This is a genomic window from Ancylobacter sp. 3268 (assembly GCF_031456575.1).
In the GTDB taxonomy this organism is placed as follows: Bacteria; Pseudomonadota; Alphaproteobacteria; order Rhizobiales; family Xanthobacteraceae; genus Ancylobacter.
Genome location: NZ_JAVDUX010000024.1, coordinates 1 through 56327 on the forward strand (window position 1 = coordinate 1; position 56327 = coordinate 56327).

Below are 56327 nucleotides of genomic sequence, written 5' to 3' on the forward strand. Positions count from 1 at the left end.
TCTCCGCCCACAAATCATCCGGAAGCAGCTTCTTCACCATGAAGCCAAACTCAAGCCGACATGGTTAACAAACGGTTTTGTTAGGCGCTCTAAGCGCGTCGTCCGGCGGGAGCCGGCTTCCGCCGGACCGGCCGGCAGCGGCGCAGCCGATCTGATCGTCGCCCATCGCCAACCCGGCTCATCTCCCATCGTCCCGAATCCGGCACGGAAACCCCTGAGTGCGGCATGAGTTAATCGTACGGAAATGATTTTAATTTAAAATCATTTCCAACGCATTTTGTCCGCGTTTCTTCGCAATCTGGACGGCGACCGTCTCCCCTGGCTTCTAAGACCGGGGTGGGTGACGAACTCTAGAAACGCTGGTGAGGAAAATGGCTGACCTTAATGTAGCTAGTGGCGCGACGACAACCGTCAACACCAACGCCTCGTACGGAGGCATATTCCTGGGAAACGGCTCGAGCCTGATCGTTGACGGCGCTTCGATATCGACCGCTTATCTTGATCCCGGCAGCAATTCACTGATCAAGGTGACGGGCGGGGCGACCTTTACCAACACGGGTTGGACCGGCGGTTCGAACGTTACGTTCCAGATTGACGGCGCTTCGACGGTGGATTTCTCCATCGCCGCGGGCGGTGGTGGCGGCATTGACGGCCAGAAGGTCATTTTCACCGGCGCCGCTGCCGGCACGCTGCGGCTGCCGGGCGATGTCGTCAACCTCGACATCCAGGGCTTCGCCGCCGGCGACGTGCTGCATTTCAGCGACGACGGCATCACCGAATTCCGCACCATCGACAATGGCGACGGCTCCTTCACCCTTCAGGCGGTGCAGGTACAGAGCGAGTGGTACACGGCGATCCTGTCCTCGGTGAAGCTGTCCGGCAGCTTCAATCCCGACGACTTCATCTTCGATCCCGAGACCGGCACCGTCGGCTATGCCTGCTTCCTGCGCGGCACCAGGATCGCCACGCCGGAAGGCGAGACCGCGGTCGAGGACCTGAAGGCCGGCGACCTCGTGCTCAGCCATGACGGCCGCGCCGTCGCGGTCAAGTGGATCGGTCATCGCACGCTGCGCGTCCGCGCCATTCCCGAAGCCAAGCGCATCGAGGCGATGCCGATCCGCATCCGCAAGGGCGCGCTCGGCAAGGGCCTGCCGCGTCGCGAACTGGTGGTCTCGCCGCAGCACCACATGTATCTCGACGGCGCCCTGGTGCCGGCGGTGCTGCTGGTGAACGGCAAGACCATCGTGCAGGACTTCTCGATGGACAAGATCGAGTATTTCCACATCGAGCTGGATCGCTTCGACGTCATCCTTGCCGAAGGCACGCCGACCGAATCCTATCTGGACACCGGCAACCGCGCCATGTTCGACGGCGAGAGCCGGGTCGTCACCCAGCTGCGCCCCGGCTTCCAGGAGGAGCGCCGGGAACTCACCCGGCAGGCGCGCGCCGATTGCGGCTTCGAGGTGCTGCGCAACGGTCCGCGGCTGAACAAGCTGCGCCGCCGCCTGTTCGCCCGCGCGGAAAGCCTGACCGGCCTGCCGCGCAAGGCCGACAGCGGCCTGCGCCTGCTGTGCGACGGTGCCGAGATCCGGCCGGACGTCTCGTCCGAAGGGCGCTACAGCTTCACGCTGGAGACGCCGCCGGCCGATGGACTGCTGCTGGTCTCGCGCACCAGCGTGCTGCGTGACGGCGTCGACAACGCGACGCGCAGCCTGGACGTGGTCGGGGTCGGCGTCACCGGCATCGAGCTGCGCGACGGCGCCTCGGTGCGCGATATCCCGCTCGACCATGCCGCGCTCACCGGCTTCCACCCCGCGCATCGGCACCAGGGCGGTCAGCGCCGCTGGACCTCGCCGGCGGCCGAGCTGCCGGCCTCGCTGTTCGCCGGTTTGAACGGGCCGGTGACGGTGACCCTCACCATCGACAGCGGTTCGCTGCGCTACTGGTCCAAGGCTGCGGCCAAGCGGGTGGCTCGCGCCGCCTGAGGACGCCTGTCCATGCGAGCCGGCGGGATCGCGACCGATCCCGCCGGCTGTCATGTTTGGACACACCGCCTGGGCACGGCGCCGCAGCCAACGTGCCTCGCGGACGGCCTGCGGCGCGCCGGCACGCCTTGTGCGCCGCCGCAAAAGGCCGGAGGCTGGGCGCGTCGATCGACGCTGACCGCTGGAGGCTGGACATGACGTGCATGAAGACCGCGGCATTGGCCGCGCTGGCCGTGCTGACCGCAAGCATCGCCGCCCGCGCCGAGGAGCCGCCGCTGTGGAAGCTCTACGAGCAGTCGCTCAAGGGCGCGAAATATATCGACCTCACCCATGCCTTCGAGCCGGTGCAGCCGGTGTGGCCGGGCTTCGGCAATGCGGTGTTCAAGCCGGCGGTCGCCGGGCAGGACATCGAAGGCTATGTGAAGAAGGGGGAGGAATTCACCTATGACAAGCATGGCTTCGTCGCCTCGGCCTATGAGCTGACCACCGACCAGTACGGCACCCAGCTCGACCCGCCCTCGCACTGGAACCCGAAGGGCGCCACCATCTCCGACCTGCCGGCGAGCTTCGCCATCCGGCCGCTGGCGGTGATCGACATCTCCGGCAAGGTGGCGAAGGACGAGGGCTACCATCTGCAGGTGGCCGACATCGAGCAGTGGGAGAAGACCCACGGCCGCATCCCGGAAGGCGCGGTCGTGTTCGTGCGTTCGGACTGGTACAAGAAATGGGCGGACCGCGAGCGCTTCAACAAGAAGCCGTTTCCGGGCGTCGGCCTGGCGGCGCTGAAATTCCTGCATCTCGAGCGCAAGATCCTGTTCCACGGCCACGAGCCGCTCGACACCGACACCACGCCGACGCTGGAAGGCGAGCACTGGCTGATGCACAATAATTTCGCCCAGGCCGAGGGCGTCGCCAATCTCGACAAGGTGCCGGAAAGCGGGGCGCTGGTGACCATCGGCTTCGCCAAGCCGCTCGGCGGTTCGGGCGGCTATGCCCGCTACATCGCCATCGCGCCGGCGGACTGGAAGGAGGGAGTCTCGGTGCTGGACGCGCCCGGCGCGCCGCTGCCGACGCAGGCCGCGCCGCTGAAGCGCGATGCCAACGGGGTGTTCCGGCCGACGCCGTGAACCGGCCACGAAGGGCGGCGTGCCGGTGGGCGCGCCGCTTGCCGGCCGCCCGAGCCGGCGGGGTCACGGTCCGGTGAAAGGCTGCCCTTGCCGTTGGCTCATTTAAATCAGCGTATTAGACAGCTGCATTCAATTTTTACGTGAGCCGAAAGCCATGACGATCAGTTCCGCCACCGTGCCAACCGCCCATGCCAGCCGCTATCTGCAGCAGCTCTGCAAGCATTGGGCGCACAAATTCGAGGTCAGCTTCACCCCGGAGGACGGACGGATCGTGCTGCCGGAAAACACCGTCGCCACCCTGCATGCCGATGCGGCGGGGCTCGGCGTGCGGCTGGAGGCGGTCGACGCGGAGACGCTGGACCGGATGAAGGGCGTCGTCGCCCGCCATCTCGACCGCTTCGCCTTCCGCGAGGCGCCGCTGCCCTTCGACTGGCGCGATGCGGGCTGAAATCTCGGGCCTTTGAATCTCGAGCCTTTGAATCTCAGCCCTTGCGGATGCGGAAGACCAGCTCGACGGCGCGGCGTTCGCTCGATTCCACGATATCGCCGAGCTGGCCGACCAGATGCGGGATGTCGATCACCGCCATCGGATCGGTGCACACCACCTCGAAACGCTGACCCCGCGTGGCGCGCTCCAGCGCCCGGCGGGTGTGCAGCGCCGGCAGCGGGCATTTCAACCCCTTCAGGTCGAGGAGCCGGGGCGGGTCGGAATCAGCTGCGTCGGAACCGGGCTTGCCGGGATCGGCATCGACAGGCATCAAGGTCACTCCTGCGGCTTCGCTTACGGCGGGGGCGCGAACCCGGCAAGACCGAAGGGCCGGGAAACGGAGGAAATCATGCGCGTGATGGGTTTCGCCGGCTGGAGCGGCGCGGGCAAGACGACATTGCTCGCCCGACTGATACCGGTGCTGGTCGGACGGGGGCTGAAGGTCTCGACCATCAAGCACGCGCATCACGAATTCGACGTCGACACGCCGGGAAAGGATTCGCACACGCATCGCGTGGTGGGCGCCAGCGAGGTGCTGGTCGCCTCCTCGGTGCGCTGGGCGCTGATGCACGAGTTGCGCGGCGCGCCGGAGCCGGAGCTGCCGGAACTGATCGCCCATCTCGCCCCGGTCGACCTCGTGCTGGTGGAAGGCTTCAAGCGCGACCGGCACCCGAAGATCGAGATCCACCGCGCGGAAGTGGACCGGCCGTTCCTGCATCCCGAGGACCCGTTCATCGCCGCCATCGCCTCGGACGAGCCGCTGCCCGGCGTGAATCTGCCGGTGATCGATCTCGACGCCACCGACGCCATCGCCGATTTCGTCGAGGCGCATGCGGCGGCGGTGACGCTGGTGGACTGGCGTACCCGCTGAGCGGGGTTCAGCCGGCGGCGGCGATCAGCCGCTCGGCGGCGGCAAGGTCGTCCGGAGTATTGATGTTGAGGAACGGGTCGTAGGGCTCGACCGGCCAGTCGACGCTGACGGCGCCGGCGCGGGCGGTGAAGGCGCGCATGCGGCGCTCGCCCTCATCCAGCAGCAGCGTGCGCAGCAGCGGCGCCAGCGCGACGTCCCACAGCCCGATCACCGGATGGTCGCGCCCGCCCGAGGCGGCGATGGCGGCGGCGGCTTCGCCTTTCTCCGCCAGCAGCCGGGCGGCGAGGTCGGGCGGCAGCAGCGGGCAATCGGCGGAGACGGTGAGGATGTGTCGCGCCCACGGCGCATGGGTACGCGCATGCTCGAAGCCGGCAAGCAGGCCGGCGAGCGGGCCGGGGAAATCCGGCAGCGGATCCGCCGCAACCGGCAAAGCGAGGCCGAAACGCTGCGGGTCGCCATTGGCGTTGAGGAGGAGGGCATCGACCTGTGGCGCGAGGCGCCCGACCACCCGGTCGAGCAGGCGGTGGCCGGCGAGCGGGAGCAGCGCCTTGTCGCCGCCGCCCATGCGACGCGACAACCCGCCGGCGAGGATAACGCCGAGTATGCGGTTGCCGATCACGCCGCCGGCCTCGTCAGCAGATAGGCGGCGACGGCGAGCATCGTCGCGCCGATGCCGGCGAGCACCAGTGTCGGAATCGCGGTGAAGGAGAGGAGGGCGAAGCTCGCCGCCATCGATCCGGTGGCGACGAACTGCGCCCAGCGCGGCACCACGCCGCGCGCGCGCCAGGCGACCACTGCCGGGCCGAGCTTCGGGTGCGCCAGCAGCCAGCGCTCGAAACGCGGCGAGGAGCGGGTAAACAGCCAGGCGGCGAGGATGAGGAAGGGCGTGCCGGGCAGGACCGGGAGCACGATGCCGGCAATGCCGAGGCCGACGCAGACCCAGGCGAGGACGAACAGCAGCCAGCGCAAGGGCGCGGCGGCCGCGGTGAGGGCGCGGTTCTTCTCGCTCATGCGGCGGCTACATTCATGGACGCACTCATGGACGCATTCATGGGCGTATCCACGTCCTGCCTTGGCCCGCCGCTCCGTGCTTCCCGTCGGTCGGCGCGCTGTGTCGAGGGCGAGCGGGCGGCCGGCTCTCCCGAGCTGACCGGCCCGCGCGGTGTGTTCGCAAGGGCAGCATAGCGGCTTATCCGGCGTCGAGCAGCCTTACCGCGACATCGCGCTCGAAAATGTGCAGCAGCAGGCGCAGGGCACGGCCACGCTCGCCGTCGAGATTGGGATCGGCGGCGACGAGGGTGCGCGCCTCCGAGCGGGCGCGCTCGAGCAGGTCGCCATGCACCTCCAGCCGGGCGACGCGAAAGCCGGGCAGGCCGCTCTGGCGGGTGCCCAGCAGATCGCCTTCGCCGCGCAGCTCGAGATCCTTCTCGGCGAGATAGAAGCCGTCATCGGATTCGCGCAGCGCTTCCAGCCGGGCGCGGGCGATCTCGCCGAGCGGACGGCGGTAGACCAGCAGGCAGATCGAGGCGACGTCGCCGCGCCCGACCCGCCCGCGCAGCTGGTGCAGCTGGGCGAGGCCGAAGCGCTCGGCGTGCTCGATGACGATGATGCTCGCCTCCGGCACGTCGACGCCGACCTCAACCACGGTGGTGGCGACGAGGATGCGGGTGTCGCCGCGCGCGAAGGCGCCCATGGCGGCGTCCTTCTCCGCGCCCTTCATCTTGCCGTGCACGAGGCCGACCGCGGCGCCGAAATGCTGCCTGAGGTCGGCGAAGCGTTCCTCGGCGGCGGCGAGGTCGGAAGTTTCCGATTCCTCCACCAGCGGGCAGATCCAGTAGACGCGGCGGTCTTCCTCCAGCGCATGGCCGAGGCGGGCGATCACCTCGTCGAGCCGGTCCATCGCCACCATGCGGGTATCGATCGGCTTGCGGCCCTTCGGCTTCTCGCGCAGCTCCGACGAATCCATGTCGCCGAAATAGGTGAGCACCAGCGTGCGCGGGATCGGGGTGGCGGTCATCACCAGCACGTCGACCGCCTCGCCCTTGGACGCGAGGGCGAGGCGCTGGTGGACGCCGAAGCGGTGCTGCTCGTCGACCACCGCGAGGGCGAGGTCGGCGAAGCCGACACCCTCCTGGAACAGCGCGTGGGTGCCGATGACCAGGTCGATCTCGCCGGCGGCGAGGGTGCTGCGGATCGTCTCCCGCGCCTTGCCCTTCTCGCGGCCGGTGAGCAGGGCGACGCGGATGCCGGCGGCCTCGGCAAGCGGGGCGACGGTCTTCAGGTGCTGGCGGGCGAGGATTTCGGTCGGCGCCATGATCGCCGCCTGATGACCGGCCTCGATGACGGTGGCGGCGGCGAGCAGGGCGACGACGGTCTTGCCGGAGCCGACATCGCCTTGCAGCAGCCGCAGCATGCGGTTGCCCGAGCCGAGATCGGCGCGGATCGCGGCGAGCGCCGTCTCCTGCGAGCCGGTGAGGGTGAAGGGCAGGGCAGCGAGGATCTTGGCGGCGAGGGTGCCGGTGCCGACTACCGGCCGGCCGGTCTTGCGCACCGTGCGGGCCCGCACCAGGGCGAGCGCGAGCTGGCCGGCGAGCAGCTCGTCATAGGCAAGGCGGCGCCAGCCCGCGCCGGCGGGCGTGGCGTCGGCAGTGTCCTGCGGCTGGTGTACCTTCGCGAGCGCGGCGTGGAACGCCGGCCCGCCGGGCAGGGAGCCCCAGTCGGGCAGCAGGGGCGCATGTTCGGGGCCGGTGCGCTGGATGGCGGCGGCAATGGCACGGCGGAGGTGCCCCTGCCCGAGGCCCTCCACCAGCGGATAGACCGGCTCGACAGGTGGCAGGCGGGCGATCCCGGCATCGTCGAGTACACGATCGGGATGCACGATCTGCGGGATGCCGTCATAGAGCTGCACGGTGCCGGAAACCCAGCGGTCCTCGCCGACCGGCAGCATGTGCTCCATGCGGCCGCGATCGGCGGCGAAGAACACCAGCACCATGTCGCCGGTGTCGTCATGGGCGTAGACCCGGTAGGGCGCGCGCGAGCCGGGCGGTGTCGGCTGGTGGCGGTCGACATGGACGCGGACGGTGCCGATCTCGCCGGGCACCAGCTGGGCCACGGTCGGACGAGCCCGGCGGTCGAGGGTGGAGGAGGGCAGGTGCAGCAGCAGGTCGAGCACCCGCGCGCCTTCCGGCCTGCCGAGCAGCCGGCCGAACGGGCGGGCGAGCTTCGGCCCAATGCCCGGAAGGTCGGTGAGGGCGGCGAAATAGGCGTTCAGGACGTCGGGGCGCATGGCGCGGCGAATGTGGACGAAGCCCGTGCCGCGTGCAATCCGCGAGGCCGGGCTCTCCCCATCCGGGCGCGGCCGGCGAGAACCTTCCGGTGCGCCGGCGATCGCCCGGGCCGTGCCGCGGGCGGTTTCCGTGACCCGCCTCGCCCCATCCGGGAAATTTCGTGCGCCGGCAGGCGCGACGCAGGGAGCGCCTCTTCCCGAAACCCCTCCCATTGCCTACCTGACAGCGGGACGGCGGCGCGCTAAGAGGTGCGCTTTCCTTTCGGGTCGCGCAGGGCGACCCCAACGAGGCGCATTCGATGACCGGAACCACGCGGTCGAGCGCGGGGCTCGACCCTCGCCGACGGCGGCTTCTCTTTCGCGCCTGGCATCGCGGCACGCGCGAGATGGACCTGCTGATGGGCCGCTTCGCCGACGCCCTGCTGCCCGAAATGAGCGAAGAAGAGGTCGATGCTTTCGAAATCCTGATCGAGATCGAGGATCCCGACCTGCTGGCCTGGGTCAATGCCCGCGCCGCGCCGCCGCCGTTCGACACGCCGATGTTCCAGCGCTTCTGCCGCTTCCACCTCTCCGGGGAAGGCCTTCCCGAAATATGACCAAAGCCCATTCCGCCCCGATCGCCCGTGGCCTCATCGAACATCTCGCTCCCGGCCGGACGGTGACCCTTGCCAATGTGCCCGCCGGCATGGAGGGCCTCGTCATCGGCGACCTCGCCCGCGCGCTCGCCGCCAAGGACGACGCCGCCTGGCCGACGCTCACCGTGATCTGCCGCGATGCCGAGCGCATGGCCGAGCTGGAGCGGACGCTGGCCTTCTTCGCCCCCGAGGTCGAGCGGCTGCCGCTCCCCGGCTGGGACTGCCTGCCCTATGACCGCGCCTCGCCGCATACCGACATCGTCGCCCGGCGGATGACCACGCTCGCCCGCCTCGCGCGGGTGAAGGGACGCGAGGGCGGCTCGGTGGTGCTGACCACGGTGGACGCTGCGCTGCAGCGGGTGCCGAAGCGGGCGCTGATCGGCACGCATTCCTTCTCGGCGGCGCCGGGCAATGCGCTCTCCCTCGACGAGGTGACGGGCTGGGCGGAGGTGAACGGCTTCATCCGCACGCCCACGGTGCGCGATACCGGCGAATATGCGGTGCGCGGCGGCATCGTCGACCTGTTCCCGCCCGGCCTGCCGCTGCCGGTGCGGCTCGATTTCTTCGGCGACACGCTGGAATCCATCCGCTCCTTCGATCCCGAGACCCAGCGCACCGCGGCGCAGATGCGTGCGCTCGACCTGGTGCCGATGAGCGAATTGCAGCTCACCACCGAAACGATGCGGCGCTTCCGCATGGCCTATGTCGCGCAGTTCGGCGCCGCCCAGCGCGGCGACCTGCTCTATGAGGCGGTGAGCGAGGGCCGGCGCTATCCGGGCATGGAGCACTGGCTGCCGCTGTTCCATGACGGGCTCGACACGCTGTTCGACTACACGGGCGACAGCCCGATCGTGATGGAGGCGCAGGGCAGCGAGGCGGCCGGCGAGCGCTTCCGCCAGATCCGCGACTATTACGACGCGCGGCGGGAGTCCCAGGATCTTCAGGGTTCGCATCCGGGGCAGGGCATGCTGGGCGGCGGGGCGCCCTACAAGCCGCTGCCGCCGGAGGCGCTCTATCTCACCGAAGCCGAATGGGCGAAGCGGCGCGAGGCGGCGCCGGCGGTGGCGCTGACGGCGTTCGCCGTGCCGCCCTCGAAGCAGGTGATCGACCTCGACGGGCGCCCGGCACGCTCCTTCGCCCCCGAGCGCGCCGACCCGGAAGCCAACCTCTTCGAGGCGGCGGTCGGCTATCTGCGCGAGCTTTCGGGCAGGAAGCGCACCGTGGTCACCGCCTGGTCGGAAGGCTCGCTCGACCGCCTTACCACCGTGCTCGGCGACCATGGGCTCAAGGGCGGCCAACGTATTGGCAGCCGCGATGCCGCCGAGAAGCTGCCCAAGGGTGCCATCGGCTTCTCGGTGCTCGGCATCGAGAGCGGCTTCGAGACCGACGCGCTGGCGGTGATCGGCGAGCAGGACATTCTCGGCGACCGCCTGGTGCGCCCCAAGCGCCGGGCGCGCCGGCCGCAGGACGTGATTTCCGAATTGTCGGCGCTGACCGCGGGCGACCTCGTGGTGCATGTCGATCACGGCATCGGGCGCTTCGTCGGGCTGCAGACCATCGAGGTGGCCGGGGCGCCGCACGACTGTCTCGAGATCCATTATGCGGAAGGCTCCAAGCTGTTCCTGCCGGTGGAGAATCTCGACCTGCTGTCGCGCTACGGCTCGGAGGACACCGAGGCGCAGCTCGACCGGCTGGGCGGCGGCGGCTGGCAGGCGCGCAAGGCGAAGATGCGCTCGCGCATCCGCGAGATGGCGGCCGAATTGATCAAGGTGGCGGCCGAGCGCCAGCTCAAGGAGGCGCCGCGCCTCGTGCCGGCGGAGGGGCTCTATGACGAGTTCCGCGCCCGCTTCCCCTATGAGGAGACCGAGGACCAGGAAGCCTCCATCGAAGCGGTGTTCGACGATCTCGGCTCCGGTCACCCGATGGACCGGCTGGTCTGCGGCGATGTCGGCTTCGGCAAGACCGAGGTGGCGTTGCGCGCCGCCTTCGCGGTGGCGCTGAACGGCAAGCAGGTGGCGGTGGTGGTGCCGACCACGCTGCTGGCCCGCCAGCACTTCAAGACCTTTTCCGACCGCTTCAAGGGGCTGCCGGTGGTGGTGCGGCAGGCCTCGCGCCTCGTGCCGGGCAAGGAACTCAGCGAGACCAAGAAGGGCCTCGCCGACGGCACGGTCGACATCGTGGTCGGCACCCATGCGCTGCTCGGCAAGACCATCCATTTCAAGGATCTCGGCCTCGTCATCGTCGACGAGGAGCAGCATTTCGGCGTCGGCCACAAGGAGAAGCTGAAGCAGCTACGCGCCGAGGTGCATGTGCTGACGCTGACCGCGACGCCGATCCCGCGCACGCTGCAACTCGCCATGACCGGGGTGCGCGAGCTCTCCATCATCGCCTCGCCGCCGGTCGACCGGCTGGCGGTGCGCAGCTTCGTCACGCCATTCGACCCGCTGATCGTGCGCGAGGCCTTGCTGCGCGAGCGCTATCGCGGCGGCCAGAGCTTCTATGTGTGCCCGCGCATCGAGGATCTCGGCGAGGTGAAGGCGTTCCTCGACCAGAACGTGCCGGAGGTGAAGGTCACCGTCGCGCACGGCCAGATGGCGGCGACGCAGCTGGAGGAGATCATGTCCGCCTTCTATGACGGGCAGTTCGACGTGCTGCTCTCCACCACCATCGTGGAATCCGGGCTCGACGTGCCCAACGCCAACACGCTGGTGATCCACCGCTCCGACATGTTCGGCCTCGCCCAGCTCTACCAGCTGCGCGGGCGGGTGGGGCGTTCGAAGACCCGCGCCTATGCCATCTTCACCCTGCCGGCGGAAAAGCAGATCACCCAGCAGGCGGAGAAGCGGCTCAAGGTGCTGCAATCGCTGGACACGCTGGGCGCCGGCTTCCAGCTCGCCAGCCACGACCTCGACATACGCGGCGCCGGCAACCTCCTTGGCGACGAGCAGTCCGGCCATATCAAGGAGGTCGGCTACGAGCTCTACCAGGAGATGCTGGAGGAGGCGATCGCACATCTGAAGGCCGGCATCACCGCGCCGGTGGCGGAGAAGTGGTCGCCGCAGATTTCCATCGGCGCGCCGGTGCTGATCCCGGAGGACTATGTCGCCGACCTGCATGTGCGGCTGAACCTCTATCGCCGGCTCGCCGACCTCGAGACCGAGGAGGAGATCGAGGGCGTCGGCGCCGAGCTGGTCGACCGCTTCGGCCCGGCGCCGGAGGAGGTGAAGCAGTTCCTCAAGCTGGTGGCGATCAAGGCCATGTGCCGGCGCGCCAATGTCGAGAAGGTCGATGCCGGCCCGCGCGGGGCGGTGCTGACCTTCCGCGACAACCAGTTCCCCAACCCGGCGGGGCTGGTGGCCTATCTTGGCAAGCCGCACGTGATCGCCAAGGTGCGGCCGGACCTGAAAGTGGTGTTCTCCGACGACTGGCCGGAAGCCAATGCGCGGCTGAAGGGCGTCGGGGCCATCCTGAAGGAGCTGGCGAAGATCGCCGGTAACACCGCCAAGGCGGCGTGAGCGCCGGGGCTCGGGGGGGTGTCTGCCGATTGGGCGGATGCTCGCGATCCGCGCCATCCCGAATGTCCTTCTGCCGTCCAGGGCGGCGCAGCAAAGGTGGAGCGGAAGTCTCCCGTCTGCTACGGATCGGAATCGTAGGCGCCGTCGCCATCGGGCAGATCGTCGGCGTCCACGTCGTTGCCGATGCCGACGCCCACGCCGCCCAGCTCATTGCCGCCGGCCTGGTTCATGTAGTCCATCGACTTGTCCGAACCGGGCCGATCCGGCATCGGGCCGGGATCGAGATAATTCGGATTGTTCAGCGGCGGGATGACGATTTCCTCGCCCATGCCGCCCGGCTGCGCCTGGGGATGGACGGTGATGGACTGCTGGGCCGTTGCCGGACCCGCAGCAAAGACCGCAACGGCAAGACCGGCGGCGATAAACGCGGCGTAACGCATATGGTCGAACTCCGAAAGACAGCCAATCTTCGCGCCGCCCGGCCCCTAAGGAGCCGTTTCCGCCGGCTATGTCCAGTGTCCGGGCGTCGCTAGGTTAAGGAAATCTCCGGGTGTGGCCTCCGCACCCCTCGCGCACGCGGCACGCGGCTCGTCAGCGCTTGCGTTCGCCCTGCCACCAGGTTTCGGCCAGCGTGCCGCGCAGCGACAGCGTCGCCGGCCGCTCGATATCGCGCCAGCGTGCCAGCCATTCGCCCGGCGTGTGGAACAGGGGCAGCGAGAAGCGGGCCGAGATCAGCACCCGGTCGAGCGCCCGCACGGCGGTGACGAACTCTTCACGCGAGCGGGCGGCGAGCAGCGCCTCGATCATCGCATCCGCCGCCGCGCTCCTCAGCCCCATGAAATTGCGGGTGCCCGGCGTGTCGGCGGCGGCCGAGCCGAAATAGAAGCTCTGCTCGTTGCCCGGCGACAACGACTGATCCCAGATATAAGGCACGATGTCGTAATCGTAGTTCATCTTGCGCGCCTCGAACTGGGCGCCGTCGACGAGGCGGATCGACAGCTCGATGCCGGCCCGCTTCAGCATGCGCTGCCAAGCAAGAGACAGCCGCTCCTGATCATAGGTACCGACCAGCACCTCGGGGGCGAGCGGGCGGCCATCGGCGCGGGAGACCAGCCGGCCGGCCCTGAGCCCGTAGCCGGCGGCCTCGAAATGCTCCAGCGCCCTTCTGAGGCCGGCGCGGTCGCGGCCGGTGCCGTCGGAGGCGGGCGGCTGCCAGGAGCCGTCCATCACCTCGGGCAACACCGCGTCGGGATAAGGGGCCAGCAGCGCCCGCTCGGCGGCTTCGGCCGGGCGGCCGCGGGCGGAAAGCTCGGAGCCGTCGAAGAAGCTGCCGCAGCGCCGGTACAGCCCGAAATAGAGATTGGCGTTCGCCCATTCGGCATCGAACAGCTCGGCCATGCCGGCGCGGATGCGGACATCGTCGAAGGGCTTGCGGCGCATATTGAAGATCAGCGCCGAATAGGGCTTGGGGACGCGGGTGGCGATGTCCTCGCGCAGGATGCGCCCGTCGCGCACCGCCGGGATGTCGTAGCCCGTACTCCATCGGCCGGGATCGGTCTCGAAGCGGATATCGGTGAGGCCGCGTTTGAAGGCTTCGAACAGGCCGTTGACCTCGCGGTAATAATCGTAGCGGAGTTCGTCGAAATTATAGAGCCCGCGATTGACCGGCAGCGCGTCGCCCCAATAGTCGGCGCGCCGGCGCAAGGTGACGCTCTCGCCCGGGCGCACGGCGGCGACCTCGTAGGGGCCGGAGCCCAACGGCGCCTTGAAGCTGGTCTGCTCGAAGGTGGCGGGATCGGTGGCGTGGCGGGCGAGGATCGGCATCAGCCCGAGGATCAGCGGCAATTCGCGGTCGGCGCCGGCGAAGTCGAAGCGGACCGAGCGCTCGCCGGTGGCCTCGGCTTTGGCGACCTTGCCGTAAAAGCTGCGCATGTTCGGCCGGCCGCGGGTCCTCAGCAGCTCGAAGGAGAACAGCACGTCGGCGGCGGTGACGGGCACGCCATCGGCGAATCGGGCGCGCTCGTCGATCTCGAAGGCGACGAAGGCGCGGGAGTCGTCGGTCTCGATCGCGCGGGCGAGCAGGCCGTAGACGGTGAAGGCCTCGTCGGGGGAGCGCGCCATCAGGCTCTCGACGAGGTTCCAGCGCACGAACGGCGCCGGCGAGCCGCGCACGATGAAAGGATTGAGGCTGTCGAAGGCGCCGACCGCACCCTGCACCAGCCGTCCGCCACGCGGCGCGGCCGGGTTCACGCTGGAATAGTGAGCAAAATCAGCGGGATAGAGCGGGCCGCCATGCATGGCGAGGCCATGGCGCGCGGCGGTTTTCGCCGAAGCGGCGGCGGCTGCCACGGTTTCGGCATGCCCGCGGGTCACAATGAGCGGCAGGCAGGCGGCTGTCCAGACGGCGCCTTTTGCGGCCACGAGGCCGTTGCGCAGGACGGCGCGACGGGTGATATCGGTCACGCTTGCTGTTTCCTTGCGACGGATTCGCTCCGGATTGGTCGCGCCACTGATAACAGAATGGACGCCGGCCGCGCCATGAGCCACTGTCTTGCCGCATTTGAACGGGAGACAGCCTCGTCTTCCCAGAGGCGCCAAGGCGTCCGTCGCCGTAGCCCAGCTGCCGTAGCTTCGCCGCGGTTCGCACGACAGGAACTTGATATGATCAGACGCTCGTTTCCCGCGCCGCAGTCGCGCCTCGCGCGCAAGGTCGCCGGAGCTGCCCTGCTGCTCGCTCTTGCCGGCGCCGGCCCGGCCTTGGCCCAGACGCAGCAGAAGCCGGCGGCCAAGCCTGCCGCTCCGGCCAACAACGCCCAGGCGGCGGCGCCGCAGCAGCAGGCTGCCCCGCAGATCCCCGCCATCCCGATCCCGTGGGTGAAGCGCTGCGAGGACAATCCGCAGATCAACAAGAAGGTCTGCAACTACGAGCAGAGCATCATCACCGACACCGGGCAGTTCCTGGTCCGCTTCGGCATCTTCGAAGTGAAGGACGACCCGAAGAAGTTCTTCACCGTCTCGTTCCCGACCGGCGTGCTGCTGCGCCAGGGCTTCCGCGTGGCGCTGGCCAATGAGCAGCCGATCCTCGGCACCTACATCATGTGCGACGAGCGCACCTGCCGCGGCGACCTGCAGGTCGACGACGAGTTCATCGCCCGCATGAAGAAGGCCCCGGGCCTGACCATCCAGGCCGCCAATGCGGTCGGCCGGCTGATCAACTACCCGATCGGCCTCGGCGACTTCGCCAAGGTCTATGACGGCGCCGACACCGATCCGAAGGCCTTCGAAGAGCAGGTCAAGAAGATCCAGGATCAGGTGAAGGCCCGGCAGGAGCAGCTGAAGGCCCAGGCCGATGCGCGCGAGCAGGCCACCAAGCAGGGCCTGGAAAAGCTCGGCGCCGAGAAGCTGAAGGGCGCCCAGCCGGCGCAGTGACGCCGGCGCTTCCGCCCGCCGGAAGACGCGACGCCAACGAAAATGCCCGGCCTCTCGCGAGGACCGGGCATTTTTCATGGCGAGCGCATCCTCGGGCGAGGCGACGCCTGGGAGAGATGGCGGCTATTGCAGCCGGTCGCTCTTCACCCGCCAGCCGCCATCGCCGTCGGCGGCTAGCATTTCCTCGACCTGGGGATGGCGCACCGGCTCGCCGGAGGTGTCGGGCTCGAGATTCTGCTCGGAGACATAGGCGACATATTCGGTGTCGGCGTTCTCGGCCAGCAGATGGTAGAACGGCTGGTCCTTGGACGGGCGCATGTGCTCGGGGATCGATTCCCACCACTCGTCGGTGTTGGCGAATTCCGGGTCCACATCGAACACCACGCCGCGAAACGGGAAGTGGCGGTGGCGTACCACCTGGCCGATGCGGTATTTGGCGCTGCGTTCCTTCATATCCATATCGTTCGCCTTTCCGCGCGGGTGAGCCCTAAGCGCCGGGTGCGATGATGTCAACTTTAGCAGTACTCGTGCCGCGGCCGAGGATGCTAACTTAGGCGCGGTAGTGCTACGAAAGAGCAAGCAACCCGCGTGCCGGACTTTGTGGCGATTGACCGCGCCGCAGCGAGCCGATAGCCAACGCGCATGGCCGACGTCCTCGCGCTTGCGCTTCCCTTCTTCGGAGTGATCTTCCTCGGCCTTGGATGCGGCAAGATCGCGCGCATCCCGGAGAGCGGGCTCGCCTGGCTGAGCTTCTTCATCATCTATGTGGCGCTGCCGGCGCTGTTCTACTCGCTGGTGGCGCGCACGCCGTTCCACGAACTGGCCAATGGCCGCTTCATTCTGGTGACGACGCTGTCGACCGCGACCTGCTTCGCGCTGTCGCTCGCCGTCGGGCTCTGGCTGCGCCGCAACCTGCCGGAAGCGACGATCTCCGCCATCGTCGGCTCCTATTCCAATGTCGGCTATATGGGACCGGGGCTGACGCTCGGCGCCCTGGGGGCGGCCGCCTCGGTGCCGACCGCGCTGATCTTCGTGTTCGACAGCCTGTTCTTCTTCACCGTGGTGCCGCTGCTGATGGCGCTGGGCGGGCGCGACAAGCGCTCGCTGGGCGCGACGCTCTGGTATGTGGTGCGACGGGTGGTGACGCATCCCTTCAACGTCGCGACCTTTCTCGGCGTGCTTTCCGCCGCCATCGAGTTCCACCCGCCGGCGGCGATCGACCGCATGCTGGAATTCCTGAAGAACGCGGCGGCGCCTTGCGCGCTGTTCACCCTCGGCGTCTCGGTGGCCCTGCGCCCGATGGGCAAGGTCTCCGGCGAGGTGCCGTTCCTCATCGCCATCAAACTGTTGGTCCATCCGCTGCTGGTGTTCACCGTGCTGATGCTGGTGGGCGGCTTCTCCCCGGTATGGGTGGCCACCGCGGTGCTGATGGCCGGGCTGCCGCCGGCGCTCAACGCCTTCATCATGGCCAAGCAGTACGAGACCTATGTCGAAGGCGCTTCCGGCGGCGTGCTCATCGGCACCGTGGTCTCGGTGGCGACCGTCACTGCCCTGCTCTATGCGGTGCAGCACGACATGCTGCCGCACGCGTTCAACTGATAAATCCGCGCGTTAGGCGACGATGTTCGTGTGCGGTGTCAGGCTAGAGGCCGGCGCACGCATCAGCGGCGGCACGTCGCGGCTGGGCCCGACGCCCTCGCGCATGACGAGGCGCCGCAGCGTCGCCGACCGGCCGAGCGCCCACAGTCCCAGCCCGCGCACGCCCTGGACCGGCAGGAAATCGGTGAGCAGCGAGCGGTTGAACAGGTCGACGGCGAGGCTGCGGCTTTCCACATCCGCCGCGCGGCGACGCCCATAGGCGGCGGCAACCTCGGCGCCGGCGATATCGTGACCGGTGCGGCGGGCGCCGCCGGCGAGCTCGGCGAGGGTGGCGGCGTCGCGGATGCCGAGGTTCAGCCCCTGCGCGCCGATGGGCGGGATGATGTGCGCGGCTTCGCCGAGAAGGAAGATGCGGCCGCGGGCAAAATGCTCCGCGGTGCGGGCGCCGAGCGGGAAGGCGCCGCGCGGACCGTCGAGCCGCATCTTGCCGAGCAGGGAATGCGCGCGGCGCTCCATTTCGCGCGAGAAGCCGGCCTCGTCGAGCGCCATCAGCGCCTCGGCATCCTTCGGCGCGACGACGCAGACGATGCTGGTGCGGTTGCCGGGCAGCGGCACCAGCGTGAACGGGCCGGTCGGGGTATGGAACTCGGTGGAGATGTCGCGATGCGGGCGGTCATGCGACAGCGTCGCCGTCACCGCGACCTGCGGATAATCCCGCGCGCGCAGGCCGATGCCGGCGGCGGCGCGGCAGGGCGAGTCGCGCCCGTCGGCGGCGACCACCAGGGAGGCGACCAGCGTGCGGCCGTCATCGAGGGCGAGCGTCGCCGCGGCGGCGGCGTCCGCTACCGCGGTGACGCTGGCCTCGACGCGGGTGATTCGCGGCGCGGCGGCGACGCCCGCCTCCAGCGCCGCCAGCAACGGCTCGTTCTCGACGTTCCAGGCGAAGGCGGGCAGGCCGAGTTCCCCCGCCTCGAAACTCACCTCCGGGGCGCGCCACAGGCGGCGGGTATCGTCGACGAGGCGCATGACCCGCAGCGGCGAGACCTTCTGCGCGGGGCCGACAAGGCGCGGCCAGACGCCGAGCGCATCCAGCGCGCGCACCGAGCCGTCCATCAGCGCCGTGGTGCGGGCGTCGCGCCGGCGCGGCGGGCCGATCAGCGTCACGTCGAGCCCCTCGCCGGCAAGGGCGAGGGCGGCGATCATCCCCGCGGCGCCGGCGCCGACCACCGCCACGGGCGAACCTTCGGCCGGGACGGGCGTTGGGTTTCGTGGCGCGGATGCGAGGTGCGGCTCCATCGAGGCCTCCATCTTGTGTTGTGCGGGGCTATAAGGCCGGGCATGAGTGTGGGATAAGCGAGGGCAACTCGGTCTGTCCATGCGGATCGGTACGGGCGTGATATATGCGCGACGTCGACGAAGAACATGCCGGCCGGTCTCGCGTCGCGGCCTTGGGAGAATCACCAGTGGCGGTGTCCGCTAAACCTTTTGCCGAAAGGCCGACCCGTCAGCAGACGCTGGCCTTCGCGGTTCATGTCTTCACCGCCACCGGCGCGGTGCTCGGCCTGCTGGCCCTGATCGCCGCCGTCGAGGGCAACTGGGCGCTGATGTTCGCCTGGCTGGGCGCCGCCCTGTTCGTCGACGGCATCGACGGCTCGATCGCCCGCAAGGTGCGGGTGGTGGAGGTGCTGCCGCGCTGGTCGGGCGAGACGCTCGACCTCGTGGTCGACTACCTCACCTATGTGCTGGTGCCGGCCTTCGCGGTGGCGACCGGCGGGCTGATGCCGACCTGGCTCGCCGTGCCGGCCAGCGCGGCGATCCTGCTCACCAGCGCGCTCTATTTCGCCGATACCAACATGAAGACCGAGGACAAGTATTTCCAGGGCTTCCCGGCGGTGTGGAACCTGGTGGTGTTCTATTTCTTCCTGCTGCCGATGAACGCCTACGTCATCGCCGCCCTCATCGCCTTCCTGTCGGCGGCGACTTTCCTGCCGATCAAGTTCGTGCACCCGTTCCGGGTGGTGCGGGGACGGCTGCTGACCATCGCGCTGCTGGTGCTGTGGGCTGTGCTGGCGGTGACGGCGGTGATCGAGCGGCTGGCGCCGCCGGCCTTCGTCAGCGTCGGTCTCTGCCTCGTCGGGCTGTATTTCCTGCTGTTCGGGCTGGTGCCGTCGCGGCGCCGGGCTTCGTGACCTCTGTTCTTCCGGAGTGAGTTCCATGGTGTTGGCGGTGCGCGTGCACGAGGTCGGCGGACCCGAGGTGCTCAAGGTCGAGGACGTGGAGGTCGGCGCGCCGGGGCCGGGCGAAGTGAGGGTACGCCACACCGCCATCGGGCTGAATTTCATCGACACCTATTTCCGCACCGGCCTCTACCCGGCGCCCGGAGGACTGCCCTTCACGCCCGGCAACGAGGCGGCCGGGGTGATCGAGGCGGTGGGCGAGGGCGTCACCCGCTTCAAGCGCGGCGACCGCATCGCCTACGGCACCGCGTTCGGCGCCTATTGCGCCGAGCGGGTGATGCCGGCGGCCAATCTGGTGAAGCTCCCCGACGGCATCGACGACGCCACCGCCGCGGCGATGATGCTGAAGGGCATGACCGCGCGCTACCTGCTGCGCCAGACCTACCCGGTGAAGGCCGGCGACGTGGTGCTGGTGCAGGCGGCCGCCGGCGGCGTCGGGCAGATCCTCTGCCAGTGGGCGAGCTATCTCGGCGCAACGGTGATCGGCACTGCCGGCTCGCCGGAGAAATGCGCGATCGCGAAGGAGGCGGGCGCCGCCTACACCATCGACTATTCGAAGGAGGATTTCGCGGCGCGGGTGAAGGAGATCACCGAGGGCGGGCTGTGCGACGTGGTCTATGACGGCGTCGGGCAGGCGACCTATCCGGCGTCGCTGGATTGCCTGCGCCCGCGCGGCATGTTCGTGAGTTTCGGCAACGCCTCGGGGTCCATCCAGAACTTCTCGCTGCTCGCTCTGTCGCAGAAGGGCTCGCTCTTCGCCACCCGCCCGACGCTGTTCACCCATGTAGCGACCCGCGAGGCGCTGGAGGCCAACGCCGCCGACCTCTTCGACGTCGTGCTCAAGGGTGTGGTGAAGATCCCGGTCAACCAGCGCTACAAGCTCGCCGATGCCGCCGAGGCGCATCGCGAGCTGGAAGGGCGCAAGACCACGGGATCGAGCGTACTGATTCCCTGAGGCGGCGTTCGCCTCCATCTGCCTCAGCTTCCCCTGAACGACCTCATCCCGAGATGTCCGGCGCCAGGCGGGCCTCTCTCGAGGCTCGCTGCGCTCGCACTTCAGGATCAGGGCGGTTTACGGGAATGGGCGGGCGCCGCGCCCGCGGGAAAATACGAAATTGCCGTGAATTGCATCAACTCGGTGGACCGTACGATCAGAGTTTGGACTTGCTCCGCCTAACCGGCATGCGATGCTTGTTTAAAGTGCATCTGTCGTGGAACCCGGATGAGATATCGCCGCCCGCTCCGACCGGTTCCGATAGGAATGGCCGCCGCGCATTCGTCGAGGCGGCGTGACAGACGCCGGGATACGCCCCATGTCCGGTAAGGCCGCCACCTCCGATTCCGCCGCCTCGGGAGCCCTGCCGCCGCCCCTGCTGGAGGCGATCGGGCTGACCAAGCGTTTCGGCGCTTTGGTGGCGAACGACCATGTGAGCCTTGCCATCCGTGCCGGCGAGACGCACGCGCTGCTGGGCGAGAACGGCGCGGGGAAGTCGACGCTGGTGAAGATGATGTGCGGCCTGTTGCAGGCCGATTCCGGCGAATTGCGCTTTGCGGGCGAGCCGGTGGTGTTCCCCGATCCTGCCGCTTCGCGCGCGCGCGGCATCGGCGTGGTGTTCCAGCATTTCGCGCTGTTCGACGCGCTCACCGTGGTGGAGAACGTCGCGCTCGGCCTCGCGGCCCCCGGCAAGCTGCCGGCGCTCGCCGCACGCATCGAGGACTGCGTGCATCGCTACGGGCTGGAGGTCGAGCCCTATCGTCGGGTCGGCGAGCTGTCCGTCGGCGAGCGTCAGCGGGTGGAGATCGTGCGCTGCCTGCTCGGCGATCCGCGCGTGCTGATCCTCGACGAGCCGACCTCGGTGCTCACCCCGGACGAATCGGAGAGCCTGTTCCGCACCGTCGACCTGCTCACCGCCGAGGGGCGGGCGGTGCTGTTCATCTCGCACAAGCTCGACGAGGTGCGCCGCCTGTGCCAGCGCGCCACCGTGCTGCGGGGCGGCAAGTTCATCGCCGAGGTCGACCCGCGCCGCGAAAGCTCGGCCAGCCTTGCGCGGCTGATGGTGGGCGCCGAGGTGCCGCGCACGCCGCGGGTGACGACCCATGAACTCGGCGAGCCGCGCCTGCTGATCAAGAACCTCACCCTCAAGGGCGATGGTTCGCGCGGCTCGGCACTGCACGCCATCAACCTCGAGATCCGCGCCGGCGAGATCGTCGGCATTGCCGGCGTCGCGGGCAACGGCCAGACCGCGCTGTTCGAGGCGCTGTCCGGCGAGCGGCTCGGCGAGGATGCGGAGGCGATCGTCATCGACCGCACGCCGGCCGGCGCGCTGGGGCCGACCGCGCGGCGGGCGCTCAAGGCCGGCTTCGTGCCGGAGGAGCGGCTCGGCCATGCGGCGGCGCCGGACATGCGGCTGTCCGACAATGTGCTGCTCACCACCCATGGCGACGGGCGGATCGTGCGCCAGGGCATCGTCCGCCACTCGGTGCTCAACGCCATGTTCGCCGAGATCGTCAGGCGCTTCGATGTGCGCTTCGGCGGCAAGGACCCGAAGGCGCGGCGGCTCTCCGGCGGCAACCTGCAGAAATTCGTCATCGGCCGCGAGGTGCTGCGCGAGCCGGTGCTGCTGGTGGTCGACCAGCCGACCTGGGGCGTGGACGCGGCGGCGGCCGGCTTCATCCGCACCACGCTGCGGCAGAAGGCGGCGGAAGGCTGCGCCGTGCTGGTGATCAGCCAGGACCTCGACGAACTGCTGGAATTCACCGACCGCATCGCGGTGATGAGCGAGGGACGCCTCACCCAGCCGGTGCCGGTGGAGGAGACCTCGCGCGAGGCGATCGGCCTTGCCATGGGCGGCGCGCATGGGGCTCCGGCGCAGGAGGATGCCGATGCCGCTTAAGCTCGAACGGCAGGAAAACGTCCCGCTCGCCGGCCTGGTGGCGGCGCCGTTCGTGGCGCTCGCCTTCACGCTGGTGGTCGGCGCGGCGATGTTCCTCGCCATGGGCCATGACCCGGTCGAGGCGTTCCGCATCTATTTCATCGATCCGCTCGGCGATGCCTACACCTTGCAGGAACTGGTGGTGAAGGCCTGCCCGCTGCTGCTGATCGGCGTCGGGCTTGCCTTCTGCTACCGCGCCAATCGCTGGAACATCGGCGCTGAGGGCCAGTATTGCGCCGGCGCGCTGCTCGGCTCCTGGCTGGCGCTGGCGACGCACGGCACCGGCGCCGGGCCGTGGGTGATGCCGGCGATGCTGGTGCTCGGCGCGCTGGGCGGTGCCGCCTACGGGTTGATTCCGGCCTTCCTGCGGGTGCGCTTCGGCGCCAGCGAAATCCTCACCTCGCTGATGCTGGTCTATGTCGCCGAGCTGTTTCTCGACTATCTGGTGCGCGGGCCGTGGCGCGACCCGGCCGGCTTCAACTTTCCCCAAAGCGTGACCTTCGACCCGGTGGCGACGATGCCGCTGCTGCTCGATGAGGGGCGCCTGCATGGCGGCATCGTCATCGCGCTGATAGTGGTGGTGGCGGCGACCTTCGTGCTGGGGCGCACGCTGATCGGCTTCTCCATCGAGCTCGGCGGTTCCGCGCCCCGTGCCGCCGCCTTCGCCGGCTTCGACGAGAGGCGGGTGACCTATGGCGTGTTCGCCGTCTCCGGCGCGCTGGCGGGGCTCGCCGGCATCATCGAGGTGGCCGGGCCGATCGGCAACATGCAACCATCGATCTCGCCCGGCTACGGCTTCACCGCCATCATCGCCGCCATGCTGGGACGGCTGCATCCGGTGGGCATACTCGTCTCCAGCTTCGTGCTGGCGCTGACCTATATCGGCGGCGAGGCGGCGCAGATCTCGCTGCGCATGCCGTTCGACGTCACCCGCGTGTTCCAGGGCACGCTGCTCATCGCCATCCTGGCGGCCGACGTGCTGGTGCGCTACCGCATCCGTCGGGTGGAGGGCGTGCGCCATGCTTGATACGGTGATGATCGGCGCGGTTCTCGCAAGCGTGGTGGCGGCGGCGACCACGCTGCTCATCGCCTCGCTCGGCGAACTGGTGGCGGAGCGGGCAGGGACGCTCAATCTCGGCGTCGAGGGCATGATGATCATCGGCGCCGCGGTCGGCTACGCCACCGCCTATTCGTCCGGCAGCCTGCTGCTCGGTACGCTGGCGGCGGTGCTGGCCGGGGTGGCGCTGTCGCTGGTGTTCGCGGTGCTCACCGTATGGCTGGCGGCGAACCAGGTGGCGTCCGGCCTCGCCACCACCATTCTCGGCCTCGGCCTTGCCGGGCTGATCGGCTCGCCCTTCGTCGGCACGCGGATCGACGCCGCGCCGGAACTGCTGGTTCCTGGCCTTACCGACCTGCCGATCATCGGCAAGGCGGTGTTCGGGCAGGACGCCTTCGTCTATGCCTCGGTTGCGCTGCTGGTGCTGGTGACCTGGGGGCTGGCGCGCACCCGCACCGGCCTGGTGATCCGGGCGGTGGGCGAGAGCCATGTCGCCGCCCACGCGCTCGGCCATCCCGTGCGCCGGATCCGCACGCTTGCGGTGATGTTCGGCGGCGCCTGCGCCGGGCTGGCCGGGGCGCAGCTCTCGCTGGCCTATACGCCGTTCTGGGCCAGCGACATGACCGCCGGCCGCGGCTGGATCGCGCTGGCGCTGGTGGTGTTCTCCGCCTGGAAGCCGCTCTGGCTGCTGGCCGGCGCCTATCTGTTCGGCGCGGTGTCGATCCTGCAACTGCATGTTCAGGGATTCGGGCTCGGGATTCCCTCGCAGCTCTTGTCGTCGCTGCCCTATCTGGCCACGGTGGCGGCGCTGGTGCTGATTTCGGCCCTGAAGCGCGGGCAGGGCGCTCCTGCCTCGCTCGGGGTGCCCTTCGTGCCGGATCGTTGAGGCGCGACATTCACTCCGGCCGCGCCCAGCGGCCTCAAGCTTCCGCGGCTGCGGCCACGCGGGGGCGGACATCCAGGCCGCGACGGACAGGAAGAGCGGAGACGTTCATGCGGAAGATTCTCTCATTGGCGCTGGGCCTCGCCGCGGGCGCGGCCCTTGCCGGCGCCGGCGCGTTGCCGGCCTCCGCCGCCGAGAAGCTGAAGGCGGCGTGGGTCTATATCGGCCCGGTGGGCGATTTCGGCTGGACCTACCAGCACGATCAGGGCCGCAAGGCGGTGGAGAAGGAGTTCGGCGACAAGGTGGAGACCACCTATGTCGAGAGCGTGCCGGAAGGCCCGGACGCCGAGCGGGTGATCGAGCAGCTGGCCCGCGCCGGCAACAAGATCATCTTCACCACCTCCTTCGGCTATATGGAGCCGACGCTGAAGGTGGCGAAGCGCCATCCCAAAGTGTTCTTCGAGCACGCCACCGGCTTCAAGCGCGACAAGAACGTCGCCACCTACAACTCGAAGTTCCACGAAGGCCGCTACATCCTCGGCCAGATCGCCGCCAAGATGTCGAAGACCGGCACCATCGGCTATATCGGCTCCTTCCCGATCCCCGAGGTCATCTCCGGCATCAATGCGATGATGCTCGGCGCGCAGTCGGTCAATCCGGACATGAAGATCAAGATCGTCTGGGTGAATTCCTGGTTCGATCCGGCCAAGGAGGCCGACGCCGCCAAGGCGCTGATGGACCAGGGCGCCGATATCATCACCCAGCACACCGACAGCCCCGCCGCCATGCAGGCCGCCGAGGCGCGCGGCGTCAAGGCGTTCGGCCAAGCCTCCGACATGATCGGCTTCGGCCCCAAGTCGCAGCTGACCTCCATCGTCGACAACTGGGCGCCCTATTACGTCAAGCGCGTCAAGGAGGCGATGGACGGCACCTGGACCGCCACCGACACCTGGGCCGGCATGAAGGACGGCGAGGTGGTGATGGCGCCCTACACCAACATGCCCGACGACGTGAAGGCGATGGCCGAGGCGACCGAGGCCAAGATCAAGTCGGGCGAGCTGAACCCGTTCAAGGGGCCGGTCACCAAGCAGGACGGCACGCTGGCCGCCAAGGAAGGCGAGGCGGTGGCCGACAAGGATATCCTGTCGATGAACTGGTACGTGAAGGGCATCGACGACAAGGTGCCGGGACAGTGAGCCGCGCCTGACCGCGCTTGTGCCGACGGCGGTGGCCCCGGGCCGCCGCCGCGATTGCCAAAGCCGCGCCCATATGCGATGGCGCCAGACGATGCCAGGCCGGCCGCTGGAAGCAGCCATGCCGGCCGGCGGCAAACGGGGGCGGCGACGCGCAGATGAGAATACCGGTGGACATTGCCGCGACAGGCGAACGGGCGGCGGCGATGCTCGAGGCGCTCGGCGCCATCTCGCAGTCCAGCGACAATCTCACCCGCTTTTTCCTGACGCCGGAACATCGCCGCGCCGCCGATCTCGTCGGCGATTTCATGCGTGCCGCCGGGCTCGACGTTTCCGAGGACGCGCTCGGCACGGTGCGCGGCCATTGGCTGCCGGCCGGCTCCGACGCGCCGCGGCTGCTGATCGGCTCGCATATCGATACCGTCGCCAATGCCGGGAAGTATGACGGCACCATGGGGGTGGTCGTCGCCGCACTGGCGCTGGAGGCGGTGGTGAAGGCGGGGCTGAAGCGGCCCTACGGCATCGACGTGCTGGCCTTCGGCGACGAGGAAGGCACGCGCTTCCCGACCACGCTCTCCTCCTCCGCCGCCGTGGCCGGGCATTTCCTGCCTTCCTGGCTCGGCGCCCGCGACGCCGACGGCATCTCGCTCGACGAGGCCATCCGCGCCTATGGCAAGGACCCTGCCGCGATACCGGCGGCGGCCTATGATCCCGACAAGGTCATCGCCTATGTCGAGGCCCATATCGAGCAAGGCCCGGTGCTGGAGGCCGAAGGCGAGCCGCTCGGCATCGTTTCCGCCATTGCCGGCGCCTCGCGGCTGTCGGTCACCGTCACCGGCGAGGCCGGCCATGCCGGCACCGTGCCGATGCGCATGCGCCGCGACGCCTTCGCCGGCGCTGCCGAAATGGCGCTGGTGGCCGAGAAGATCGCCCGCGCCGACCGGCACGGCATGGTGGCGACGGTCGGGCGCCTGCATGTCGAGCCCGGCTCGATCAATGTGATTCCCTCGCGCGTCGTCTTCACCCTCGATCTGCGCTCCGGTTCCGATATCTCCCGCCGGGAGGCGTTGACCGAGTTCGAGCGCGAGGCGCACCGCATCGCCGATGCGCGCGGGCTGGGGGTGGTGATCTCCGCCTTCCATGAAGTCGGCACCGTGCCGTGCTACCGCGATCTGCAATTGCGCTTGCGCAACGCCATCGCCGATCTTGGCCACCGCGCCCCGACGCTGCCATCCGGCGCCGGACATGACGGGCAGGCCATGTCGCGCCTGTGCCCGATCGGCATGCTGTTCGTGCGCTGCCGCGGCGGTATCAGCCATAATCCAGCGGAATATGCGGCACGTGAGGATATCGGGCTTGCGGTGGCGGCGCTGGTGCGTTTCATCGAACGGTTCGAGCTGCCGCAACTGACCGGCAGCGTCCAGGGAGCAGAGCAGTGAGCCAAGTCGAAGCGGGCGTCGCAAGTCACGACGGAGAGCGGCTCGAACGCGAAGTGGCGTTCCTCAAGGCGGTGGTCCGTGTGCCGAGCGACAATCCGCCCGGCGACTGTGCCGCGCATGCCGAGGTGACCGGGCAATTGCTGGAGGAACTCGGCTTCGCGGTGGAGCGCCACCCGGTCCCGGAGCCCTTCGTCAAGACCTACGGCATGAAGTCGGTGGTCAATCTGGTGGTGCGCGAGCGCTTCGGCGAGGCCAAGGGGCCGGTGATCGCCCTCAACGCCCATGGCGACGTGGTGCCGCCCGGCGAGGGCTGGACCTTCGATCCCTATGGCGCCGAAGAAAAGGGCGGCGCGATCTACGGCCGCGGCGCCGCGGTGTCGAAGTCCGACTTCGCCACCTACGCCTTCGCGCTTCTGGCGTTGAAGCAGCGGCCCGAAGGGCTCGACGGCACGGTCGAGCTGCATTTCACCTATGATGAGGAGGCCGGCGGCTTCGTCGGGCCGAAATGGCTGCTGGAGCACGGGCTCTCCAGGCCGGACTATGCGCTGTCGGCCGGCTTCTCCTATGCCGTTGTGGTGGCGCATAACGGCGCGCTGCACCTCGAGATCGTGGTGCGCGGCAAGCAGGCGCATGCGGCCATGCCGGAGACCGGCGCCGACGCGCTGGAAGCGGCCACCGCCATCCTCACCGCCATCTATGCCGAACGCAAGCGGCTCTACGGCATCACCAGCCCCACGCCGGGCATCGGCTCGCCGAAGATCACCGTCGGCCTGATCTCCGGCGGCATCAACACCAATGTGGTGCCCGACCGCATCGCCCTGCGCGTCGACCGCCGGCTGACGCCGGAGGAGAACGGCGAGGCGGTGGAAGCCGCGCTCACCGCGCTGGTCGAGAAGGCGGTGGAAGGCTGGGACGGCATCGACATCGAGTGCCGCCGCATCATCCTCGCCGAGCCGTTGCGTACGCTGCCGGGCACCGAGAAGCTGGTGGAGACCCTGCAGAAGCACGCCGCCGAAGTGCTGGGCGAGGTGCCGCCGGCCACCGCCGTGCCGCTCTACACCGACGCGCGCCACTACACCGCCGCCGGCGTGCCGACCGTGCTCTACGGCGCCGGGCCGCGCTCGATCCTCGAGGCCAATGCCCATGCCGCCGACGAGCATGTGCGCATCTCCGACCTCGACAAGGCGACGCGGATCGTCGAAGGCACGCTGCGGGACCTTTTGAAGGCCGGATGATCGGGGCGTCGGATGATCGCGCTCCTCGTCAACATGTTCATCAACGACTATTTCTCGCTCTTCGTCGCGGCCGTTGGTCTTGTTCCGCTGCTCACCGGCTGGCTCTGCTATGTCTGGGCGATGCGCCCGAAGCTGGTCGCGACGTTCCATCCGCGCGACCTGCAGACGTCCTATCTCGGGGCGCTGACGCTGCCTTTCGCGCTGTTCCTCGCCTTCATGGTCAGCGACATCTGGAACCGCGAGACACGCTACGCCCAGACCGTGCTGCAGGAGGTGCAGCGGCTGGACGCCATGCTCGACATCGCGAAGGTGTGCGGGCCGACCTGCGCGCCGGTCGACGAGGCGGTCGGCGGCTATGCCCGCGCCCTGTCGACATATGAATGGGACGAGGGCTGGGTCTACCCGGACACACAGGTTTCCAGGAGCTTCGACGGGCTGGTCGCGGCCGTCGCGGCCGCCGAGGCGGACACGACGGTGGCGGTCCATATGCGCAGCGCGCTGCTGAACGGCCAGATCGAGCTGCGGCGCCTGCGCACCGACCGCTACTTCATCCTGCATGCCGATCTCGCGCCGCATCGCTGGATCGTGGTGCTGTTGCTGGGGGTGCTGTCGCAGATCGGGCTGGCGGCGCTGCATGTCGGCAAGAAGCCGCAGCTTGTCCTCGGTCTGGCGACCTTCTCGGTCGCCTTCTCGGTAACGCTCGCCTACACCATCGCGCTCGCCTGGCCGACGGTCGACGAGAGCATCATCCCCTCCGAGGAACTGCGGCGGATCCTCGAATGAAAACGGCAGGGTCGAGGCCCGGCCGCTTTGCATTCTGCGATGGTAGGTGGCTTCAGAACCCCACCGCTGTGCCGTGCAGGTCGTAGGCATCGGCGCGCTCGATCTTCACCGTGGTGATCTCGCCGACGCGCAGCGGCCGGCGCGAGGCGACATGGACCACGCCATCGATCTCCGGCGCATCCGCCTTGGAGCGGCCGATCGCCACCGTCGGCCCGACGGAATCGATGATCACCTGCTGCCGGCTGCCGACCTTGCGCCTGAGCCGACGGGCGGAGACGCGCTGCTGCACCTCCATGAAACGGTTCCAGCGCGCCTGCTTCACCTCGTCCGGGACGGCGACGCCGAGATCGTTGGCCGGGGCGCCGGCCACCGGCTCATATTTGAAACAGCCGACGCGGTCGAGCTCGGCCTCTTCGAGGAAGGCGATCAATTCCTCGAACTCCGCCTCGGTCTCGCCGGGGAAGCCGACGATGAAGGTGGAGCGCAAGGTAAGGTCCGGGCAGGCGGCGCGCCAGGCCTGCACGCGGGCCAGCGTCTTCTCCTGCGCCGCCGGGCGCTTCATGCGCTTCAACACCGTGGGGGAGGCGTGCTGGAAGGGAATGTCGAGATAGGGAAGGATCACCCCATCGGCCATCAGGCCGATCACCTCGTCGACATGCGGGTAGGGGTAGACATAATGCATGCGCACCCAGGCGCCGAGCGAACCCAGCTCGCGTGACAGGTCGAGGAAGCGGGCGCGGACCTGGCGGTCCTTCCACTGGCTCTCGGCATATTTCAGATCGACGCCATAGGCGGACGTGTCCTGCGAGATGACGAGGAGCTCCTTCACCCCGGCATTCACCAGCTTCTCGGCCTCGCGCAGCACCTCGGAGGCCGGCCGGCTGACCAGGTCGCCACGCAGCTTCGGAATGATGCAGAAGGTGCAGCGATTGTTGCAACCTTCTGAAATCTTGAGATAAGCATAGTGGCGCGGGGTGAGCTTCACCCCCTGCGGCGGCACCAGATCGAGAAAGGGATCGTGACGCGGCGGCACGGCGGCATGCACCGCATTGACCACGCTCTCATATTGCTGCGGGCCGGTGACGGCCAGCACGCCGGGATGCACATCGCGGATCTGCTCGGGCTCGGCGCCCATGCAGCCGGTGACGATGACCTTGCCATTCTCCTTCAGCGCATCGCCGATGGCGGCGAGGCTTTCCGCCTTGGCGCTGTCGAGGAAGCCGCAGGTGTTGACGATGACGAGGTCGGCGCCCTCATGCTGTCGCGAGAGCTCGTAGCCCTCGGCGCGCAGGCGGGTGACGATGCGTTCGGAATCGACGAGCGCCTTGGGGCAGCCCAGCGAGACGAAAGAGATGCGGGGCGCCTCGCCGGCGGTGCTGTGCGAGGCGTCGAGCGACGCGTGGTCGGCCATGGATGTCGGGCTCGGTTCGATAAGCAAGCGCGAGCCGTTAATCGAGGCGGGGTCCGCCGTCAACTCACGAAGACGCCGGGCCGCCGCGCGCACGGCGCAGGACAACCCGGCGTCAAGGCGATCGGACCGTCGGTCCGGGCCGTCAGGCGGCCTTCTCGGTGCTGCCGAGATCGATGGCCTCGAACAGCTCGACCTCGGGATGGCCGAGATAGAGCGGCTTGTTGCCGCCGGCGTTCCGATGCGCGGCACGGAAGGCTTCCGACTTGGTCCAGGCCTCGAAATCGGCGCGGCTGCCCCAGATGGTGTGCGAGGCATAGAGCGTGTGATCGTCGCGCTGCGGGCCGCGCAGCAGCTCGAACTGCTTGAAGCCGGGCACGGTGGACAGGTGGCTGTCGCGCTCGCGCCAGACGCGCTCGAACTCGGCTTCCGAGCCGAGCTGCACCTTGAAACGGTTCATCGCGATGAACATGGAGAGTCCCTCATTGGTCCGAATGATGATGCCGGACGATAGCGCCCGGCATCGGAAGATGGAAACCGTCGCGCTCAGAAATGCGCGCGCAGGCTCATCAGCACGGTGCGGCCCTGGCCGGTGTTGCCGGTGAAGCCGGTGGGCTGGATCGACAGCGCCGGGGTGTAGTCCTCGTCGAGCAGGTTGGTGGCGTCGACGCGGAAGGTGAGCTTGTCGTTGATCTCGTAGCTGCCGAACAAGTCGAACAGCCCGTAGCTCGGAGAGGGCGTCGAACTGATCGCGGCACCGGTGAAGGTAGAGTTGAAGCCGATCAGGGTCGACTGCGAGTAGAATGAATAGCGCCCGCCGACGGTCAGCTTCTCATCGAGGAAGCGCAGGCCGGCAGTCATCGAGAAGATGTCGTCCGGCAGGTACTGGTTGGTGCCGAAACCCTGGGTTTGCGGCGGCAGATCGTTGTCGTTGTGGGTGTAGCTCGCCGAGGCGAAGAAGGTGCGGGCGTCGTAGGTCGCTTCCAGTTCGATGCCGCTGACTTTGGAGGTGCCATCGACGTTGCAGAAGAAAGTCTGGGTGTATTGAGTGCCGCGAGCACCCAGACAGGTGACGATGTAATTTGAGATGTCGTTGTAGAAATAGTCTGCTTTCAGGCGAAACTGGTCGTTGGCGGTGAACAGGCCGTCCTTGCGGATGTTGACGCCGAACTCCCAGCCCTTCGACACTTCCGGCTGCAGATAAGGATTGGCGGAGTAAGACTGGTTGGCGGCGCCTGGGTGCTCGCCGCCGACCATGGTCTCGCTCGCCGTCGGCGCGCGCATGGTCTCGGCATAGGTCACATAAGGCTGCAGCCAGTCATAGGGATTGATGGCGAGGGTGAACTTCGGATCGAAGCGCCCGTCGCTCTGGTCCACCGACCACGGGCCGACTGCCACCGCACCGCCCGGGGTTCCTTCCACACCGGAGCCTTCCAGTGTGTAGAAGTCGTAACGCAGGCCGAGGATGAAATCGAAGATGTTGTAGCTGAAGGTGGTCTCGGAGAAGACGCCACCGGTGCCGCTCTCGCCTGACGGATTGACGCCGCCATAGAACGATGGATTGAGGCTGTTCGACGCGCTCACGTCGTCGTAGAAATATTCGAAGCCGTTAATGGTCGAGACCCCGACCTCGCCCCACATGAAGTTCGAGGTGTTGGAGGTGTCGAAGCCCCAGCCCTGATCCTCGATGACGCGTCCGCGCGATGAGGATGACGTACGCGGCGTGTTCAGGTAGGTCATCGTCAGGTCGTTGTAATAGGCGTTCAGCCGGAAATCGATTAGCTCGCTGTCCGGGTCGTAGTGATACTTCGCCGTGAAGGTGTTGTTGTTGATCTGCTGGTCGGCGGAGTTGGCGTAGAAGAAGTTGTTGTAGAACACCGCGCCGAGCTTCAGCGTCGAATCGTCGGTGAGCTTGATGTCGCTCTTGAGCAGGCCCGAGGACAGGTTCTGCCACGTAAAGGGCACCATCTGGCCGGCGCCGTTCTCGTAATTGGTCGGCGCGGAATTGGCGATGGCGCCGGCCACCGAGACGCGGTCGTTGAGCTTGGCGGCGCCGGCGAACATTTCCTGCCAGCCCTGGCCGTTGCTGCCCCAGGTGAGGTTGCCGATGGCGCCCCACTGGTTGCCGGGCTTGATGATGTCGTCGACGCCGAGCGTGCGCATGTCCGCCGCGCCGGCCAGCGCGCCGGCGCCGCCGGCGGTGGAGACGGCGCCGCGGGCGATGTCGACGCCGGCCAGCAGCTGCTCGTCGACATAGGCGAAGCCGCTCGCCTCATGGCCGACGAAGCGGAAATTCTGCCGCACGCCGTCGATCATCATGTTGACGCGACCGAAGCCCTGGAAGCCGCGAATGTTGATGGCGACGCCGGGATTCGAGGTGCTCTGCTCGGTGAAGGTGCCGGGCACGGTGCGCAGTACGGTGTCGAGGCGGCTCGACTGGTTGAGGTTGTTCAGCATGTTGACGGTGCTGACCGCCGATGGCGTGGAGTAGGGATCGCTCACCAGCCGCCCGTCGGCACCCTGCACGGTCACCGTCGGCAGCGCCTCGGCCTCGGCGGCGGCAGGCGCGGCGGTCGTGGCGGTGGAGCCGGCCTGCTGCGCCAGTGCCGGCGCGGCGACGACGAGTGCCGCCATCGAGATGCCCAGCAAGGCGGAGTGGTGGGAGAGCGGGCGGCGGCTGGCGCCGGCGCGCGGGAAAGTCGCGGCCATGATCATCCTCGATGCGTAAGCCGCGAGGCCGGAGAGCCGCCATTTCTGACAGTCGACTCCGCCTCGCATCTGCGTCACATCGGTCATATTTTCAGGTAAATATCGGAGTCAACAAAGATTAGTTACACTTTATAATAATTAAATTTAGAGAATTAGCTGCCCTCTCGATCAATCAAACTTTCGAAAATGAATTGAATCAACGTGATCATTGGTTCACATAGGCGCCATCACTGAGAGGTATCGCCATGGCCAATGCGATTTATAATAGTTTAAAACTCGTGTTTCTGCTGTGCGTGACCATTTTACCACATGAATACCTCGGTGCCGCCGAGGGCGCGCCGGTGGAAATGGTCGATAGCGCCGGCCGGCACGTTGCGGCGAGGGACACCAGCCGCGTGGTGGCCATCGGCGGATCGATCACCGAGATTCTCTATGCGCTCGGGCTTGAGGATCGCATCGTCGCGGTCGACACGACGAGCGTGTTCCCGCCGCAGGCGCTGAAGGACAAGCCGGATGTCGGCTATATGCGCGCGCTCTCCGCCGAGGGCGTGCTGGCGCTCGGCCCGACCCTGGTGCTGGCGATGGAGGGGGCCGGCCCGCCCGATACGGTGAAGGTGCTGCAACAGGCCTCGGTGCCGTTCATCTCGGTGCCGGAGGGGCACGATGCCGAGGGGGTCGTCGCCAAGATCCGTTTCGTCGCCCATGCGATGGGAGCGGACGAAAAGGGCAACGCGCTCGCCGATGCGGTGGCCGAAGACTTCTCGGCGCTCGCTGCGATGCGCCAGCGCATCAGCGAGCCGCGCGGGGCGGTGTTCGTGATGTCGATGGGCGGCGGCTCGCCCATGGTGGGCGGGCAGGGCACCGGTGCCGATGCCGCCTTCAAGCTTGCCGGCGTCACCAATGTGATGAGCGCCATCACCGGCTACAAGCCGGCAGTGGGGGAGGCGGTGCTCGCCCTCGAGCCTTATGCCATCGTCAAGATGGGGCGTGGCGGCGGCGCCGACGATGCCCTCCTGCAACTGCCGGCCTTCGCACTGACGCCAGCGGCGCGCCACAAGCGGCTCATCCCCGTGGACGGCGCCTATCTGCTCGGGTTCGGTCCGCGCACCCCGCAGGCCGCGCGCGATCTCGCCGCGGCGATCTACCCGGATCTCGACCTGCCGAAGCTGCCGGAGCGGCCGTGGACCAAGGCGCAGGGGGCTGCGCCGTGAGCGCCGAGGCCCTCCTCATGGAAGCAAGGACGGGCCGGACCGCGCGGGAGCGGCGGGCACGGCTGGGGCTGCTCGCCTGTGCGGCGCTGGCTCTGGTGGCGACGCTCGCCTCGCTGGCGGTCGGGCCGGTGACGATACCGGTCGAGCATGTGCTGGCCATTCTCTGGCGGGCGGTCGGCGGCAGCGCGGCGGGAGCGGAAATCGGCCTGCGCGAGACCGTGGTGGTGCTCGACATCCGGCTGCCGCGCACGCTGCTCGGGCTGATGGTCGGGGCGGCGACGGCGACGGCGGGCGCGGTGATGCAGGGCATCTTCCGCAACCCGCTCGCCGATCCCGGCTTGATCGGCGTGTCGAGCGGAGCGGCGCTGGCGGCGGTGCTGTGGATCGTGCTCGCCGCGCCGCTGGCGGCGGCGCTGCCGCTGGCGCTCGGTTCGTTCGGCCTGCCGGCTTCCGCCTTTGCCGGCGCGCTGATGGTGACGATGGTGCTGCACGTGGTGGCGACCCGCGACGGGCGCACCTCGGTGGCGACGCTGCTGTTCGCCGGCATCGCCTTCGGCGCCATGGCGGGTGCGGGAACCGGCATCATGCTGTTCGTGGCCTCCGACCAGCAATTGCGCGACTTCACCTTCTGGACCTTCGGCAGCCTCGGCGGCGCCACCTGGGCCAAGCTGACGGCGGCGGCGCCGTTCGTACTGGTGCTGCTGGCCCTGGCGCCGCCGCTGGCGCGGGCGCTCGATGCGCTGGCGCTGGGCGAGGCGGCCGCCTTCCATGTCGGCATCGATGTCGAGCGGGTGAAGCGATTGGCCATTGCCGGCGTCGCCGCCGGCGCCGGAGCCGCCGTGGCTGCAGCCGGGGTGATCGGCTTTGTCGGGCTGGTGGTGCCGCACCTGCTGCGGCTGCTCATCGGGCCGGGGCACCGGCTTCTGCTGCCGGCCTCGGCGCTGGCCGGCGGGGCGCTGCTGCTCGGCGCCGATCTCGTGGCGCGCACCATAGCCGCACCGGCGGAACTGCCGCTCGGCATCGTCACTGCCGCCATCGGCGCGCCTTTCTTCCTCTGGCTGCTGCTGCGCCGCCGCGCCGAACTGTTCGGGTGACGTCTCATGTATGAAGCGAAGGAGATCGATTACGCGGTTCCCGGCCGGCTCCTGCTCGAGGGCGCCGACCTCTCGGTGCGGCCCGGCCGGGTGACGGCGCTGATCGGCCCCAATGGCGCCGGCAAGTCGACGCTGCTGAAGGTCCTAGCGGGCGAGCTTCGCCCCAGGCGGGGCCGGGTGCTGGTCGACGGCCGCGACATCACCGCGCTCGGCCCGGCCCGGCTGGCGCAGCGGCGGGCGGTGCTGCCGCAGGACGTGCAGGTGGCGTTTCCCTTCACCGTCGCCGAAGTGGCGGCGATCGGCCTGCCGCCGGGCGAGCGGGCGCCATCGCGCATTGCCGAGGCGCTGGAGCGGGTCGATCTCGCCGGCTTTCGCGACCGCCCCTATGCGGCGCTGTCCGGCGGCGAGCAGCAGCGGGTGCAGATCGCCCGCGCCCTCACCCAGCTGGCGAGCTGCGCCGGACCGGGCTACCTGCTGCTCGACGAGCCGACCTCCAGCCTCGATCTGTCGCATCAGCTGATGGTGGTCGATCTCGCCCGCCAGGTGGCGCGCGAAGGCGGCGGGGTGGCGGCGGTGCTGCACGACCTCAACCTCGCGGCGATGATCGCCGACGAGATTGTGGCGCTCAAGAATGGCCAAATAGCCGCGCGCGGCACGCCGGCCGAGGTGCTGACCGACGCCATCGTCGCCGATCTCTACGCGGTGACGGCACGAATCGGCTCGGCGCCGCCCTCCGGGCCGTTCCTGCTGCCGCAGGCGATGACGCGCGCCTGAGGACGCGCGAAAACCGCCGAGGAAGGCGGGGGGCCTTCCTCGGCGGTGGATGAATCGGGCGCCGGAAGGCGCGCCGATTCACTTCAGCTTGTCGACATCGATGCCGAAGGTGACGGCCCCGATGTTCTGGCCCTTGTCGGAGATGGCCACGCTAGCCTGGGCGATCTTCTTGCCGCCGTCCTCCTCGACCTTATCGACGAAGATGGCGCCCGGACCGGCCGGATAGGTCTTCTGCCATTTGGCCTCGTCGGCCTGCCACATGTCGGAGGTTCCGTCGGTCTGGCCGACATTCAGGCCGTAGCCGTCCATGACGAAGGCCTCGGTGATGACGCCGCCGGAGGCTTCCTTCTTCTTGGTCAGGAACTCGGCCAGCTTGTTCTTCATGGTGCTGTCGCGCAGCGCCTGATCCTTGGCCTTCCACTTGTTGTCGAGTTCGTCGATGTCGGACTGCATGAGCTTGGCGTGCGCCTTGTTGGAGGCGACGACGGCGGAAATCACGACCTTGTCGCTGAGCCAGGGCTCGATGTTCTTCTTCACATAGGCCGTGACGGCCGCCGCATGGGACATCTCGTCCTGCGCGAAGGCGGGGGCGAAGCCGAGCAGAACCGTTGCCGCGGTCAGCGCGGCGATCTTCGTGCGGATAGACATTGGCGCTTCCTCTTTGAAGGGACGATCTTGGCGTCGTCCCTTCGCAACGTAACATGAAGTAAATTTCAAAATACAGAGGATATTTTTGGCTGAATCAACGACCCATGTGCGTTCATACTATGTTATATAGTCATGATTATCTGAAAACGACCATCATTTATTCATCTAATATCATTAGTATATCTGCGGTGGTTTCGTTGGCGTCGGCATTCTACGCCGCAGAAGAAGCGGAAGTGGTCGAGGGGTAATTCCGCAGGTTGCTTTCTCCGCGATCCGGCCGGCTTGTGCCCGAGGCCGGATGGACTGATCACTCGTCTGGTATCCCAGATTCCATGTATAATGTTCTGTATTCTTCATGCCCAAGCGTGGAGCCCGGGCGGTCGCCGGCCAAAAATCCGCCCGATCACCGAATGGTGTCGCGCCAACGATGCAAATCCGCGTTAGACTTTCGGCATAGGCGGTGGGCTGCAGCGGCTCCGGCCGGCCGAGCGACAATAAGGGCCGCGCTTTGGGAGGATCAGCACCATGACGCTTACCGTAGCCGAGTTCCGACCCGACCCCATTCATGTCCATGTCGGCCGCGAAACCATCGAGGTTCATTCGCTGGCTTGCGCGATCGACCTTCTGCGGTCGCTGCGGCATGACAGGCTCGGGCGCTACGCGGAAATGCTGCTCACTCAGCTTGAGCAGGCCCGGGAACCCTCGCAGCAGGCCCATGCCTGGGCGGCGTTCCGCAGTTGGGCGATGGCCTGCGGGCTGCATGCCGGCGATGAGGGACACTCGCACGCCGCCTGACGTCATCGGCCTTCACTTGCGCCTTCATCATCGGGAATCGACTTGCGGGGTGGCGTGCCGTATCGGCATGTCAGGCCGGTGCGCCCCGTCACCACGCCCACCGATGGTGTGCGCCGCAAAATCGCCGTTAGCCAGGCCTCATCCTGTCGGCTATCACTCCGCGGTGAGCGGTTCCGCATAGGGACCGGCAGGAGGCGAATTGTCGAGCGTGGGCGCGAGGTTCAGTTTTTTTGGTCTGGGCGTACGGGTGGTGGCCGGTGCGCTCGGCGGGTTGCTTTGCCTAGCCGCGCCTGCCGCAGCCCAGCAGCCGCCCCTCTGGTCACCCTGGTCGAGCTTGTCGCCCGCCCAGCCGCCATTCGGAGCACCTCCGGCGCCGGCGCCGCTTAAGCCTCCGCTGGTCCTGCTGCTGGACGGGCTGGGCGTCTATGTCGAGAACGACTATGTCGGGGTCTCCGCCCTCTCACGTCCGTTGCGGCAGCAGGGGTTTCGGACGCGGAGCGACACGCATTTCCTCAACAGGCAGGCGGGAGCGGTGCCGAACGTGGTCATTGGCCATTCGCTGGGCGGCTCGACGGCGCTGCGCTTTGCCGGCGATCTGGCGCGGCGCGGGGATCCGGCGCCGCTGGTGATCACCATCGATGCCGCGCCGGGATCGCCCTCCTGCCCGGTGGCCCGTTGCATCAATATTCATGGCCCCGGCTTCCCGGATGTGCGCGGCGCCCGCAACATCGACGCCTGGGGGGCAGGTGCCCGGTTCGTCACCCACGCGCAACTGCCGACGCATCCGGCGGTGGAAGCGATGATCCTCGACCTCACGGCGGCGTATATGGCGCAGTGGTCGTCGGCGCAGGCGCCGCGGCTGCCGGAGGCGGGCACCGCAGCGCCGCGGCCCAGGGGCGGTTAGTCGGCGCTCGGCTGCCGTCGCCGCCTGTGGCGAGGCGGTTCGACCGGATGGCGGATCAGGCGCCGGCGACGATCGGCTCGATGCCGGCAGCGGCGATCGCCCGCACCATCGATTCGGTAGGGGCAAGGCCGGTCACCAGCGTATCGACGCTGTTCCGCTAGTACGGCCTCAAGGAAATCTGGGAAGAGGCCTACGCGGACGTGCCGAACGTTACCTGATTGTCGACCGCCGCCTGACACCCGCTGCGCATTTTCACCGTTGATGAGGAGCCGACCGCGTTGCCGGCCGATGACACGCCAGCCGCTCGCAGAGAAGGTCGCAGCATGCGGGATACCTGTCCTGTCGAGGTGGCCGGCTTGACTATTCGCCGCCGGTTGGGGCATGGCTCGCCGGCGATCACGCTCGCCACCCGCCGGCCTCGTCGAGACGAATGTTCGGTGTCGGTCTGGAGAATGAGCGCCGACGATAGAAACTGCCTGGCGGATATTGTCAGACGGAAGGGTGGCCGAGTGGTTTAAGGCAGCGGTCTTGAAAACCGCCGTGGGCGCAAGCCCACCGTGGGTTCGAATCCCACCCCTTCCGCCATTTCGGTCCCAAACTGGGCACGCCTAGAGTCGCCGTTTTCCCTCCTGAGACGGCAGCCAGCGTTCGGAGCAGGTCTCCTTTCGATCCGATGATGCGGACTTCCTTGGCTCCGACTTCCACGCGTTGAGCCAAGGCGCGCAAATGATCGCGCCGGTAGCCGCCGCCTTCGATCCGCATGCGCTTGCGAGCGATGCCGGCGAAACGTGCCACCATGGCCGGCGTGACAGTTCCCTCGCCGGAGGTCGCGAGAGAGGTTTGCGCGCGGGCAGCATCGGCCTGCGCCTGATCGCGGATCGCCTTCAGGCCTTCGATGCGCTCCTTCAGCGCCGGATCGGTGATGTCGGCGACGCCTGATTCGATGGCCTCATAGAGCCGGCGTAGCCGCTGGTCGGCCTCGCCACCCCGCTTGTTGAGTTCGGCAATGTGCTCGCGGCGGCGTTCAAGACGCTCCTGGCGATGGGTGAGCATGGAAGCGAGGATTTCCTGCAGCCGCTCTGGCTGAAGAAGGCGCTGCTCGATGTGGGTTGCCACCAGCGTGTCGAGCGTCTCCATCGGAATGGCGCGGCCGGAACAGCCGGTCTCGCCCTGTCGAGCCTTGATCGAGCAGGCATAGTAGCGATAGCGCCCGCTCTTACCGGTGCGGATGGTCATGGCCCCGCCGCACTGCGCGCAGTAGCAGATGCCGGTGAGCAGCGTCGGGCCGCTCACCACCCGCGGCGGCACGATCTTGGGGTTGCGTGCCTGAAGCTGCTCCTGCACGGCGTCGAAGACCTCGGTGTCGATCAGCGGCGGCACAGCGACCACCACCACCTCGCTCTCCGGCTTCTTCTGCTTGCTCTTGGAGCGGCTGTTGAACTGGTGCTCGCCGACATAGGTGCGGCGGGTGAGTACCCGGTGAAGCTGGCCAATGCCCCAGCGTCCGCCCTCACGGGTGTAGATCCGGTTACGGTTGAGATGGCTGACGATGGCCTTTACGCCCATCGGGCCGGAGCGGCCGTCGCCGTTGAGGGCGAGGTCGAAGATGACCCGCACCGTGTCGGCGTGAAGCGGATCGATCTCCAGCTTCTTCTTCACCTTGGCACCGCGTTGCTCGGCTTCAACGACGCGATAGCCGATCGGCGGACGGGCGCCATTCCAGAAGCCTTGCCGGGCATTCTCCTTCTGTGCCCGCAGGACGTGCTTGGCGTTCTCCTTCGACTGGTACTCGTCGAACAGCGCCATGATCTGACGCATCATGACGTGCATCGGGTCGTCGCCCATCTCCTGGGTGATCGACACCAGCCGCACGCCATTGCGGGCGAGCTTCCTGACATAGAACTCAAGCTCAAAGTGATCGCGGAAGAAGCGCGAGAAGCTGTGCACCACCACGACGTCGAAGGGCGCCGGCTTCAGCGTGCCAGCTTCGATCATCCGCTGGAATTCGGGCCGACGATCATTGGTCGCCGAGCCGCCCGGTTCGACATAAGTTTCGACCAGTTGATAGCCGCGAGCTTGGCAGTACGCCTCGCCTTGCCGGCGCTGATCGGGAATTGAGACATCGTGCTCGGCTTGCCGGGCTGTGGAGACGCGCAGATACAAAGCGGCACGCAGCGGAGCGGTCATGGCGAAGCCTTTCGTGTCAGGCGGTCATTCCCCTTGGATCAACTCCTCCAGAATATCCCCGAACCACGCCTCGAAGACAGCAATCTCCGCCTCTGTCACCGGAATGTATTCCGGCCAGTCGTCGGTGATGGTCAGGGGGGCGGAGGCTGGGGGCGACCGTGTCCGGCGGCGGGGCGGCGGCGTCTCCGCGTAGGTGTAGAGATTGTCGGGCAAGCGGCCCGGCGCAGATCGATAGGTGGGGTATCGATTGGATGAATGTGAGCGTCTGGTCATTCCCAAGACTGACGCGACGACGACCGATGCCCAACAGCCGATCTATGACCTGCGATACGCAATACTTCCTTGACCAGAAGCCATCTCGGCACGCCCGTGCGGACGGCGGCTCTGAGCCGCCACTCCTGCCATTCCCGCAAATCGTTCAAGGTCCCAAAAGCCGACGTTCCTCTCAAAAAGAACCTTGATCGAAAAATTCAACCGCATTCAACAGCAGATGCCTAGCCTAGGTGAGGGTTTGCCGAGACGTGCCCGACCCGCAGGAGGGATTGTAGCTCCGCGGATCAGTCATGGACGTCCGCTGCCGGGCTAGACCTAAAGTTCCGCTCCTGGCGCGCCCCAACCGTTCCGCTTCTCTCACTCGCCAAGCAACCCGCTCACAATCCGCCTTGGAAATGGTTGACCACCACCTGACCCAGCCCCCCACTCAGGGGCAATTCTCAGTGGAAATGCACGGTCACTTCTCGCCGGCAATCAACATTCTGGCGCTTTGAACGCCTATCCGCCGCCATACTGCGCTTCACCGCTGCGCGCGGACGCCTCGGCATAGGGGATGGAGAAAGCGAATACGGCGCCGCCTCCATCATTCGGGCGGGCCCAAAGCTTGCCCTCGTGGCGGTCGATGATCGACTTGCTGACCGACAGTCCGATCCCGAGGCCCTGTGGCTTGGTCGTATAAAAGGCCTCGAAGATGCGCGGATAGGCCTCGGCCGACAGGCCATGACCGGTATCGCGGACCTCGAGTTGCCCGCTTGCCGGGCTCGCCTCGCCCGTCTCGACGAAAATCTGCCGCGCCGGGCCAGCGCCGAGCTGCACCGAATCGGCGGCGTTCAACACGAGGTTGAGAATCACCTGCTGAATCTGGATGCGGTCCCCGGTCACCGGCCTCAACGCGGGATCGAGGCTGACGGTCAAGGATATGCGGCGCCACTGCAGGTCATGCGCGCAGATGGCGATCACTTCCTGCGCCGCCTCGTTGAGATCAAACGGTTCGGGCACGAAATCCTGTTTCCGGAACAAGCTGCGCAGGCGCTTGGTCACCTCGGACGCCCGGTTGCCGTCGCGCAGGGTGCGCTGGGCCGTCTTGATCGCCCCTTCGATGTCGGGCGGGTTCGCGGCCAGCAGACGCTGGCAGGTGCTGGCATTGGTGATGATGCCGGCGAGGGGTTGATTGACCTCGTGGGCGATGGAGGCGGCGAGCTCGCCGAGGCTCGCCGCACGGGCCACGTGGGCCAGCTCGCTACGGACCTTTTCCAGCGCTTCCTCGGCGGCGCGGCGGGCCGTCACATCCTGCACCGCCCCGACCCGCTCCTCCCGGCCGCCGGGCTGCCGGATGACCTGGACGAAGGCGCGCACATGCCGCAGACGGCCCCGGGCCGTATAGAACCGCAGCCCGTACTCGACATCCCGTCCTTTCGCGAGTTCGGCGGTCTTCGCTTCGAACAGCGGGATGTCGTCCGGGTGGATCCGGCTCCTGAAGTCGGCACCGGTGAACTCCACGCCCTCGTCGAGTTCGTGCAGCTTCCGCAGCTGTTCGGAGGCGACGATGGTGTCGGTCTCCGAGTCCCAGGCAAACGAGCCGGTCGAGCTGACCCGCTCGCCGATGGCGAGATAATAGGCGCTCCGGCGCAGTTCGTCCTCGGCACGCTTATTTTCGGTGATGTCCTGAACCGATCCCATGACGATCGGGTTGCTGGGGTCCGCGGCGAGGAAATGCGCCACGGCATGGACGTATTTCGTCGTGCCGCCGGGCGTGACGATCCGGAAAACCTCGTCCAGCTCCTCTTGACGGGCCATCGAGCGCGCGAAGCTCGCTTCGAAGGTCGCCACGTCTTCGGGATGGATCCGCTGCATGAAGGCGCGAAGCGTGGGTGGTTCCTCGCGGTCGTACTCCAGGATCTGATAAAGCTCCTCGGACCAGACCTGCGCATCGGCGTTCACATGCGCCCTGAAGCTTCCGGTATGGCTGAGACGCTGAGCCTGGCTGAGGTGATCAAGAGCTTCTCTCAGATTGCGCTCGCGCGCGGCAAGCTCCTCTTCGGCGCGCTTTCGATCTTCGATATCGGTATTGACGCCATACCACTTAACGATCTCACCTTTCTCGTCGGTGAGGCTGCTCGTCTGGAAAAGAAACCAGCGATAGGTGCCATCATGCCTGCGTAACCGGCCCTCGGCCTCGCCGTCCTTGCCGGCCGCACGGCACGCCTCCCAGGCGGCCCCGATGGCGCCGAGGTCATCGGGATGCACTAGGCGGGTCCATCGCCAGTCGCGCAGGTCATCCGGGCTCTCGCCGACATAGTCGAGGTAATGCTGGCTGAAGAAGTCGGCGGTACCGTCGGCGTTGGCCGACCAGACGAGGGCGGGGATGGTGTCGATGATCAGCTGGAGGTTGCGCTCGCTGGCCTTGATCGCCTCCTCGGCGAGCCGGCGATCATGGATGTCGTCGACGACGCCATGCCAGGCGAGAATGCTGCCGTCCTTGTCGCGTAGCGGCCGGGCGCGCACGTCGCACCACCGATACTCTCCCGAGCGGTGGATGAAGCGGACCTGGCGCCGGTAGGCCGTGCCCGCCGCCACCGCGCTCATCCACGCCTCGACCGTGCCCTTGCGATCGTCGGGATGCACCAGATGCACCCATTCGTCGGCCATGATGGTGTCGTCGGCCCGCCCGAACCATTCCCCCATCTGCGGATTTAGGTAGTTGACCATGCCGTCCGGGCCCGCCCCGAACAGGTTCTGCGGGATCGTCGCGATGATCTGGGCGAGGTGGCGCTCGCTGGCCCGCACCGCCTGCTCGGCCAGCTTGCGATCATGAATGTCGACGCAGGAGCCGTACCATTTGACGATGTGGCCTTCCACATCGCGCAGAGGGAGCGCCAGGGTAAGGATCCAGCGATAAGTCTGGTCGGCGACATGGAAATGGCGCACCTCGACCGAATAAGGCTCTCCGGTGGCGATGCAGTGCATCCAGATCCGGGCGGTCGGCTCGCGATCGTCGGGGTGGAGCAGATTCACCCACCGCTCGTTCATCACCTCGTCGGCCGAGAGGCCGCTATACTCCAGCAGCCGCTCGTTGCAGTAGTCGATGTCGCCGGTCGCTGTGGCGCTCCACAGCATCTGCGGAAAGGTTTCGGATTGCTGGCGCAGCGCGCCCTCGCGCACGCGCAGCGCCTCTTCGGCGCGCTTGAAGTCATCAATGTCGTTCAGCAGCACGTGCCAAGCAATGATGGCGCCGGTCTTGTCACGCAGCGGATGGCCGCGGTTGTCGAACCAGCGGTATTCGCCGTCGAAGCGTCGCAGCCGCTGCTCAATCTGGTAGGGCGTGCCTGACGCGATCGCTTGGCCGAACATCTCCGCGACATGGGGCAGGTCATCGGGATGCACAGTGCCGTTGCTGCCCCAGTTGCGCAGTTCCTCGAGAGTTTGGCCGGTATAGTCCTGGATCGGGCGGTTCACGCGCTCGACGCGCCCGTCCGGGCCGAGAACGGCCACCAGCCCCGGCAGGCCCTCGATCAGCGCGGCGGCGCTCAGTTCGCTCGCCTTCCGGCTCTCATCGCGGCGCAGCTTGGCCTCCTGAAGCGCCAGCAGCATCTGGTTGCGCGCGACGTTCAGCACGAGGGTTTCCGGCTCGGTTGGGAACTCAAGCCGGGCGCTCCCGACGAGGAGCAAGCCGAACGTCGCCTCGAAGCCGAGGGGGAAGGTGGCGAGCGCCAGCGGCCGGCCGGAAAGCGCGCCGTGCGCGCGTGCCGGCCAGGCGCGATGGTCTTCTCCCAGCATCTGCCGCAGCTCGCCTTCGATGGTAGGGCGGTCGATGCCCACGCCGACGGCCACGAAGCCACGTCCGGCGTGCTCGACTGGCAGCACCAGCACCAGGTCGAGCCGCAGCATCGCCTGGAGCGCCTCGCCGAGCAGTCGGGCGATCTCGTCCGGCTCACGCCCGGCCCATGTCGCCGACAGCCCGAGCAGGCCGATCAGGTCGCCGAGACTGGCGCGCAGCTCGGCGAGTTCCCGGTCCCTCGGGTCGGCCAACACAAGACTCACGGAGCGCCCCCGCTGGCGCCGTGCCGCCCCGCATCGCCGGAGATGTACTGGGCGGGCGGAACGAAGAACGGGTTCTCCTGCAGGCTGTCACCGATCAGCACCATCGGATGTGTGCGCATGATGTCGATCACCATGTCGCCGCTGAGCTTGCCGGCGTCATAGACGCAGATCACCACGTCGTCGTGCCGGCTCCACAGCTCGTTCACGCGGGCTTCGAAGGCGATGAGATCGGCCATCGCCGGGCGAGATCCGCTTGCCCAGTCCATGTCGCAGACGATGCGGCTGAGAGGATAGCCCTGCTTCTCCTCCGCCATGGCGGTGAACGAGCGGAGCATGCGCTCGCCGTCGAAACGCCCGTCGGGCAGGTAGGTGTCGACGGTACTGCGCAGATCGAGCTGGCCGCTGACGAGCGCCGCGTTGACGTCGATCCCGCGGCCGCGTAGGCGGGCGCGGTGTTCCCGATGGCGGTGCGGGGGAACGATGTGGATCGCCCTCTCGCCGGCGGCAAATCCTTCGGCGACGAAGGGCAACAGGATCCGGTAGGCCTCCTCCTCACCATGGAAGAAGGCGCACACGTGCCGCATGCTTCCCAGTGTTCGGCAGCCCAGATGGATCGACGGCACTTCCCCCACGAGACGGCCCCTACGTCAGCTCGAAGGCAACGACGAAATTGCGCCAGATTTCGTACTTTTCGCAGTCAGAGACGGCAAATATACTAGTCCGCTTTGCCGCCGGATACCAGAAAGTGCCGTCGTTTCATCTCGGAAAAGCACGGGGCTGCCGGATCGCGGCGCGCTGACCGGGTGGCCCCATCACGGAAGGTTGGCGTCAATACCATGGTACTATTTGCCTCACCCGGCGGCTCCCCATGTCGCTTGGATCGGCGCCACCCGGCGCCCGCGATGACATGATGGGAGAAGTTCAATGCCGTTTGTTACTGTCCAGCTGACCCGGGAAGGTACCGAGCCCGGCACGGACTCGCTTACCCCGGCGCAGAAGTCGGCGATCTTTCGCGGCATGAGCCAGGTGCTGCTCGACGTGCTCGGCAAGCCGCCAGCGTGGACCTGGGTGGTGATCCAGGAAGTCGACACGCAGGACTGGGGATGGGGCGGGATGCCCGTGCTCGACTATCGCAAGCAACTCGCCGTGGAGGGCAGCAACACCCCGTAAGGCGCGGGCCGCCACACCGTCGTGGAAGAGCCGGGACGGCCACGTCGCCCCGGCTCTCGCCGCCGCACGCGGCGCCGGGGGTGAGCCGGTGATCCGCTATCCCCGCAAACGGGCGGGCGCCCGGCGCGGCTCGTCGCCCCTCACGCGCTCGTGCCGAGGCCAAGCTTCTCGCTCATCTTCACCAGCTCGGCGAACGATGCCGCCTTCATCTTCTCCATCAGCCGGCCGCGATGCGCCTTCACCGTGATCTCACTGATGCCCAACTCGCCCCCCACCTGCTTGTTGAGCAATCCGGCGACGATCAGATGCATCACTTCGCGCTCGCGGCGGCTCAGCAGCTCGTAGCGTGCCCGCAGCTCTCTGAGCCCGGCGCGCTCGGCGACGATTGCGCGGCTGCGCTCGATGGCGCGCTCCACGGCGGCGAGCAGGACGTGATCCTCGAACGGCTTGGTGAGGAATTCCACCGCCCCCGCCTTCATCGCCCGCACCGTAGTCGGCACGTCGCCAAAGCCGGTGAGGAAAATGATCGGCATCTGCGGCCTCTCATCGGCGATACGGATCTGCAGATCGAGGCCATTCAAGTCGGGCAGGCTCATGTCGAGCAGCACGCAGCCCGGCCCGTCTGGCGCGGCCCATTCCAGAAACGCGCCGGCGCACGCAAAGGCCTCGACACGCCAGCCAGACAACCGCAGCAGCGGCTCCAGCGCCTCGCGGATCGAGACATCGTCGTCGACGATGGCAACTACCGGCCTTCCATCCTGCATGGTCCCGGATCCAAATCTGCGCACGAAGGCCAGGCTGGCACTGTGTGTCAGCGTAAACATGGCAAACCCCTCATTCCCGGTTGAGCGCACGCCAGACAGCACCCAGCATCGCGTCCTCGCTAAAGGGCTTCAGCAGACAGGCCACGGCGCCGCTGCCCAACAGCGCCGGCCACACTTTCTCGTCGGAATGCGCGGTGATGAAGATGATGGGCGTCGCATGCCCCATCCGGCCGAGTTCGCGCTGAAGTTCGGGTCCCGACATGCCCGGCATCGCCACATCGAGAATCAGACAGTCGACATCACCGATCGCACCGGACGCCAGGAAATCCTCGGCCGAGGCAAAGGGACTGGCCTCGAAACCGAACGCGGCCAGCAGATCGGGCAAGGACTCGCGAACCGACTCGTCATCGTCAACGACCGCAATCTTGGTAGGCTCGGCCATCGCAAGTCCTTCTCCCTGACCGCCCGATGAACGGGCCGTCGATGTACTTGCGCACACGGCGGTGAGCCGCGCCGAACGGCGTACGCACCCGGATTGTCGATCATTGCCTGACCGGCGCCCGCGCAGGTTGGGCCAATCAGCCGGCAGGGTCCATGGATACTTTGGTGTCGGTTTGCGCCCGGGCGGGCGTTTGCCCGTCATCCGGCTAGGAACCGGGCGTCCTGGACCGGTTCGCTGCGCCCCGCGCGCCAGCGCGCGCCAACACATACCAAAGTCTCGCCGATACCATCGTGTCGATGATTTCCGGAAATAGTCGCGGCCTAATGCCGGTTACTTGCCACCACGCTCGGCACGGGAGGCCGATATGAAGATACTCATGGTGATGACATCGCACGACAGGCTCGGAGATACGGGGCGCAAGACCGGGTTCTGGCTCGAGGAGTTCGCCGCACCCTATTACGATTACGTGTTCCGCGACAGCGGGGTCGACCTCACGCTGGCGTCGGTCAAGGGAGGCCAGCCGCCGATCGACCCGAAGAGCGACCTTCCCGACAACCAGACGCCGGCGATGACGCGATTCAAGCAGGATGCGCAGGCCCAGAGCGCTCTCGCCGGCACGGTGACGCTCGACAGCGTAAGCGCCGGGGGGTTCGACGCCGTGTTCTATCCCGGCGGCCACGGCCCGATGTGGGACCTCGCCGACAACATCATCTCCACCGGGCTGATCGAGGCCTTCTGGAACGCCGGCAAGCCCGTCGCGGCGGTCTGCCATGCGCCGGCCGTGCTGCGCCATGTGCGCGACGGCGACCGCCCTCTCGTGCAGGGCAAGCGCGTCACCGGCTTCGCCAACAGCGAAGAGGAAGAGATAGGGCTGACCCATATCGTGCCCTTCCTGGTCGAGGATGACCTGAAACGGCTCGGCGGCCTCTACGCGCAGGCGCCCAACTGGCAGAGCTTCGTCATCACCGACGGCCGGCTGATCACGGGCCAGAACCCGGCATCCTCGACCGCCGGCGCCGAAGCCCTGCTGCGGCTGCTGTCGCAGATGCACGACCGTCCCTGCAACGCGAGCGCAGCGTGACCGCCATGCTGGACACCAACATTGTGAAGACCGACATCCGCGTCGCCATCGTGTTCCACAGCGGTTACGGCCATACCGCGCGCCAGGCCGAGGCTGTCCGGCGCGGCGTCGAGAAGGTTCCGGGGGTCTCGGTGCTCTATCTGACATCCGAGGAAGCCCAGGCCCGGTTGGACGATCTGTCCGGAGCAGATGCCATCATCTTCGGCGCGCCGACTTACATGGGCAGCGCGTCCGCGCCGTTCAAAGCGTTCATGGACACAACTTCGAGTGTCTTCGTCTCCGGGGCCTGGCGGGACAAGATCGCCGCCGGTTTCACCAACTCGGCATCGCGCTCGGGCGACAAGCTGTCGACCTTGATGCAGCTCGCCATTCTGGCCGCCCAACTCGGCATGCACTGGGTCAATCTCGGCCTACTGCCCGGCAACAACCTCTCGACCGGCTCCGAAGCCGACCTCAACCGGCTGGGATTCTTCCTGGGCGCCGGGTCGCAATCGAATGCCGACGAAGGGCCGGAGGTGGCGCCGCCGCAATCGGACCTGTTGACCGCCGAACACCTCGGCGAGCGCGTGGCGATGGTGGCCCTGCAGATGGTGCGCGGCCGGGTGGCCGCCTGAACCGGCCGCGGCAGGCTTGCGATGCCGGCCGCGGGACCTATTTTTGACAGGCGCACGGCATCTTACCGCCGTGCGCCTGTCGCTTTGCTCGACATGGAGGACGCAATGACAACGGAACGCGCGGTTCTCGCCGGCGGTTGTTTCTGGGGCATGCAGGATCTCATTCGCCGTCAGGACGGCGTGATCGCGACGCGCGTCGGCTACACCGGCGGCGATGTGCCCAACGCTACCTACCGCAACCACGGTACCCATGCCGAGGCCATCGAGATCATCTTCGATCCGGCCCGCACCAGCTACCGGCAGATGCTCGAGTTCTTCTTCCAGATCCACGATCCGATTACCAAAAACCGGCAGGGCAACGATGTGGGGCTGAGCTATCGCTCGGCGATCTACTACACGAACCCGGAGCAGAAGCGCATCGCCGAGGAGACGGTTCGCGATGTCGACGCGTCAGGTCTGTGGCCGGGCAAGGTGGTGACCGAGATCGCCGCCGTCGGGCCGTTCTGGGAGGCGGAACCCGAGCATCAGGACTATCTCGAACGCTATCCCGATGGCTACACCTGCCACTTCATCCGCCCGGGCTGGAGATTACCGACGCGGGCAGTCGACGACACGGCGAAGGTGGCCTGACCAAGGCCATGTCCCGGGCGGGAGGCACGTGCGCCGCGCCGCCCGGTTCGAGGGCGTCGCGGGTCCGACGAAGAGAGCGCTCAGCAGGCATCAACCGCCGGCGGCGACGTGACGACCAAGGTTCAGCTCCAGCTCGGAACGGACCTGCAAGCCGTGATCGAGAAGCCCGCGGGTGCGGGCTTTGGTTTCCGGCCGCGCCACCGATTCGAAGAAGCGCTCGAGGGCTGGCGGGAAGGCAGCGTTGGCGGGCAGCGACGCCGCGTCGACGAGCCGCTTGGCCTCGGTGATCGCCGCCTTGTCGAAGCCGGCGATGCGCCGGGCGAGGCCATCAACGAACACGTCGAGCTCGCCGTCCGGCAGGGCGCGGTTGACATAGCCGTAGCGCTCGGCGAGCCGGCCGGGGAAGTCGTCCGCGGCGAGGACGGCCTCGAGGGCGCGCCCTCGCCCCATCAGTTGCGCCAGCCGCGCCATCGGGTTGCCGCCCGGCACGGCGCCGATGCCGACTTCGAACTGGCCGAGGATGGCCTTCTCCGCGCTGGCGAAGCGCATGTCGCAGGCGAGCGCGAACTCGCTGCCGGCGCCGCGGGCGCGCCCGCGGACAGCGGCGATCGACACGGCCGGCGCGCGGCTGAGACGCACCAGGACATCGAGCCAGGGGTGCATGCCGGTCGGCCCCGGCGTCATCGCCGCGGTGCGCGCCTTGTCGGCGAGCACGTCGTAATGGGCTAGGAAGAAATCGGTGTCGCGGCTGACGAAAACCACGACGTTCACGCCTGGGTCCGTCTCCAGGCGCCCGACCAGCTCTCTGAGCTCGGCAATCGTGTCGAGATCGACCAAGTTGATCGGCGGGTTGTGGAAAGTCGCCCGCCAGTAGCCGCGGGCCGGACGGTCGATCTCGATCTGCTGCGTCATCGGGCGCCTCACGATCATCTGTTCGGGGACGGGCCGCCTCACGCCGGCGGGGCTGGAAGCCGCTCGATCAACTGCTGCGTCGACAGTATGGCGTGCGCGAAAGTGGGGCCGTTCAGCTCGTGGGCGGCATGCATCATTTCCGGCGAGAAGGCCGCCGTCGCATCGCGCACCAGCGTCACATGGAAGCCGAGCTCCATGGCAAAGCGCCCGGTCGATTCGATGCAGGTGTTGGCCAGCAGGCCGACCAGGATCACATGGGTGATGCCGTGCTGGCGCAGTTGCTGGTCGAGGTCGGTATTGGCGAAGCCGCTCTGCGCCCAGTGCTCCTTGACGACGATGTCGCCCGGTCGCGGCGCGAAATCGGGGTGCCAGTCGCCGCCCCATTCGCCGCGCGCGAAGGAATGCCGCTTCATGATCGCCCGCTGAGTCGGATTGGGGTAGCACCAGCATTCATAGTCGCCGGGCTCCCAGCGCCGATGCGGCACGATGAACACCCTGAGGCCCGCCGCGCGAACGGCGCCGTTGATGCGCCGCAGGTTGTCGATCAGGCCGACCTCCTCGGCGACCTCCCTGACGCGTGGCCATATCTTGCCGCCTTCGGAGAGGAAGTCGTTGTAGGGATCGACGAACAGAAGCGCCGTCGACCGCCTCTCATAATCCGTTGGCATCATGTCTTGTCTCCACGGGTGCTCAGCATCTCACCGGGCGAGCGCCGCGCGCTCAATGCTCGCGGCAAAGAGCGGGGTTTCGCCCCGGTTGTGGGCGATCGACATCGGCGCCCGCTGGGCGCGGAACACGTCAAATGGAATCCCCTGGCGATCGAGGAAGGTGCGGAACGCTTCGGTCGCGGTCGAGCGGACGTGATTGGTGAACTCGCAGCTGCGCTCGTCGATCGGCCGGACGCTCAGTTCCCAGCGGATATGGAGCGTCGTCCGGCCCGTCGGCGTGAAGATGTCGGATTCCGATTCGAGCACCAGATGATCCTTTCGGCCGAGGGTCTCGACATAGTGCTGGACCATGAGGCTCCCGCCGATCACCTCGACATTGATCGACATGCGCCGGCCGTCGGGTGCGGTGGTGAATCCCGCGGCGATGTGGGCGGGCGAGCAGCCCTGGTATTCCTTCTCCGGCAGCGAGAAGCACCATGCCGGGATATCGACCTTGTCGATGGGCGCGTTGATCGTGGCGCTGAAGCTGGAATCGACGATTTCGGTATCATTCATGGCTAGATTCCTTGTGGAATGGGTCAGGTCATCGCGGTGAAGCGGCCTGCGGGAATGCCGGCGGGGACGTCGCCCAGAAATCCGCGTACGATCTCGGCGACCTCATCGGGGGCCGTATCCAGCGCGAAGTGGCCGGCGTCTAGAATGTGAACCTCGGCCCCTGGCACGTCGTGCTGATAGGAGTCGGGCTCGGAGATATCGAAGGAAGGGTCGTACTTGCCCCAGATCACCAGCAGGCGCGGCTGGGTGCGGCGCAGCCAATCCTGCCAGGACGAATAGGCGGCGACGTTCGAGCGATAGTCGTAGAACAGCTCGATCTGGATATCCGCCTGGCCCGGCCGGCTAAGGAACGCGAACTCATCAGTCCACAGATCGGGATCGTAGAGCTCGATCCGCGGGTCGCTGCCGACGTGACGACGGCGTGTGGCCTCCAGCGAGAGCAGGTTGTGGCGTAGTTCCACCTCGTGCGCCGCGCGGTCGGCCCAGAACGCCCGTCGTGGCCCCCACAGCTCGCTGAGACCGCTCTCGTGGGCAACCGCGTTTTGGATGATCAGCGCGTCGACGCGTGCGGGATGGGCCATCGCCATGCGCAGCCCGACCGGGCCGCCATAGTCCTGCATGAAGAGGCTGTAGCGCGACAGGCCAAGCGCGGCCGTGAACGCTGTCATGACCTCGGCAAGGTGGTCGAAGGTGTAGGCGAACTCGGCTGGCGTCGGCGACGCGCTGTGTCCGAAGCCGGGATAATCGGGGGCGATGAGACGGTAGCGATCCGTCAGACGCTGCAGAAGCGGCTCGTACATGCGCGAGGAGGACGGCAGGCCGTGCAGCAGCACGAGCACCGGGGCATCGCGCGGGCCGGCCTCCCGGTAGAAGACCGGCAGCCCATCGATAGCGATGGTCTGGTAGGTGGTCGAATGCGTCATTGCGATCACCCGTGGCTCAGATCGATGACGGCCTGCGCGAAGGCCTGCGGGGCTTCCTGCGGCAGGTTGTGGCCCACGCCACCGCCGACCGTGCGGTGCTCGTAGCGGCCGGTGAACTTGGCGGCGTAATCTTCCGGGCGCGGATGCGGGGCGCCGTTGGCGTCGCCTTCCATTGTGATGGTCGGCACCGCGATCACCGGGCCGGCGGCGAGCGCCTGCTCGATGGCGTCGTACTGCGGCTCGCCCTCGGCCAGCCCGAGGCGCCAGCGGTAGTTGTGGATGACGATGGCGACATGGTCCGGATTATCGAACGCCGCCGCCGAGCGGGCGAAGGTCGCCTCGTCGAAATTCCACCGCGGCGACGCGGTGCGCCAGATCAGCCGCGCGAAGTCGCTCGTGTTGGCCGCGTAGCCGGTCCGGCCGCGTTCGGTGGCGAAGTAGAACTGGTACCACCACGCGAGTTCCGCCGCCGGCGGCAGCGGGCGCCGGTTCGCCGCCGGGCTGCCGATCAGGTAGCCGCTGACGGAGACGAGGGCCGCGCAGCGCGCCGGATAGAGCGCGGCCACGATGTCGGCGGTCCGCGCGCCCCAGTCATAGCCGCCGATGATGGCGCTCGGGATCGCCAGCGCATCCATCAGCGCCAGCACGTCAAGCGCCAGCACTGTCTGCTGGCCGTTGCGGGGGGCAGCGTCGTCCAGAAAGCGCGTCGAACCGTAGCCGCGCAGGAACGGCACAACCACCCGGAAGCCGCGCGCCGCCAGTATCTCGGTGACCTCGGCATAGCTGTGGATGTCGTAGGGCCAACCATGCAGCAGGATGACGGGGGGCCCATCCTTTGGGCCGGCATCGACATAGCCTATGCTCAGCGAACCGGCCCGGATCTGCCGAACCTGATCGAACCCGGCCGTGGGGGCCTGCGCCCGCGCGACCGGCGACATGCCGAGTTCCGCGACGGCCGCCATCGCCACCGTCCGGCCGATGAAGCGTCGACGCCCGGTGTCCGGGGTGTCGCAACCGGGTGAAGTTCTCATCGCCTGTCCTCCCCGACGCCCGTCCATGAGCGTCAGACCGTCACCGTCGTCGCGACACGGATGTTGCCGTGCGTGGCGCGCGAATAGGGGCAAAGGGTGTGGGCCTCGTCGACCAGCGCTTGCGCGACGTCCCGCGGCACGCCCGGCAGGTGGACGTCGAGCCGGGCGCTCAGCGTATAGAACCCGTCGACCAGGCTGAGGTCGACCTCCGCGTCGATGAAGAGGCCGGGCGGCAGCGCGACCTTGGCCTTGCGCGCGGCGATGCCGATCGCGCTCTCGAAGCAGGTCGACCAGCCCGCGGCGAAGAGCTGCTCCGGGTTGGTTCCGGTGCCGTGGCCGCCGGGCGGCGAGATGCGCAGATCAAGATTGCCGTCGGAACTGCGCGAGGTGCCGCCCTCGCGTCCGCCGGTGGTGCGGACCCTGGCGGTGTAGAGAAGCTTGCTCTGGGAATTCATAGCGACGTCTCCCTTGGCGGAAGCGAACGGAAGGAGGGCGCGTTCAGTCGGTTGTCGATGCGTCGCGGCTCATGAGCGGAGCGGCCGGAAGGCCGCGCGCAGCTCGGTGGTGAAGGCGGCCGGCTGCTCCCAGGCGGCGAAGTGGCCGCCCCTGGGCAGCCGGTTGAAGTGGATGAGCTTCGGGAACGCCTTTTCTGCCCAGCTGCGCGGTGCCGCGTAGATCTCGTCGGGAAATACGCTGACGGCCACCGGTATGGCGATGTTCTTCGGGGCGAAGAAGGCGAGCTTGTTCTCCCAGTATAGCCGGGCGGAGGAGATCGCCGTGCCTGTGAACCAATAAAGCGAGATGTTGTCGAGGATGTCGTCGCGGCTCAGCCCTTCGGACGCCCCGTCGAACACGCGGGCGATGAGCTCGTAGCTGCGCGCATCGTGGTCGAGCATCCAGGCGGCGAGGCCGATCGGCGAATCCTCGAGCGCGTAGAGCGTCTGCGGGCGGTTCGCCATCTCCTGCGCATAGCCGAGGCCGTGCTTGTAGAAGAAATCGAGCTGGGCGTAAGCGTTCGCTTCGTCGGGCGACAGGCCGGCCGGGGCAGGCGCGCCGCTCGCCAGCAGCGCGGCGATATCGGCCGGCACTGTCGCCGGCATGTTGGTGTGGATGGCGAGTAGCTCCGGCGGCGCCTGGACGGCCATCTGTTCGGACACCGCGTCGCCCCAGTCGCCGCCCTGCGCGACGAACCGTGTGTAGCCGAGGCGTTTCATCAGTACCGTCCAGGCCCGGGCGATCCGCTGCGGATCCCACCCCGTGACGGTCGGCTTGCCGGAGAAGCCGTGGCCGGGCAGCGAGGGGATGACAACGTCGAACGCATCCTCGGCGGTGCCGCCATGGGCGAGCGGATCGGTCAACGGGCCGACCACCTTGAGCTGCTCGATCACTGAACCCGGCCAGCCATGGGTGATGATCACCGGTAGCGCGCCGGGATGCTTCGAGCGAACATGGATGAAGTGAATGTCGAGCCCGTCGATCTCGGTGACGAACATCGGCAGGGCGTTCAGCCGCGCCTCGATCTTGCGCCAGTCGTGCTCGCTTTCCCAGTAGCCCGCCAGCTTCTTCATGGTGGCGAGCTGCACGCCCTGCGTCGCGTCGCCGACCAGTTCCGGCGTCGGCCACCGCGTGGCGGCGATCCGACGGCGCAGATCGGCAATCGCTGCCTCCGGGACATGCACTCGGAACGGCTTGATGGTGCCGGCATCGGCAGAGAGCGGCGAGGGCGTCATGGTGGCGGCTCCAGCAGCGGCGGCGGCGATCAGGACATCGCGCCGGGTGAGGTGAGAGGGCGTCTTGAACATGGCGGTTCTCCTCAGCAGTCAGGACGGTGGCTGATCGAGCAGGTTTCGACCGCAATATTCGGTGGCTGGGTCCGCCGTGGCGATTGCACGATGGTATCGCCGATACTTTGATATCGGTCCGGCATCGCGCGCGACGTCGCCCACGACCGTCGATGATCTCCGGCAATCCTTGCGCCGACCTGGTGGGCGGGAAGTAGATCACGCCGACCGGCAATGGCTTTTCAGGGAAACGGCGGCCGCGCCAGCCGCGATCACGCGCGGGCTGGGATGCGTCGCGAGGTGCGGTCAGGCTCCGCCGGCACCGAGAGGACGGCGCAGGCGGCGCACACCCGATACGATGGTATCGCCGATACGTTGGGGCAATAGAGACCGGACGCCACCTCTGCCAATTGGTTCGCTCACCGAACTCACCGGGCATGGAGGCAGAAAATGCCGGATCAATTCATCAGGATCGACCGCTCTTCCCCAGCGTACTGGCGGGTCATATTCGACAATCCGCCGCTCAATATATTCGGGCCCAAACACCTCCCGGCGCTGAGGTCGCTGGTGGAAGCCCTGGAGACCGACCCGCAAGTTAAGGTGGTTGTCTTCGACAGTGCCGTCGATGGCTTCTTCATCACCCACTATGATTTTCTCGCCGATCCCAAGGACACGCTGGATCTGCCACCCGGGCCGACGGGGCTGCCGCAGCTGCCGGACCTGCTGGTGCGAATTAGCCGTGCCCCTGTGGTCTCGATCGCCAAGATCCGCGGACGGGCGACAGGTGTTGGCAGCGAACTCGCCCTCGCCAGCGACATGCGCTTTGCCAGCCGTGAAAAGGCGGTGCTGTCGCAGTGGGAGGTCGGCGCCGGCCTGGTGCCGGGCGGCGGCCCGATGGCCCGGCTGCCGCGCCTCATCGGGCGCGGACGCGCGCTCGAGGTGCTGCTCGGCGCCGACGATATCGGGGGCGAACTCGCTGAGCGCTATGGCTATGTCAACCGATCGTTTGCCGACGCGG

At 67.6% G+C, this 56327-nt stretch carries 51 protein-coding genes, 1 tRNA gene and 1 pseudogene (1 of these 53 running past the window's edge); 28 read left to right on the top strand and 25 right to left on the bottom strand.

The window, feature by feature from the left end:
- The first annotated feature begins 371 nt into the window (after window positions 1-371).
- The 3 genes from J2X65_RS24545 to J2X65_RS24555 all read left to right on the top strand — a co-directional run bounded on the left by J2X65_RS24545 (window position 372) and on the right by J2X65_RS24555 (window position 3560).
- Window positions 372-1985, top strand: a complete 1614-nt coding sequence (locus J2X65_RS24545; protein ID WP_310207329.1) for a Hint domain-containing protein — start codon at window positions 372-374, stop codon at window positions 1983-1985.
- 194 nt (window positions 1986-2179) lie between these two features.
- A complete protein-coding gene (locus J2X65_RS24550) occupies window positions 2180-3112 on the top strand; it encodes a cyclase family protein (protein WP_404977793.1) in 933 nt (310 codons plus the stop codon).
- A 154-nt stretch (window positions 3113-3266) separates the two neighbouring features.
- Window positions 3267-3560, top strand: a complete 294-nt coding sequence (locus tag J2X65_RS24555; RefSeq protein ID WP_310207332.1) for a DUF2218 domain-containing protein — start codon at window positions 3267-3269, stop codon at window positions 3558-3560.
- A gap of 34 nt (window positions 3561-3594) precedes the next feature.
- Here the strand turns inward: J2X65_RS24555 and J2X65_RS24560 are convergent, their stop codons facing one another.
- The gene (locus tag J2X65_RS24560) at window positions 3595-3870 is read right to left on the bottom strand and encodes a sulfurtransferase TusA family protein (RefSeq protein ID WP_310207335.1); all 276 of its coding nucleotides are present in this window, start codon (window positions 3868-3870) and stop codon (window positions 3595-3597) included.
- Window positions 3871-3948: 78 nt separating this feature from the next.
- Here J2X65_RS24560 and mobB point away from each other — a divergent pair, with 78 nt between their 5' ends.
- Entirely contained in the window at window positions 3949-4470 is a 522-nt protein-coding gene (mobB, locus tag J2X65_RS24565) for a molybdopterin-guanine dinucleotide biosynthesis protein B (RefSeq protein WP_310207339.1), read from the top strand.
- Window positions 4471-4477: 7 nt separating this feature from the next.
- On the opposite strand, the gene mobA is transcribed toward mobB, so the two are convergent.
- The 3 genes from mobA to recG all read right to left on the bottom strand — a co-directional run bounded on the left by mobA (window position 4478) and on the right by recG (window position 7756).
- Window positions 4478-5089 (bottom strand): molybdenum cofactor guanylyltransferase MobA, encoded by a 612-nt coding sequence (gene mobA, locus J2X65_RS24570; protein WP_310207342.1) that lies wholly within the window; start codon window positions 5087-5089, stop codon window positions 4478-4480.
- The gene (locus tag J2X65_RS24575) at window positions 5086-5481 is read right to left on the bottom strand and encodes a YbaN family protein (protein WP_310207345.1); all 396 of its coding nucleotides are present in this window, start codon (window positions 5479-5481) and stop codon (window positions 5086-5088) included. Before J2X65_RS24575 ends, mobA begins: the two co-directional genes overlap by 4 nt.
- A gap of 178 nt (window positions 5482-5659) precedes the next feature.
- The gene (gene recG, locus J2X65_RS24580) at window positions 5660-7756 is read right to left on the bottom strand and encodes an ATP-dependent DNA helicase RecG (protein WP_310207348.1); all 2097 of its coding nucleotides are present in this window, start codon (window positions 7754-7756) and stop codon (window positions 5660-5662) included.
- Between the two features lie 299 nt (window positions 7757-8055).
- On the opposite strand from recG, the gene J2X65_RS24585 reads away from it, so the two are divergent.
- Entirely contained in the window at window positions 8056-8352 is a 297-nt protein-coding gene (locus J2X65_RS24585) for a succinate dehydrogenase assembly factor 2 (RefSeq protein ID WP_310207351.1), read from the top strand.
- Entirely contained in the window at window positions 8349-11906 is a 3558-nt protein-coding gene (gene mfd, locus J2X65_RS24590; protein ID WP_310207354.1) for a transcription-repair coupling factor, read from the top strand. Before J2X65_RS24585 ends, mfd begins: the two co-directional genes overlap by 4 nt.
- A 119-nt stretch (window positions 11907-12025) precedes the next feature.
- Here the strand turns inward: mfd and J2X65_RS24595 are convergent, their stop codons facing one another.
- Window positions 12026-12346 carry a hypothetical protein gene (locus J2X65_RS24595; protein WP_310207357.1) on the bottom strand — a complete coding sequence of 107 codons (321 nt, stop codon included), beginning with the start codon at window positions 12344-12346 and terminating at the stop codon, window positions 12026-12028.
- 151 nt (window positions 12347-12497) lie between these two features.
- Window positions 12498-14204, bottom strand: a complete 1707-nt coding sequence (locus J2X65_RS24600; RefSeq protein WP_404977795.1) for an extracellular solute-binding protein — start codon at window positions 14202-14204, stop codon at window positions 12498-12500.
- 363 nt (window positions 14205-14567) lie between these two features.
- Here J2X65_RS24600 and J2X65_RS24605 point away from each other — a divergent pair, with 363 nt between their 5' ends.
- Window positions 14568-15335, top strand: a complete 768-nt coding sequence (locus tag J2X65_RS24605; RefSeq protein WP_310207365.1) for an invasion associated locus B family protein — start codon at window positions 14568-14570, stop codon at window positions 15333-15335.
- A gap of 123 nt (window positions 15336-15458) precedes the next feature.
- Here J2X65_RS24605 and hspQ read toward each other — a convergent pair whose 3' ends face one another.
- On the bottom strand, window positions 15459-15788 hold the full coding sequence (gene hspQ / locus J2X65_RS24610) for a heat shock protein HspQ (protein ID WP_213358721.1): 330 nt from the start codon (window positions 15786-15788) through the stop codon (window positions 15459-15461).
- A 189-nt stretch (window positions 15789-15977) separates the two neighbouring features.
- On the opposite strand from hspQ, the gene J2X65_RS24615 reads away from it, so the two are divergent.
- Window positions 15978-16934, top strand: coding sequence for an AEC family transporter (locus J2X65_RS24615; protein ID WP_310207368.1), 957 nt, complete (start codon window positions 15978-15980; stop codon window positions 16932-16934).
- Between the two features lie 12 nt (window positions 16935-16946).
- Here the strand turns inward: J2X65_RS24615 and J2X65_RS24620 are convergent, their stop codons facing one another.
- Complete coding sequence (locus tag J2X65_RS24620; RefSeq protein WP_310207371.1) at window positions 16947-18167, bottom strand: UbiH/UbiF family hydroxylase; 1221 nt, start codon at window positions 18165-18167, stop codon at window positions 16947-16949.
- A 230-nt stretch (window positions 18168-18397) separates the two neighbouring features.
- On the opposite strand from J2X65_RS24620, the gene J2X65_RS24625 reads away from it, so the two are divergent.
- The 9 genes from J2X65_RS24625 to J2X65_RS24665 all read left to right on the top strand — a co-directional run bounded on the left by J2X65_RS24625 (window position 18398) and on the right by J2X65_RS24665 (window position 28694).
- Window positions 18398-19123, top strand: coding sequence for a CDP-alcohol phosphatidyltransferase family protein (locus J2X65_RS24625; protein WP_310207373.1), 726 nt, complete (start codon window positions 18398-18400; stop codon window positions 19121-19123).
- Window positions 19124-19148: 25 nt separating this feature from the next.
- Window positions 19149-20126, top strand: coding sequence for a quinone oxidoreductase (locus tag J2X65_RS24630; RefSeq protein WP_310207375.1), 978 nt, complete (start codon window positions 19149-19151; stop codon window positions 20124-20126).
- Between the two features lie 358 nt (window positions 20127-20484).
- Window positions 20485-22065, top strand: coding sequence for an ABC transporter ATP-binding protein (locus tag J2X65_RS24635; RefSeq protein WP_310207378.1), 1581 nt, complete (start codon window positions 20485-20487; stop codon window positions 22063-22065).
- Complete coding sequence (locus J2X65_RS24640; protein ID WP_310207380.1) at window positions 22055-23131, top strand: ABC transporter permease; 1077 nt, start codon at window positions 22055-22057, stop codon at window positions 23129-23131. Before J2X65_RS24635 ends, J2X65_RS24640 begins: the two co-directional genes overlap by 11 nt.
- Window positions 23124-24047: an ABC transporter permease gene (locus tag J2X65_RS24645; protein WP_310207382.1), complete on the top strand. Its 924-nt coding sequence runs from the start codon at window positions 23124-23126 to the stop codon at window positions 24045-24047. Before J2X65_RS24640 ends, J2X65_RS24645 begins: the two co-directional genes overlap by 8 nt.
- Window positions 24048-24154: 107 nt before the next feature.
- Complete coding sequence (locus J2X65_RS24650) at window positions 24155-25240, top strand: BMP family ABC transporter substrate-binding protein (RefSeq protein WP_310207385.1); 1086 nt, start codon at window positions 24155-24157, stop codon at window positions 25238-25240.
- A gap of 155 nt (window positions 25241-25395) precedes the next feature.
- Complete coding sequence (locus J2X65_RS24655; protein WP_310207387.1) at window positions 25396-26676, top strand: allantoate amidohydrolase; 1281 nt, start codon at window positions 25396-25398, stop codon at window positions 26674-26676.
- Window positions 26673-27911 (top strand): ArgE/DapE family deacylase, encoded by a 1239-nt coding sequence (locus J2X65_RS24660; RefSeq protein ID WP_310207390.1) that lies wholly within the window; start codon window positions 26673-26675, stop codon window positions 27909-27911. Before J2X65_RS24655 ends, J2X65_RS24660 begins: the two co-directional genes overlap by 4 nt.
- A gap of 12 nt (window positions 27912-27923) precedes the next feature.
- Complete coding sequence (locus tag J2X65_RS24665) at window positions 27924-28694, top strand: hypothetical protein (RefSeq protein WP_310207393.1); 771 nt, start codon at window positions 27924-27926, stop codon at window positions 28692-28694.
- Window positions 28695-28746: 52 nt separating this feature from the next.
- On the opposite strand, the gene rimO is transcribed toward J2X65_RS24665, so the two are convergent.
- The 3 genes from rimO to J2X65_RS24680 form a co-directional block, all read right to left on the bottom strand.
- Window positions 28747-30105 carry a 30S ribosomal protein S12 methylthiotransferase RimO gene (gene rimO, locus J2X65_RS24670; protein WP_310207396.1) on the bottom strand — a complete coding sequence of 453 codons (1359 nt, stop codon included), beginning with the start codon at window positions 30103-30105 and terminating at the stop codon, window positions 28747-28749.
- A gap of 142 nt (window positions 30106-30247) precedes the next feature.
- Entirely contained in the window at window positions 30248-30574 is a 327-nt protein-coding gene (locus J2X65_RS24675) for an antibiotic biosynthesis monooxygenase (RefSeq protein ID WP_310207399.1), read from the bottom strand.
- A gap of 74 nt (window positions 30575-30648) precedes the next feature.
- Window positions 30649-32811, bottom strand: a complete 2163-nt coding sequence (locus J2X65_RS24680; RefSeq protein ID WP_310207402.1) for a TonB-dependent receptor domain-containing protein — start codon at window positions 32809-32811, stop codon at window positions 30649-30651.
- Window positions 32812-33056: 245 nt separating this feature from the next.
- On the opposite strand from J2X65_RS24680, the gene J2X65_RS24685 reads away from it, so the two are divergent.
- Genes J2X65_RS24685 through J2X65_RS24695 form a run of 3 tightly spaced genes read left to right on the top strand, consistent with a single transcriptional unit; the run spans window position 33057 to window position 35890 of the window.
- Complete coding sequence (locus tag J2X65_RS24685) at window positions 33057-34022, top strand: ABC transporter substrate-binding protein (RefSeq protein WP_310207405.1); 966 nt, start codon at window positions 33057-33059, stop codon at window positions 34020-34022.
- A 17-nt stretch (window positions 34023-34039) separates the two neighbouring features.
- Window positions 34040-35116, top strand: a complete 1077-nt coding sequence (locus J2X65_RS24690) for an iron chelate uptake ABC transporter family permease subunit (RefSeq protein WP_310207409.1) — start codon at window positions 34040-34042, stop codon at window positions 35114-35116.
- A gap of 6 nt (window positions 35117-35122) precedes the next feature.
- Window positions 35123-35890: a heme ABC transporter ATP-binding protein gene (locus tag J2X65_RS24695; RefSeq protein WP_310207413.1), complete on the top strand. Its 768-nt coding sequence runs from the start codon at window positions 35123-35125 to the stop codon at window positions 35888-35890.
- A gap of 78 nt (window positions 35891-35968) precedes the next feature.
- Here J2X65_RS24695 and J2X65_RS24700 read toward each other — a convergent pair whose 3' ends face one another.
- Window positions 35969-36538, bottom strand: coding sequence for a hypothetical protein (locus J2X65_RS24700; RefSeq protein ID WP_310207416.1), 570 nt, complete (start codon window positions 36536-36538; stop codon window positions 35969-35971).
- 525 nt (window positions 36539-37063) lie between these two features.
- Between J2X65_RS24700 and J2X65_RS24705 the strand changes: the two genes are divergently transcribed.
- From J2X65_RS24705 to J2X65_RS24715, 3 genes are all read left to right on the top strand, one after another.
- Window positions 37064-37333, top strand: coding sequence for a hypothetical protein (locus tag J2X65_RS24705; RefSeq protein WP_310207419.1), 270 nt, complete (start codon window positions 37064-37066; stop codon window positions 37331-37333).
- A gap of 208 nt (window positions 37334-37541) precedes the next feature.
- Window positions 37542-38237 carry a hypothetical protein gene (locus J2X65_RS24710; RefSeq protein WP_310207488.1) on the top strand — a complete coding sequence of 232 codons (696 nt, stop codon included), beginning with the start codon at window positions 37542-37544 and terminating at the stop codon, window positions 38235-38237.
- Between the two features lie 495 nt (window positions 38238-38732).
- Window positions 38733-38822 (top strand) — tRNA-Ser (locus tag J2X65_RS24715).
- Here the strand turns inward: J2X65_RS24715 and J2X65_RS24720 are convergent.
- The 4 genes and pseudogenes from J2X65_RS24720 to J2X65_RS24735 all read right to left on the bottom strand — a co-directional run.
- Window positions 38793-40424, bottom strand: a pseudogene (locus J2X65_RS24720) (recombinase family protein); the annotation flags it as partial. The gene J2X65_RS24715 and the pseudogene J2X65_RS24720 overlap by 30 nt on opposite strands.
- 24 nt (window positions 40425-40448) lie before the next feature.
- Window positions 40449-40637 (bottom strand): hypothetical protein, encoded by a 189-nt coding sequence (locus J2X65_RS24725; RefSeq protein ID WP_310207422.1) that lies wholly within the window; start codon window positions 40635-40637, stop codon window positions 40449-40451.
- 558 nt (window positions 40638-41195) lie between these two features.
- A complete protein-coding gene (locus J2X65_RS24730) occupies window positions 41196-44726 on the bottom strand; it encodes a PAS domain-containing protein (RefSeq protein WP_310207425.1) in 3531 nt (1176 codons plus the stop codon).
- Window positions 44727-44734: 8 nt separating this feature from the next.
- The gene (locus J2X65_RS24735; RefSeq protein WP_310207428.1) at window positions 44735-45322 is read right to left on the bottom strand and encodes an MEDS domain-containing protein; all 588 of its coding nucleotides are present in this window, start codon (window positions 45320-45322) and stop codon (window positions 44735-44737) included.
- 340 nt (window positions 45323-45662) lie between these two features.
- Here J2X65_RS24735 and J2X65_RS24740 point away from each other — a divergent pair, with 340 nt between their 5' ends.
- The gene (locus tag J2X65_RS24740) at window positions 45663-45908 is read left to right on the top strand and encodes a 4-oxalocrotonate tautomerase family protein (RefSeq protein ID WP_310207431.1); all 246 of its coding nucleotides are present in this window, start codon (window positions 45663-45665) and stop codon (window positions 45906-45908) included.
- A gap of 140 nt (window positions 45909-46048) precedes the next feature.
- On the opposite strand, the gene J2X65_RS24745 is transcribed toward J2X65_RS24740, so the two are convergent.
- Complete coding sequence (locus J2X65_RS24745; protein ID WP_310207491.1) at window positions 46049-46672, bottom strand: response regulator; 624 nt, start codon at window positions 46670-46672, stop codon at window positions 46049-46051.
- 70 nt (window positions 46673-46742) lie between these two features.
- Window positions 46743-47114 carry a response regulator gene (locus tag J2X65_RS24750; protein ID WP_310207436.1) on the bottom strand — a complete coding sequence of 124 codons (372 nt, stop codon included), beginning with the start codon at window positions 47112-47114 and terminating at the stop codon, window positions 46743-46745.
- A 364-nt stretch (window positions 47115-47478) separates the two neighbouring features.
- Here J2X65_RS24750 and J2X65_RS24755 point away from each other — a divergent pair, with 364 nt between their 5' ends.
- The 3 genes from J2X65_RS24755 to msrA all read left to right on the top strand — a co-directional run bounded on the left by J2X65_RS24755 (window position 47479) and on the right by msrA (window position 49439).
- The gene (locus tag J2X65_RS24755) at window positions 47479-48195 is read left to right on the top strand and encodes a type 1 glutamine amidotransferase domain-containing protein (RefSeq protein ID WP_310207440.1); all 717 of its coding nucleotides are present in this window, start codon (window positions 47479-47481) and stop codon (window positions 48193-48195) included.
- Between the two features lie 5 nt (window positions 48196-48200).
- On the top strand, window positions 48201-48809 hold the full coding sequence (locus J2X65_RS24760) for a flavodoxin family protein (RefSeq protein ID WP_310207494.1): 609 nt from the start codon (window positions 48201-48203) through the stop codon (window positions 48807-48809).
- Between the two features lie 105 nt (window positions 48810-48914).
- A complete protein-coding gene (msrA, locus tag J2X65_RS24765) occupies window positions 48915-49439 on the top strand; it encodes a peptide-methionine (S)-S-oxide reductase MsrA (protein WP_310207443.1) in 525 nt (174 codons plus the stop codon).
- Window positions 49440-49529: 90 nt separating this feature from the next.
- On the opposite strand, the gene J2X65_RS24770 is transcribed toward msrA, so the two are convergent.
- The 7 genes from J2X65_RS24770 to J2X65_RS24800 all read right to left on the bottom strand — a co-directional run bounded on the left by J2X65_RS24770 (window position 49530) and on the right by J2X65_RS24800 (window position 55330).
- Window positions 49530-50351 (bottom strand): enoyl-CoA hydratase/isomerase family protein, encoded by an 822-nt coding sequence (locus tag J2X65_RS24770; protein ID WP_310207446.1) that lies wholly within the window; start codon window positions 50349-50351, stop codon window positions 49530-49532.
- Between the two features lie 38 nt (window positions 50352-50389).
- Window positions 50390-51022, bottom strand: coding sequence for an isochorismatase family cysteine hydrolase (locus J2X65_RS24775; RefSeq protein WP_310207449.1), 633 nt, complete (start codon window positions 51020-51022; stop codon window positions 50390-50392).
- A 27-nt stretch (window positions 51023-51049) separates the two neighbouring features.
- Window positions 51050-51574, bottom strand: a complete 525-nt coding sequence (locus J2X65_RS24780) for a hypothetical protein (protein WP_310207452.1) — start codon at window positions 51572-51574, stop codon at window positions 51050-51052.
- A 23-nt stretch (window positions 51575-51597) separates the two neighbouring features.
- Window positions 51598-52497, bottom strand: a complete 900-nt coding sequence (locus tag J2X65_RS24785) for an alpha/beta hydrolase (RefSeq protein ID WP_310207455.1) — start codon at window positions 52495-52497, stop codon at window positions 51598-51600.
- 5 nt (window positions 52498-52502) lie between these two features.
- On the bottom strand, window positions 52503-53528 hold the full coding sequence (locus tag J2X65_RS24790) for an alpha/beta fold hydrolase (protein ID WP_404977794.1): 1026 nt from the start codon (window positions 53526-53528) through the stop codon (window positions 52503-52505).
- 32 nt (window positions 53529-53560) lie between these two features.
- Window positions 53561-53983, bottom strand: a complete 423-nt coding sequence (locus J2X65_RS24795; RefSeq protein ID WP_310207459.1) for an organic hydroperoxide resistance protein — start codon at window positions 53981-53983, stop codon at window positions 53561-53563.
- A gap of 69 nt (window positions 53984-54052) precedes the next feature.
- Window positions 54053-55330, bottom strand: a complete 1278-nt coding sequence (locus J2X65_RS24800) for an epoxide hydrolase (RefSeq protein ID WP_310207462.1) — start codon at window positions 55328-55330, stop codon at window positions 54053-54055.
- Between the two features lie 429 nt (window positions 55331-55759).
- Here J2X65_RS24800 and J2X65_RS24805 point away from each other — a divergent pair, with 429 nt between their 5' ends.
- Window positions 55760-56327, top strand: partial view of an enoyl-CoA hydratase/isomerase family protein gene (locus J2X65_RS24805; RefSeq protein ID WP_310207464.1) — the 5' portion only. The gene runs 260 nt beyond the window's last position; 568 of the gene's 828 nt are visible here — the first part of the coding sequence; the start codon lies at window positions 55760-55762; its stop codon lies off the right edge, out of view.

Coding starts and splice junctions, on each gene's coding strand:
- J2X65_RS24655 (WP_310207387.1), top strand. CDS start 25,396: ATGAGAATACCGGTGGACATTGCCGCGACAGGCGAACGGGCGGCGGCG.
- J2X65_RS24790 (WP_404977794.1), bottom strand. CDS start 53,528: ATGAGAACTTCACCCGGTTGCGACACCCCGGACACCGGGCGTCGACGC.
- J2X65_RS24680 (WP_310207402.1), bottom strand. CDS start 32,811: ATGGCCGCGACTTTCCCGCGCGCCGGCGCCAGCCGCCGCCCGCTCTCC.
- msrA (WP_310207443.1), top strand. CDS start 48,915: ATGACAACGGAACGCGCGGTTCTCGCCGGCGGTTGTTTCTGGGGCATG.
- J2X65_RS24640 (WP_310207380.1), top strand. CDS start 22,055: ATGCCGCTTAAGCTCGAACGGCAGGAAAACGTCCCGCTCGCCGGCCTG.
- J2X65_RS24675 (WP_310207399.1), bottom strand. CDS start 30,574: ATGTTCATCGCGATGAACCGTTTCAAGGTGCAGCTCGGCTCGGAAGCC.
- J2X65_RS24605 (WP_310207365.1), top strand. CDS start 14,568: ATGATCAGACGCTCGTTTCCCGCGCCGCAGTCGCGCCTCGCGCGCAAG.
- J2X65_RS24645 (WP_310207382.1), top strand. CDS start 23,124: ATGCTTGATACGGTGATGATCGGCGCGGTTCTCGCAAGCGTGGTGGCG.
- J2X65_RS24650 (WP_310207385.1), top strand. CDS start 24,155: ATGCGGAAGATTCTCTCATTGGCGCTGGGCCTCGCCGCGGGCGCGGCC.
- J2X65_RS24740 (WP_310207431.1), top strand. CDS start 45,663: ATGCCGTTTGTTACTGTCCAGCTGACCCGGGAAGGTACCGAGCCCGGC.
- J2X65_RS24775 (WP_310207449.1), bottom strand. CDS start 51,022: ATGATGCCAACGGATTATGAGAGGCGGTCGACGGCGCTTCTGTTCGTC.
- J2X65_RS24800 (WP_310207462.1), bottom strand. CDS start 55,330: ATGTTCAAGACGCCCTCTCACCTCACCCGGCGCGATGTCCTGATCGCC.
- J2X65_RS24690 (WP_310207409.1), top strand. CDS start 34,040: ATGGAAGCAAGGACGGGCCGGACCGCGCGGGAGCGGCGGGCACGGCTG.
- J2X65_RS24750 (WP_310207436.1), bottom strand. CDS start 47,114: ATGGCCGAGCCTACCAAGATTGCGGTCGTTGACGATGACGAGTCGGTT.
- J2X65_RS24635 (WP_310207378.1), top strand. CDS start 20,485: ATGTCCGGTAAGGCCGCCACCTCCGATTCCGCCGCCTCGGGAGCCCTG.
- J2X65_RS24760 (WP_310207494.1), top strand. CDS start 48,201: ATGCTGGACACCAACATTGTGAAGACCGACATCCGCGTCGCCATCGTG.
- J2X65_RS24595 (WP_310207357.1), bottom strand. CDS start 12,346: ATGCGTTACGCCGCGTTTATCGCCGCCGGTCTTGCCGTTGCGGTCTTT.
- J2X65_RS24705 (WP_310207419.1), top strand. CDS start 37,064: ATGACGCTTACCGTAGCCGAGTTCCGACCCGACCCCATTCATGTCCAT.
- J2X65_RS24585 (WP_310207351.1), top strand. CDS start 8,056: ATGACCGGAACCACGCGGTCGAGCGCGGGGCTCGACCCTCGCCGACGG.
- J2X65_RS24615 (WP_310207368.1), top strand. CDS start 15,978: ATGGCCGACGTCCTCGCGCTTGCGCTTCCCTTCTTCGGAGTGATCTTC.
- recG (WP_310207348.1), bottom strand. CDS start 7,756: ATGCGCCCCGACGTCCTGAACGCCTATTTCGCCGCCCTCACCGACCTT.
- mobB (WP_310207339.1), top strand. CDS start 3,949: ATGCGCGTGATGGGTTTCGCCGGCTGGAGCGGCGCGGGCAAGACGACA.
- J2X65_RS24785 (WP_310207455.1), bottom strand. CDS start 52,497: ATGACGCATTCGACCACCTACCAGACCATCGCTATCGATGGGCTGCCG.
- J2X65_RS24600 (WP_404977795.1), bottom strand. CDS start 14,204: ATGCATGGCGGCCCGCTCTATCCCGCTGATTTTGCTCACTATTCCAGC.
- J2X65_RS24770 (WP_310207446.1), bottom strand. CDS start 50,351: ATGACGCAGCAGATCGAGATCGACCGTCCGGCCCGCGGCTACTGGCGG.
- J2X65_RS24695 (WP_310207413.1), top strand. CDS start 35,123: ATGTATGAAGCGAAGGAGATCGATTACGCGGTTCCCGGCCGGCTCCTG.
- rimO (WP_310207396.1), bottom strand. CDS start 30,105: ATGGCCGACCACGCGTCGCTCGACGCCTCGCACAGCACCGCCGGCGAG.
- J2X65_RS24555 (WP_310207332.1), top strand. CDS start 3,267: ATGACGATCAGTTCCGCCACCGTGCCAACCGCCCATGCCAGCCGCTAT.
- J2X65_RS24560 (WP_310207335.1), bottom strand. CDS start 3,870: ATGCCTGTCGATGCCGATCCCGGCAAGCCCGGTTCCGACGCAGCTGAT.
- hspQ (WP_213358721.1), bottom strand. CDS start 15,788: ATGAAGGAACGCAGCGCCAAATACCGCATCGGCCAGGTGGTACGCCAC.
- J2X65_RS24780 (WP_310207452.1), bottom strand. CDS start 51,574: ATGAATGATACCGAAATCGTCGATTCCAGCTTCAGCGCCACGATCAAC.
- J2X65_RS24735 (WP_310207428.1), bottom strand. CDS start 45,322: ATGCGGCACGTGTGCGCCTTCTTCCATGGTGAGGAGGAGGCCTACCGG.
- J2X65_RS24630 (WP_310207375.1), top strand. CDS start 19,149: ATGGTGTTGGCGGTGCGCGTGCACGAGGTCGGCGGACCCGAGGTGCTC.
- J2X65_RS24755 (WP_310207440.1), top strand. CDS start 47,479: ATGAAGATACTCATGGTGATGACATCGCACGACAGGCTCGGAGATACG.
- J2X65_RS24795 (WP_310207459.1), bottom strand. CDS start 53,983: ATGAATTCCCAGAGCAAGCTTCTCTACACCGCCAGGGTCCGCACCACC.
- J2X65_RS24685 (WP_310207405.1), top strand. CDS start 33,057: ATGGCCAATGCGATTTATAATAGTTTAAAACTCGTGTTTCTGCTGTGC.
- mfd (WP_310207354.1), top strand. CDS start 8,349: ATGACCAAAGCCCATTCCGCCCCGATCGCCCGTGGCCTCATCGAACAT.
- J2X65_RS24700 (WP_310207416.1), bottom strand. CDS start 36,538: ATGTCTATCCGCACGAAGATCGCCGCGCTGACCGCGGCAACGGTTCTG.
- J2X65_RS24575 (WP_310207345.1), bottom strand. CDS start 5,481: ATGAGCGAGAAGAACCGCGCCCTCACCGCGGCCGCCGCGCCCTTGCGC.
- J2X65_RS24550 (WP_404977793.1), top strand. CDS start 2,180: ATGACGTGCATGAAGACCGCGGCATTGGCCGCGCTGGCCGTGCTGACC.
- J2X65_RS24545 (WP_310207329.1), top strand. CDS start 372: ATGGCTGACCTTAATGTAGCTAGTGGCGCGACGACAACCGTCAACACC.
- J2X65_RS24745 (WP_310207491.1), bottom strand. CDS start 46,672: ATGCAGGATGGAAGGCCGGTAGTTGCCATCGTCGACGACGATGTCTCG.
- J2X65_RS24665 (WP_310207393.1), top strand. CDS start 27,924: ATGATCGCGCTCCTCGTCAACATGTTCATCAACGACTATTTCTCGCTC.